The sequence below is a fragment of the Modicisalibacter xianhensis genome (genome assembly GCF_900113605.1).
In the GTDB taxonomy this organism is placed as follows: Bacteria; Pseudomonadota; Gammaproteobacteria; order Pseudomonadales; family Halomonadaceae; genus Modicisalibacter; species Modicisalibacter xianhensis.
Genome location: NZ_FOPY01000005.1, coordinates 57271 through 114941, shown reverse-complemented (window position 1 = coordinate 114941; position 57671 = coordinate 57271). Strand labels below are relative to the sequence as shown.

Genomic DNA, 57671 nt, shown 5'->3' with positions numbered 1-57671 from the left:
GGTGGCACGTGACGTGAAGGGGGAATTGCCGCCTCTGGCCATCGAGCGTGCCACAGTCTCCGACCTGCCGTTCGAGGTGACCCTCGATGACAGCGATGCCATGGCACCCATGGCATCGCTGTCCAAGGTCGACGAGGTCAACCTGACCGTGCGTATCTCGTCCTCGGGTCAGGCCATGCCGCAGCCCGGCGACTTGGTCGGCCGGGCCGGACCGGTGACGCTGGGCGACGTCCAGGGCCCGGTGAACGTCGTCATCGACGGTATCGTGGACTGAGCGCATGCGTCTCAAGTCGATCCGCCTGGCCGGTTTCAAGTCCTTCGTCGATCCCGTGACGGTGCCGTTCGACGGCAACATGACGGCGATCGTCGGCCCCAACGGCTGCGGCAAGTCCAACGTCATCGATGCGGTGCGCTGGGTGATGGGCGAGTCATCCGCCAAGACTCTGCGTGGCGAGTCGATGACCGATGTCATCTTCAATGGCTCCACCGGACGCAAGCCGGTGGGGCAGGCCAGCATCGAGCTATTGTTCGACAACCGCGACGGCAGCATGGGCGGGCCGTATGCCCAGTACGCCGAGATTGCCGTCAAGCGCACCGTGACTCGCGACGCCCAGTCGAGCTACTTCTTCAACGGCCAGAAATGTCGACGGCGCGATATCGCCGACCTGTTCATGGGCACCGGCCTGGGCCCGCGCTCTTACGCCATCATCGGTCAGGGCATGATTTCGCGATTGATCGAGGCGCGCCCCGAGGAGCTGCGCTCGACGCTCGAAGAGGCGGCGGGTATTTCCAAGTACAAGGAGCGCCGCCGCGAGACCGAAAATCGCATGCGCCGCACCCAGGAGAACCTCGAGCGTCTCGACGACATCCGCGAGGAGCTCGACAAGCAGCTCGAGCGTCTCAAGCGCCAGGCCGAGGCCGCGCGCCGCTACCAGACGCTCAAGCAGGAAGAGCACCGCCTCAAGGGCGAACTGGCGCTGCTGCGCGGACGTGCCCTGCGTGCCCAGCAGACCGAGCAGGAGTCCCGGGTGCGTGAACTCGAGACCCAGGTCGAGCGCGAGATCCTCGGCAGCCGCCAGTGCGAGAGCCGCCTCGAGGAGTCGCGCCTGGAGCATGACCGCATCGCCGAGCAGCTCGAGGGACACCAGGCCCGCTTCTACGAGACCGGGGCGGCCATTGCCCGCCTGGAACAGCGTCTCGAGCACGCCCGCAGCCAGGAACAGCAACTGGCACGCGATCTGGAATCGGCCCGTCGCGAGTTGGCCGAGCTCGATCGTCTTGGCGAGACGGACGACCAGCGTCTGGCCGATCTCGACGAACGCCTCGAGACCGTGCAGCCCGAACAGGAAGAGATCGCCGAATCGCTGGCCGAGCTAGAGGCTGCCCTGGAGGAGGCCGAGCAGGCGTATCAGGACGCCCAGCAACACTGGGAACAGTTCAGCGAAGCGGACCGCCAGGCCAGCCATGAAGCCGAGCGCAGCCAGGATCGAGTGCGGCATCTCGAGCGCAGCCTCGAATCGCTGGCCGCCGATATCCAGCGGCGTCGCCAGCAGCGTGGCGAGTTGCCCGATCAGCAGGAACTCCGCGAGCGACGCGAGGAAGTCGGCGAGCAATTGGCCGAGATCGACCTGCAGCTCGAGTCGCTGGAAACACGTCGGGAGACGCAGCAGTCCGGGCGCGAGCAGGCCCGCGAGGCGATCCGTCGGCTCGAGGCCGACCGCGAGCAGGAGCGTCAGCACCGCAGCCGGCTGCAAGGAGAGCTGTCCTCGTTGGAGGCTCTCATCCAGGCCAGTCTCGGCGACAGCGAAAGCGATGTCGAGGCGCTGCTCGAGCGACATGGCCTGGCCCCGGCACCGCGCCTGGCCGAGCGAATCCGCGTGGCCCAGGGCTGGGAGGATGCCGCGGCCTGGGTGCTGGCACCCTGGCTCAATGCCCGCCTGCTGTCGGTAACGGCGCGTGAGGCGTTGACCGAGCGCCTGGAGCGCGGCGAACTGGCGACGCTTGCAGCGGATGCCGTAAGCCATGCTCCGGCCGATACCCTGGCCGCCAAGGTCAGTGGGGCAGGTAGCGCCTCGGCGTGGCTTGCCGCCATTCATTGTGCCGACAGTCATGAGGCCGCCTGGCAGTTGAGCGAGCGGCTCGGGCCGGGTGAGAGCGTACTGACTGTCGATGGCCTGTGGCTGGGGCAGGGGTGGGCGCGTCGTCGTGGGCAGGGCGACAATGCCGACAGCGTGCTGCTCCAGCAGCGTCGTCGTGACGAGGTCGTTGCCGAGCTGGAAGGCGTGGATCGGCAACTGACAGAGCAGGAAAATCAGCTGGCCGAGGCCCAGGCACGGGATGCCGAAAGCGAGCGGTCACTCGAGCAGTGTCGGGTCGAGGAGCGCGAGTTATCCCAGCGTCGTCAGCAGATCGCGCTGCAGGAAGCCAACCTGGTATCGCGCCTGGAGCACGCCGATTCTCGTGCCCGCGATCTCGATGAGGAAATCGTGGGTCTCGAGGAGAATCGCGAGGAACGGGCATTGGAACTCGAGGAGGCGCGCGAACGCTGGCAGGCGGCTATGGCGTCCCTTGAACACAGCAGCCAGCAGCGCGAGGATGTTGGCAGGCGTCGCCGCGAGACGCAGGATGCGCTATCCGGCTTTCGGGCTCGCCAGCGCCCGTTGCAGGAACGTGCCCAGCAGCTCGCGCTCGAATCCCAGCGCCTGACTACCGAGCGGGCTGGCCTGGTGCAGCAGCGCGAGCGCAGTGCCGAAACCCGCGCCCGCCTGGAGGACAAGTGCGCCGAACTCGAGCAGCAGCGCGAGGAACTGCGCGAGCCCGGTGAAGAAAGTCGCGAACAGCTCGACGAGCTGCTCGACCGCCGTGCCCGTGAAGAGACCTCGCTCAATGCCTGTCGTGACGAGGCCCAGCAACTGGCGGAAGTGCTGCGTGATACCGAGATTACCCGGCAGCAGCATGAGCGCAACCTGGAGGGCATTCGCAGTCGGCTCGAGGAGGGGCGCATGCAGGTCCAGGCGCTCAAGCTCAAGGCCGATGCCCAGGACGAGACCCTGGCTGAACTCGGGCTGGTCGCCTCGGAGCTCGAAGCCTCGCTGGATGCCAATGCCACCGAATCGGCCTGGCAGACACGCCTGGAAGAGATTGGCGAAAAGGTTCGCCGGCTCGGGGCCATCAACCTGGCGGCAATCGAAGAATATGACCAGCAGGCGGAACGCCGGGACTATCTTGAGGGTCAACATGCAGAATTGACCGAGGCGCTCGAGACCCTGGAGCGGGCCATTCGCAAGATCGATCAGGAAACGCGGACACGCTTCAAGCAGACTTTCGATCAGGTCAACGAAGGCATTTCGCAGCTTTTCCCCAAGGTCTTCGGAGGCGGCACGGCCTGGTTGACCCTGACCGGGGACGATCTGCTGGAAACGGGAGTGGCCATCATGGCGCGCCCCCCGGGCAAGAAGAACAGCACGATTCATTTGCTGTCGGGGGGAGAAAAGGCATTGACGGCGTTGTCTCTGGTCTTTGCGATTTTCCAACTCAACCCGGCGCCGTTCTGTATGCTCGACGAAGTCGATGCGCCACTGGACGATGCCAACGTGGGACGTTACGCAAAGCTGGTCAAGGACATGTCGGAGTCGGTACAGTTCATCTATATCACGCACAACAAGATCGCCATGGAAGCGGCAGATCGTCTGATGGGAGTGACCATGCAGGAACCCGGTGTGTCCCGCCTGGTCGCAGTGGGCGTCGAAGAAGCGGCGGAACTCGCCGAGGCATGATTGTCATCAGTCTTTTAGAAAAACGTTAACGACAGCTTTTACTGAAAAAGAAACAGGGAATGCAGGGTAATTGTACTGGGGCTGAGGTAAAAACTTGACATTCAAAAAAAGTAGCCCTTTTTTTGATAATCGCGCTATGCTAGTCATGAATAAATATGGCATGGCGCCTTAGCAAACAGGCAAGACGACCCATGGAACTACGAGAATGGTTGATAATTCTGGGGCTGGTCCTGGTCACGATCATCGTCGTTGACGGTGTACGTCGCCTCCAGCGTCAGCGCAAAGTCCCCCGCCTGGATCAGGTCGAGCGTGGCGAGGGCGATGACGCGGCGGTTGACCCTGAAGAGGCCGCCCGTCAGGAAGAAATCAACTGGGAATTGCCCAATGGAGGGGCGCGGGTCGTCAGACCGGCAACACAGCCAACTGTCGCACCGAAGCCCAAGCTTCAGCGGCAGGAGCATCCCGGGCCATCGAAGGTATTTTCGCGCATGGCCAAGGAGCAGGATGCCACTGCATCCCGGCAAACCTCCACGGCGACGAAACCAGCCGCTGCGAAGCCGGTGGGCACAGCGCCGCACCAGCGTGACGATCGGCATGACAAGGGCGAGAGCATCGCAGCATCCCGACATGATGCCGAGCGACCAGTGTCCGCCGAGTCTCGCGAGACGCGTCAGTACACCCCGGCAGACGAGACATCGACAGGGCGTTTCAACCGTGCCGGTATGGCGGCTGCGTTGCGTTCCGGCAGCCAACGTGCCATGAGCAGGATGTCGTCCGCTTTCCAGCGTCACGATGACGAGGAACATCCGCCTCATCGCGAGCCGTCGCTGGGCCAGGTCGGCGAGCCGGAACCGGCCGGGGCCGAGGAAGCCGTAGACGAACCCAGGGTTCGCGCCGCGCGAGACGATGCGCCGGCTTTCGAGCCCCCGTTCGAGCCGGTGGGGCACGATCAGGACATGGCCGCCGAGCATGCCGAGGTGAACTACGAGGCTGAACCCGAGATGCCGCACGACGATGTCGTGACACCGCATCCGGTCGTCGAGAAAGCGCGTCGTCACAACGTCAGTGCGCAGCGTGCCCGTGAAACGCTGTCCAATTCCGACGAGATCATCGTGATCAGCGTGATGGCGCGCAATGAGGAAGGCTTCTCGGGCACCGACCTGCTCAATCTGGTACTGGCCTGCGGGCTGCGTTACAGCGAGATGGGTATCTTCCTGCGTTACGAGACGGAAGACGCCGAAAGTGAACTGCAGTTCGCCATGGTCGATGTGATCAAACCCGGCACCTTCGACCTGGAGGCAATGGACGACTTCTCCACGCCCGGCGTGACCTTCCTGATGCCGCTCCCCGGCGCACAGGACTCTGCCGCCGCCTTCGAGGCGATGGTCGAGACGGCCATGGTGCTGGTTCGCAACCTGGGCGGCGAGCTCAAGGACGAGAACCGCAGCGTGATGACGGCACAGACCGTTGAGTTCGCCCGCCAGCGGGTGCAGGAATTCGAACGCCGCAATCGCCTGCATCGCTACCAGGCCAACTAAGCCTTACCTGTTTGCTAAGCTGCAGCGGGGCCCTTCGGGGCCCCGTTTTTCGTCACCACTTTGGCGCCAGCCAGCCACCCCTTACAATAGCGTTTTACGATGCTTCGAGACTCTTCATGAGCCAGATCGATCCCCACCTTGTCGATGAAGTGGCGCGACTGCGCAGGGAACTCGACGATGCCAATTACCGCTATTACATCCTCGACGATCCGCAGCTGACCGACATCGACTACGATAAGCGCCTGCGCCGCTTGCAGGCGCTGGAAGCCGATCACCCAGAGTTGATCACATCGGACTCGCCTACCCAGCGCATCGGCGCCTCGCCTGCCGAAGGCTTTCCCGAGGTGCGTCATGCCGTGCCCATGCTGTCCTTGGACAATGCCTTCGATGAGAGTGAGATCGCCGCCTTCGTCAAGCGACTCAACGAGCGACTCGAGCGTAGTGTCGATGACCTGGCGTTCTGCTGCGAGCCCAAGCTGGATGGTCTGGCGGTGTCGCTGGTCTACGAGCAGGGGCGATTGGTCAGCGGAGCGACTCGGGGCGACGGACGTACCGGTGAAGGCATTACCGCCAACCTGAAGACGTTGAATACCATTCCGCTCAGGCTGCGTGGTGACTCGGTTCCAGCACTGATCGAGGTGCGCGGTGAGGTCTACATGAGTCACTCGGGCTTCGAGGCACTCAACGAGGCGGCCCGCCAGGACGGGCGCAAGGTGTTCGCCAATCCGCGTAATGCCGCCGCCGGTAGCCTGCGTCAGCTCGATCCGCGCATCACCGCCCAGCGTCCACTGGAATTCTGTGCCTATCAGGTCGCGCGCATCGATGACACGCTGGTCGCCGACAGTCACTCGGCGCAGATGGCCGGGCTGCGCGAGCTGGGCTTTCGTACCAATCCCGAACTGGCCGTCGTGCAGGGCACTGCGGCGCTGCTCGACTACTGCCGGCATCTCGGCGAAAAGCGTGAATACCTCGATTACGACATTGATGGGGCCGTGATCAAGGTCGACGATCTGCGCCTGCAGCGAGAACTTGGTTTCGTGGCCCGGGCGCCGCGCTGGGCCGTGGCCTTCAAGTTTCCGGCCCAGGAGCAGACCACGCGGCTCAACGATGTCGAGTTCCAGGTCGGACGTACCGGCGCGATCACGCCGGTGGCCCGCCTCGATCCGGTCAACGTGGCCGGAGCCATGGTGTCCAACGCCACACTGCACAACCAGGACGAGATTGCCCGTCTCGGCGTGATGATCGGCGATTGCGTGGTGATTCGCCGTGCCGGGGATGTCATCCCTCAGGTGGTGCGTGTGCTCGAGGCGCAGCGACCGGCGGATGCCCGGCCCATTGAATTCCCCACCCATTGCCCGGTGTGCGGTTCCGAGGTCGAGCGCACCGAGGGCGAAGCCGTGGTGCGCTGCCCGGCGGGGCTGTTCTGCGCTGCCCAGCGCAAGGAAGCGATCAAGCATTTCGCCAGTCGTCGCGCGCTGGATATCGACGGCCTTGGTATCAAGCTGATCGATCAGCTGGTTGATCGCGAATGGGTCAAGACGCCGGCCGACCTGTTCCACCTCCAGGCCGAATCGCTGATCGAACTGCCGCGCTTCGGCAGGAAATCGGCAGATAACCTGATCGCCGCGCTGGAAAAGGCCAGGCACACCACGTTGCCGCGCTTCATCTATGCGCTGGGCATCCGTGAGGTCGGCGAGGCGACCGCTGCCAACCTGGCGCGCCACTTCGGCACGCTGCAGGCGCTGATGGATGCCGACCAGGCGGTGCTCGAGTCGGTCGAGGACGTCGGTCCGGTCGTCGCGGCGCACATCCATGCCTTCTTCGAGGAAGGTCACAACCGGGACACGGTCGCTCAACTGATCGAGGCCGGCGTCGTCTGGGATGAAGCGGAAGTGATCGCTCGCCCCCAGCCGCTGGTGGGCCAGACCTGGGTGCTCACCGGCACGCTGGAGAACATGACCCGCGATGAAGGCAAGGCGCGCCTGCAGGCGTTGGGAGCCAAGGTGTCGGGAAGCGTGTCGAAGAAGACCGCAGCGGTAGTGGCCGGGCCGGGCGCCGGCAGCAAGTTGGCCAAGGCCCAGGAACTGGGCGTCGACGTGCTCGATGAGGATACCTTCCTGGCCCGTCTGGCCGAATGGGAAAGTGAGTGATCACCTGCCGCTCGCCAGTCGACGAGCGGTGAATGAATCGATCGGGAGGACAATGCGATGAGTGGACGCTTCGTCGAGGTGCCCTACCGGATGCTGCCCGGTGAGACGTTGGATGCACTGCTCGAAACCTTCGTCACCCGTCAGGGCTATGACACTACCGATACCGGCGAGGGCATGCGTGGTTGGGTGGCAGGGCTCAAGCGTCAACTGGAGCGGGGCGAGCTGATCATCGCTCACGACCTGCAGACCGAGACCACCGAGGTCATGACCTTGGCGCAGTGGCACTCATTCGGACGCCAGGTTGCGGACGACGAGGAAGGCTGAGACGTGCCGGCAACGACAACGGCGCCCCGGGTGGGGCGCCGTTATCCTGGCTTCGCTTGTCAGTCAGCATTCAGACGAAGAACAGCGGCACGACCACGCTCGAGATCAGCAGGATCAGTGCCCCGCCCAGCCGCGAGGAAATCTGCGCGAAGGGCATCAGTGACATGCGACGGGCCGCGGAAAGTACTGCCACGTCTCCGGTGCCGCCCATGTTGGCCATGCACAGCCCGGCGGTGATGGCCGACTCGATGGGGTAGAAGCCGACCAGCTTGCCGACCAGCCCGGCACCAAAGGCTGCCCCGGCGACCACCGCGAACACGATCAGCACGTAGGTCACGGAAATGGCGTCGATGACCTGGCCAAGGTCGGTGTAGGCAATGCCGATGCCGAACAGCAGGGCAAACGTCCAGTTGCGTGCCACGAACTGGAACCACTGCGCGGCGGACTCGTTGATGGATTCCGGCACCACGTTGGCGACCTTGAGTGCCGCGACCAGGATGATCATCAGGGCGTAGGGATGCAGCGGGATGAAGGCGCCCAGGATCTGGCCGGCGGTGAAGAAGGCCAGCGCCGCGATCACGCCAACGCCCAGCTTGCCGATGTCTGGGGTGCGCTGTTGCTCCTCGACTTCCACGCCCGGCATCATCTGGCCGTTACCGGACAGCCCGGGAAAGCGGTTGGCCAGGCCATTGAGCAGGCCGGCGATGATGATCGCGAATACGTTGCCCAGCGCCAGGGCCGGTACCAGAATCGAGATGTAGTAGCTGGCCGGCTGTCCCAGCAGTTCCTGGTAGATCTGGCTCATGGGGACGGCACCGGCGCCCATGCCGCCACCCAGGATCGGCATGGCGATGACCACGACGGCATCCTGGACAGAGAAGCTCAGCGCGGCGCCGACGATGACCGCGAACAGCGCAGAGAAAAGCACGGCGCAGAGCAGCGGCAGCGCGTAGCGCGAGCCGACCTTGACCAGCACACCAGAATCCATGCCCAGGATACTGCCGGTAATCAGGGCAGCGATATAGAAATTGAGAAAGCCGCCACCCTTCATGAAACTGGTGACGTTATCCACCACCGGCGTTGGCAGCCACTCCAGATAGACCATGGCGGCAGCGCCGAAGATGGCCAGGATCGCCCCGCCACCCAGGTAGGACTTGACGATCGGCAGGCGGTCGCCGATGAAACCGAGCAACTCGCCAAGCAGCATCATGACCAGCAGGGCACCGATCATGCCGGAGGGCAGGGTGTCTGTGGCTATCGCTGCGACCATCACCGCCAGGGCAATGGCGAACATGGGCAGGCTCATGCCGAAGATGCGCTGCGAGAAAAGCGAGCTGCCGAGTGTGGCTCGCGAACTGGCTGTATCCGTCATGCTGTAGCTCATCGACGGTCTCCCTCGAACGTGTCAGTCGCGTGCCGCCAGGCACGCAATGACGGTGATCGAAACTGTCCGGCCTGGCTGGCGTGAATGACCGGGCAGACGTGATGCCGCCGAGGATAAGCCCTGCGCGTGCGCGGCCAAGGTTGGCAAAGTTATTAAAGCGTTTCGTAACTATTGAAAGTGGCAGGAGGCTTGACGGCATAGCGTCGCGATGTTGGGAATGCAACCAAGGTCGAATGTGTGGCCTGTCTGCCGCTTGCCTGTCATTGTCGTGGAGAGTGAATCCATGAACTTCCTTCGGTTGCGCCTGAGTCGCCTGATTTTCCTGTTAGTGGCGGTCATGGCGATACTGTCGTTGGGCCTGGCGCTGTGGCTGTTCAATGCCCAGCTGCGCGATACCCTGGAGCAGGCCCAGGCCTCGCGTGTCACCGACCTGGCGCAGACGGTGGCCGGCAAGGCCAGCGTGCGCCAAGCCCTGAGCGGCACGCGGCCCACGGCATCGGCGCCGCGTGTCGCCAGTCCGCTCCAGGCCGAGATCGATGCGCTGCGCAAGCGGCTCGGCATCGACTTCATCGTGGTCATGGACCGCAAGGCAATTCGCCTGACGCATCCCGACCCCGAGCGGATCGGGCGCCACTTTCGCGGCGAGGACGAGGGCGCGGCCCTGGCCGGGGAGTCGTACGCGTCGCGATCTGTGGGTACGCTGGGCACCAGTATCCGAGGCTTCGCCCCGGTGCGTGACGCGGACGGTGAAGTGATCGGTGCCGTCGCCGTGGGTGTGACCCTGGCCTCGCTGGGGCCGCTGCTGGCCGAGAACCGCCGTGACGTCATGCTCGGCGTGGCGCTGCTGATGATCGTCGGTGCCCTGGGAGCAAGCTGGCTGGCACGCTACATCAAGCGTGTGCTGCTGGGGCTGGAGCCCTACCAGATCACGCGGCTGGTCGAGGAGCGTCAGGCCATGCTCGCCTCGATTCACGAGGGCATCCTGGCGGTGGATCGCGAGGCGCGCATTACACTGGTCAATCCAGCGGCACGACAGATGCTGGTCGATGCCGGGCTGAAGCCGCCTGCCATAGGCATGCGTGTGGCCGATTACCTGCCGGGCAGCGGCCTGCCCGAGGTGCTCGCCAGCGGCCATGAACGCCTCGATCACGAATTGAGCCTCAACGGCCACAGCGTGCTCGCCAACCGTCTGCCGATCCGCCATCAGGACACGGTGATCGGGGCCATCGCCACTTTCCGTGACAAGAGCGAGGTCAATGCGCTGGCCGAGCAACTCACCGGGGTGAGCCGCTATGCCGAGGCGCTGCGCGCCGCGACCCACGAGTTCAAGAACAAGCTGCACGTCATGCTCGGCCTGGCCCAGATGGGTGATCTGAACGCGCTGCGCAGCTACCTGCGCGACCTGGCCGATCATCACGTGGCGCCATCTACCATGCTGGTACAAGGGATCGACGACCCGGTGCTGGCGGGCTTCCTGCTCGGCAAGCAGAGCGAGGCCCGCGAACGCGACGTGAGCCTGCAGGTCGAGGTCGAAAGCCCGATTCCCGCCCCTCGCGAGCCGGCGCTGGTGCATACCCTGGTCACGGTGCTCGGCAACCTGCTGGAAAACGCCTTCGATGCCGTGGAGAATCGGCACGAGTGCCGCGTGACGCTGACGCTGGGCTACGACGAGTCCCTGCTATCGGTGCATGTTCAGGATACCGGGCCCGGCATCGACGATGCGGTGCGTGGACGGCTGTTCGAGCCCGGTGTGTCGACCAAGGGAAAACGGCGTGGCCTGGGGCTGGCGGCTGTCAGGACCCAGGTCGATAATCTGGGCGGTAGCCTGGCAGTCTATTCCGAGGCGGGACGCGGTACGCTCTTCGAGGTCGAGCTGCCCTATCCGCTAGCCGAGTGACCGCCAGCCGAGTGAATCCATCCAACGAGGGTTGTCATGCGTGTGCTGATCGTCGAGGACGACCCCATGGTCATGCGCCTCAACGTCGACTACCTCAATCGCCTGGACGACATGCAACTGGTCGCCCAGTGCGACAGCGTGCCGAGTGCCATCGAGGTGCTCGACCAGGAGGGCGTCGATCTGGTGCTGCTCGATGTCTACCTGCGCAATCGCAGTGGGCTGGAAGTGATCCGCCATCTCCAGCGCACCGGGCGCGATGCCGACGTGGTGCTGATTACCGCGGCGACGGAGACCGCGACGGTACGTACCGCCCGTCGCCTTGGTGTCAGCGACTATCTGGTCAAGCCATTCACCTTCGAGCGCTTTCGTGATGCGGTGGAAGCGTGCCGTCAGGCGCGCACTACCCTCGAGGGGCTGGCCGAGCAGGTCGCACAACAGGATATCGACCGCCTGTTCCAGCCGGTATCCACGCCCGAGCCGCGCCGCCCCGGCGATCTGCCCAAGGGGCTGACCGCGACCTCGCTGGCCCAGGTCGCCCAGGCTATTCTGGCGCTGCCGGACGGCAATTTCAGTACCGAGACGTTGATCCCGGTTACCGGCATGTCGCGGGTCTCGGTGCGCAAGTATCTCAAGTATCTGGCGGAAACCGGCGTGCTGGCCGAGTCCTTCCATTACGGCCAGGTGGGCCGTCCCTCGTTTACCTACCGTTGTCGCGACCGCACTGCACTGGAGCGGCTATTGGCGCCCACGCACTGAGACTCGGACCTAGCCATGCTTGCCGCGAACCAGGTCGGCGATCAGCCGCCGCCCCGGGTGCAGGTGGTCGATCAGTTCGCGCTCCAGCGGTAGCGGCTCATTGCAGAGGCGCGAAGCGATCAGTTCGGCGCATAGCGGCGCACTGGCCAGCCCCCGAGAGCCGTGACCGGCACTGATCCACAGCCCCGGATGATGCCGACCCGGTGTGGCGGGGATGTGTCGGGCGTCCTTGGCAAGGTGGGCATAGTCGCACAGCCAGCGTTCGGCGTCGGGGGCCGGGCCGGCATAGGGCGTCTTGTCGGGCGTGGCAGCACGCAGGGCAGCGCGCCCGTTCATGCGGGACGGGTTCCAATCGACCCCAGCCGATGCCAGGGCGCTGACATGAGCCGGCAGGGTGCGTTCGAGTTCCGCCAGATTGGCGGTGTGATCCGCCTCGCGCAGCTCGGTGCCGGTCTCGTTGGGTGCAAAGGTCGCACCGAAGCACTGCACGCCATCGACGGCCGGCGGGGCATAGCCACCGGCACATACCACCCGGGACAGCGTCGGCGCCTCCGCCGGCACACGCACCTCACTGACCTGGCCACGAATCGGCTGCAGTGGCAGCCAGGCCAGCGGAGCCAGTTGCGGCGCCTGCCAGGCGGTGGCCACCACGACCTGATCGGCCATGAGCATGTCGCCGTCGGCCAACGTCAGTTGCCAGCCTGTCCCGCGTTTTGCCAGGGCCGTCACCTCGCCCTGGCGAAAGTGAACGCCCGCAGTCGCCGCCAGGCGCTGGCACAAGGCGGCCGGGCGCACCCAGCCGGCATGCGGATAGTCCAGCCCGCCACGCGAGAGCGGGGTACCGGCACGCGTGCCGGCCGTGTCTGCATCGATACCCTCGACCACGCCCGGCGGCAGGCGATGAGCGTCCGTGAACGCGGCCTGGCGGCGCGCCTCCTTGTCGGTCTGGGCCAGTTGCAGCACGCCGCAGTCCTGCCACAACTCACGGGCCGGATCGAGACGTGCCAGCCAGCGCCGGGTATGCAGCAGCCCGGCAAGATAGACGCGACTCTGTAGATTGGTCTCGGCGGCAAGCTTGACGTAGAGCGCGCCCTGGCGATTGCCCGAGGCGCCTGCTCCCGGTGCCTGTCGGTCAAGCAGGGTGACGCTCACGCCGCGCCGGGCGAGCGCCTCGGCCATGCTGGTCCCGGCCAGCCCGGCACCAATCACCGCGACATGACGCGCCGGGCAGGACGCAGGTGGTATGAACCATGGCGTGGTGTGTCGGGAAATATCGGCAGGCAGTGTCACGATGTGGCCGCGCAGCATCTCGCGCTTGCGCCCGAAGCCGGGCACCTTTTCCCAGGCGAAGCCGGCGGCCTTGAGCCCGCGCTTGACGAAACCGGCGCAGGTGAAGGTCGCGAAGGTGGCACCGGGGTGGCTGTGCGCAGCCATGGCCTCGAACAGCGCCGGTTGCCACATGTCGGGGTTCCTGGCCGGGGCAAAGCCGTCCAGAAACCAGGCATCGACCCGCCCCTCGAGGCGCGACAGGCGCTCGGTACTGTCGCCTAAGTGCAGATCCAGGGTGACCCGCTCGTCGAGGATGAGACGATGCACGCCGCTGACCGGCTCGGGCCACTGGGCCACGAGCACGGCGGCCTTGTGGCGGAAGTCCGGCCATGCCGCCAGGGCGCGCTCGAGATCGTCACGTGTCAGTGGATGCTTTTCGGTGGAGACCAGATGCAGGCGGGCCGAGGCTGGAGCATGACGCTCGAAACAGGACCAGGCGCAGAGCATGTTGAGTCCGGTGCCGAAGCCGGTCTCGCCGATCGTGAACGGGCGTGCTTCCTGCCAGGCGGCCAGGCGCTCGGGCAAATGGTTATGCTGGATGAAGACGTGTTCGGTCTCTGCGCGACCGTCGTGGCGCGAGAAATACACATCCTCGTAGCGAGTGGAGTGTGGCGCCTCGCCGGTGGCGTCCTCGCGCCAGTCCAGCGTCGCGCACTCCAGGGCGGTCAATGGCGGCAGGGGCAACTGACCGGGCGGGGGAAGCGGGCTCGACAAGGATGACTCCGAATGGTCACAGGTTGGTCATTTTTTGACCGATTCTGACGAGGCGGCTTGGTCTGGCGCTTTGGGCAGGCCATCCGCCGCCTCTTCACAGGGTTTTCCACAGGAGGTGTGAGCAACTGGGTTGTGCATAACTTCCTGTGGAAAAGGAACGAGCGTGGCGGCTCAGGGCAGGACCTTCTTGAAGGGCTTGACGGTGACCTTGGCATATACCCCGGCACTCATGTACGGGTCGGCGTCTGCCCAGGCGCGGGCGGCCTCGAGGTCGGCGAACTCGGCGACCACCAGGCTGCCGGTGAAGCCGGCATCGCCGGGGTTGTCGGCGTCGATCGCCGGGTGCGGGCCGGCCAGTACCAGGCGGCCCTCGTCACGCAGCGTCTCCAGGCGCGCCAGGTGGTCGGGACGGGCTGCCTTGCGCTTTTCCAGGCTGTCCTTCACGTCTTCACTGATGATGGCGTAGAGCATTGTCGTCTCCTTGGTCATGAATTCTTGTCCACCGTACCGGGTGCTGGCTGGGTATTCATATGTCGGCTCATGTAGACGCCCTGGGCCAGCACGAAGGCGAGGGTCAGCCCGAGCATGCCGAACAGCTTGAAGTTGACCCAGGTGGCCTCGTCGAACGTCTTGAACACATAGACATTGAGCGCCGCCATGGCCAGGAAGAACACCACCCAGGCACTGTTCAGACGGCGCCAGATCGCTCCCGGCAGTGTCACGGCACGCTCCATCATGCGCTGGACCAGGGTCTTGCCGCCGAACAATGGCGAGACCAGGAAGGCCACGGCGAACAGCGCGTTGACCACGGTGGGCTTCCACTGGATGAAGGTCGCATCATGGAAGAGCACCGTGGCGCCACCCATGACCACCAGCAGCGCCAGGGTAATCAAGTGCATCTTTTCCACACGCCGGTAGCGCCACCACAGGAAGCCGACCTGGGCCAGCGTGGCGGGAATCAGGACCAGCGTGGCGAGCACGATATCGCCACTCAGGTGGTAGACCGCGAAGAAAATCGCGATGGGCAGAAAATCGAGAAGAAGCTTCATGGGGCAGGGATCCTGTCGCAGCGGTGCATTGACCCGGTCGGGCGGGGCGCGCACCATGTTGCGCCTATTCTGACAAAGACGCCCGATGGCGTCATGCGATGATGCCACTTCCTGAAACGTTCGACGACACTGTCCGCTTAGACCTGCACATGCATTCCACCGCGTCGGACGGCGCCCTGTCGCCCACCGAGCTGATGCAGCTCTGCCATGCGCGTGGCCTGACCCATGTGGCCCTGACTGATCACGACACCATAGCCGGGGTTGCCGAGGCCGCGACCGAAGCCGAGCGCCTGGGGCTGAGACTGCTCTGCGCCAGCGAACTGTCGGCCCAATGGCGTGGCGTGACGATCCACGTGGTGGCATTGCTGCCCGACGGGGCGCAGGGCGCGCTGATCGAGGGCCTGGACGCCCAGGCCCGGGCGCGCGAGGCGCGCAGCGAGGAGATCGCCCGGCGTCTCGAGGCGATCGGGCTCGACGAGGCGCTGGCCCGGGCCCGCGAGCAGGCAGGTAGCGACCGCCCGCTGGGGCGTCCCGACTTCGCTCGGGCACTGGTCGCCGCCGGCGTGGTGCCGGACATGGCCAGCGCGTTCAAGAAGCATTTGGGCGCCGGCAAGCGCGGCGACGTCAAGGCGCACTGGCCGTGGCTGAGCGAAATCGTCGGCTGGATTCGCGATGCCGGTGGGGTGGCCGTGCTGGCGCATCCGTTGCGCTACGGCATGACTCGCCGCAAGCGCGGCCTGCTGCTCGACGATTTCGTCGAGGCAGGGGGCGAGGCCGCCGAGCTGGTCAGTGGTTTCCAGAACCCCGACACCACCCGCGACCTGTCGCGCCAGTTGCAGGAGCGCGGCATGTTCGGCTCGTTGGGCAGCGACTTCCACGCGCCCGGCGGGGCGCTGGCCCCGGGGAGCATGAGCGACATCCCACGCACTGCGCTGTTGCCGGTATGGCGTCATCCGCGCCTGGCCCGCTTCGCGCAGTAAGGCCTCGGTCGTCTAGGCTATAGCGTAGCCATCAGGCCCGGTACCGTTCGGCGATCCCGGGCCTGGCGATGTGACATCGATCAACACCCGTGCCTCAGGAGCAGCGATGACCCAGTTCTTCCAGATTCATCCCGAGAATCCCCAGAAGCGTCTGATCGATCAGGCCGTCACCATCATTCGTAATGGCGGGGTTGTCGCCTATCCCACCGACTCGGGCTACGCCCTGGGCTGTCACCTCGGCGACAAGAAGGCCATCGAGAAGATCAAGTGGCTGCGTTCGCTGGACGACCGGCACAACTTCACCCTGGTGTGCTCCGACCTGTCGGAGATCAGCACGTATGCCAAGTTCGACAACGTCGTCTTTCGCATGCTCAAGAACCACACGCCAGGACCCTACACGTTCATCCTCAACGCTACCAGCGAGGTGCCACGCCTGCTGCTGCACCCCAAGCGGCGCTCCATCGGCGTGCGTGTGCCCGACCACCGCATTACCCACGCGCTACTCGAGGCGCTAGGCAGCCCGCTGATGAGCGTCACGCTGATTCCCGTCGAAGAAGAGTTGCCCCTCACCGATCCCGAGGATATCCGCGAGCGCTTCGGGGCGCATCTCGACCTGATCATCGATGGCGGTGCCTGCTCACTGGAGCCCACCACCGTGGTCGACCTGCGCGAACAGCCTCCGACCATCGTGCGCGAAGGCCGCGGTGACACGACGCCTTTCACCGGCTAGGTATCGGTATCGGACCTGTCTGACGGCGGCTTGCTGAGTGCCCTGCGGACCTTGCGTGGATCAGGTGTTTCTTCGTTGAGCCAGGTGCCGCAACGCAGGCAGTAACGGGCGTTGCGCTCGTGACGATCGTAGCCGCACCCGGGGCATGCCTCGTCGGAATAACGCTCGGCACGAATCGAGCGGATCACCTCGGCGGAAAACACGCCGGTGGGGATGGCAATGATCGAGTAGCCGGTAAGCATGACCATCACCGAAATGAATTGGCCCAGTGGCGTGACCGGCGAAATGTCGCCATAACCTACCGTGGTCAGGGTCACGATGCCCCAGTAGACGGCTTTGGGAATACTGGTGAAGCCGGCCTCGCGGGGCTCGATCAGGTAGACCACCGAGCTGAAGATGATCACGATCATCATTACGGTGCACAGGAACAGTAGGATCTGATGCCAGCTACGTTTCAGGGCATCCACCAGCAGGCGTCCCTCGCCGACGAACTGCATCAGGCGCAGGATGCGGAAGATCCTCAGTACCCTGAGCAGGCGCACGACCAGCAGCGACTGCGCCCCGGGAATAATCAAGGCCAGCCAGGTCGGCAGTATCGACAGCACATCGATAATGCCGAAGAACGTGGTCAGATAGCGCAGCGGACGCTCCAGGCAATACAGGCGCAGCCCCAGTTCCACGGTGAACAGCAACGTGAAACCCCACTCGGCGATGTAGAAGAAATCGCCGTAGTGCTTGAAGCGGTTGACGCTGTCCAGCATGACAATGGCCACGCTGGCCAGGATCGAGAGAATCAGCGCGATGTCGAATGCCTTGGCCAGGCGCGTGTCAGATTCGAAGATGATCTGGAACAGTCGGGTCCGCGGGCCAGCCTTGGCGGGGCGAATCTGGGACAAGAACGGGCTCCTTTGCCTACCGTCGATGTGTTGTTGGCGATTCAAGCGGGATGCAGCGCGGCCTGCAAGGCCAGGCTGTGTTGCCCGAAAGCCGGCGTCAGCCACTCCTCCCGGGTCAGGGCGTCTGCCAGAACACGCGCATGCTGGCTCACGTCGTCGGTCGGGGCATGTCGAGCCAACGCCTCCAGTGAGGTGCGGGCCTGGTCGAGAAACGCGGGCTGGCCGCTGTCGGTATAGGCATCCAGGCACAGGATGGCCCGGTCGAAACGAGCCGCTGCCGAGTCGTCACCCGCCGGAACGTGCCATCGGCCCTCACAAAGAGCGCCGCCACGTGCGGCCTTGCTGGCGTTGGCCGGGCGCAGAGCCACGGTCTCGGCCAAACGGCGGGCCAGATGCCACAACGCGTCAGGCTCGCCCACCTTGAGCTCGAGTTCCAGCTCGTCGATGGTGACGGAGCGCCCACCAGCACGGATCTCGCCTCTGTCGAGGGCCACTTCGATGCGTGCGCCTTCATGATCGATTAGCCAGGCCTGGCGCTCGAAATCGGTGGTGAATCGAGGCGCGAGGGCTCGAAGCACGTCGTGCCCCAATGCCTGCATGGGTGGCAGTGCCGTGAGGCCGTCGAGGTCCAGCGTATCGCCGTCGACTTCCCATTCCCATTCGCCCCGGGCGGACAGGCCGCCGCTACCGTGGCCGGCGGTCTTCAGCGTCTGCAGGGTGCGTCCGGGCGTGCGCCGCAGGCGCAGCGCGACCTTGGCGGCTTCCAGATCGCCGGCCGGCGTATCGTAATAGGTATTGGCCAGGCGGGCAGGAGGTGCAGACATTGCGCCGAAGGCCGGGTGGCCGGGCAGCTTGTCGGCTTCGCCCGGCCCCAGGGCCAGCTTGATCTCGATTTCTTCAGCCATGGCGGTATGTGTCCGTTGGATGACGATAGGATGATTTTTTCATGACGGCAGTCAGGGCAATCACTATACTGACGCCGCCATTCCTAACATACGAATGACGCTATGGTGACTTCCAATCCGTTTTCCTCGCTGTTCGGCCGTTCGCCGTTTCAGCCGCTGCTGGCGCACATCGTCAAGACCAGCGAATGCGCCGATAAACTGCTTCCCTTTCTCGATGCCGCTCTGGCCGGGGACTGGGAGGAAGCCGCCAAGCATCGCGAGGCGGTAACCCACCTCGAGCACGAGGCCGATCAGTTGAAGACTCAACTGCGCCTCAACCTCCCCAACACCATGTTCCTGCCAGTGTCACGTTCCGACCTGCTGGAACTGATCAGCGTGCAGGACAAGATTGCCAACCGGGCGCGCGACATCACCGGCATCATGTTGGGCCGCTGCATGAAAGTGCCGCCGGCACTGGCACAGCCGATGCGCGACTACCTGGCGACTGCCGTGGCCGCCGTCGCCCAGGCCCGCAAGGCGCTGGAGGAAATGGACGACCTGCTCGAGTCCGGCTTCGGGCGCAACGTCTCGGACCTGATGCAGAACCTGATTCGTGAGCTTCACGACCTGGAGCACCAGGCCGACGAGCAGGAGATCGCCATTCGCCGCCAGCTCTTCGACCTCGAGTCGCAACTGCCGCCGGTCGACGTGATGTTCCTCTACAAGATCATCGATTGGATCGGTGACCTGGCGGATCGTGCCGAGCGTGTCGGCAGCCGCCTGCAGATCCTCACCGCTCGCTGAACCCGAAGGGCTGGTACGCACTTCGGGTTTTTTCACGCCACTCATAAAGAACCTTGCCTATGTCCATCATTGCGCAATACGGCGACGTATTCATCATTCTCGCCTGTGTCTTCGGTTTCTTCATGGCCTGGGGCGTCGGGGCCAACGACGTGGCCAATGCCATGGGTACCTCCGTCGGCTCCAAGGCGATCACCATCAAGCAGGCGATCCTGATCGCGGTAGTCTTCGAGTTTCTCGGTGCCTGGCTGGCCGGGGGGCAGGTCACCGAGACCATTCGCAAGGGGATCATCGATCCCGCCTTGCTGACCAATGATCCGCATCTGCTGGTCTATGGCATGCTGGCGTCATTGCTGGCGGCTGGCTTGTGGCTGCTGATTGCCTCGGCCAAGGGCTGGCCGGTATCGACCACGCATTCCATTGTCGGCGCGATTGTCGGTTTCGCCATCGCCGGGCTGGGTGTCGACTCGGTCGGCTGGACCAAGGTCTCCCAGATCGCTGCCAGTTGGATTGTCTCACCGCTGCTTGCGGGCACGATCGGTTTTGTGCTGTTTCGCTCGGTGCAGGTACTGATCTTCGAAAACAGCGATCCGTTCGCGGCCGCCAAGCGTTATGTGCCGGGGTACATCTTTCTGGTCGGCTTCATCATCGCCATGGTCACCATGGTCAAGGGGCTGAAGCATGTGGGGCTGGACCTGGGTTTCCTGCAAAGCTTGATGCTCTCGGCCGTGATCGGTGTGATCATCATGGTGTTGGGCATCCTGCTCGAGAATCGCATCGGCCGCGGCAAGAAAGAGACCGGTGACAGCTTCAACTTTTCCGGTGTCGAGCGCGTCTTCGGCGTGCTGATGATGTTCACCGCCTGTGCCATGGCCTTCGCTCATGGCTCCAACGACGTCGCCAACGCCGTCGGCCCGCTGGCGGCCGTGGTCAGCGTGGTTCAGACGCATGGCGAGATCGGCGGCTCGGCGGCCCTGCCCTGGTGGATCCTGGTGCTCGGCGGCGGCGGTATCGTGGTCGGCCTGGTCACCTATGGCCATCGCGTCATTGCCACCGTCGGCACCGGCATCACCGAGCTCACGCCCAGCCGCGGCTTTGCCGCCACGCTGGCTGCAGCGACGACTGTGGTGCTGGCCTCGGGTACCGGCCTGCCGATCTCGACCACGCATACCTTGGTCGGGGCGGTACTTGGCGTGGGGCTGGCGCGCGGCATGGCGGCGCTCAACCTGCGCGTGCTGGGTACCATCGTCATGTCCTGGCTGATCACCCTGCCGGCGGGGGCCGGCCTGTCCATCCTGTTCTTCTTCACGTTCAAGGGCATGTTCGGCAGCTAAGCGCGCCATGCGCACGGGCCAGGGGCGGGGCACCTTCGGGTGTCCCGCCTTTTTGCTGGCTCTGCTATAGTCGCCGTTTCACCCGTTCGTTCACCGTACTGCCGGAGTGCAGGCCTTGGATACGCGCTTCCCCTTCGTCGACTGGTTTCGCAACTCATCGCCCTATATCAATGCCCATCGTGGCCGAACCTTCGTCGTGCTGATCGAAGGCGAAGCCATGGCCAACGGGCGCGGCGATCAGTTGACCCAGGACCTGGCGCTGCTGCAGACACTGGGCGTGCGCGTCGTGGTGGTCTACGGTATCCGCCCGCAGGTGAACCAGGCGCTGGAAGAGGCGGGTATCGTGCCGCAGCGCCACGCTGGCCGCTGGGTCGCCGACGCCGACATCATGCGTTGTGTCGAACGGGTCGCCGCCGAGCAGCGCCTGTGGCTTGAGGCACGCCTGTCGCTGGGGCTGCCCAACACGCCGATGCACGGCGTCGAGGTCACGGTGGTGTCGGGCAACCTGGTCATGGCCAAGCCGCTGGGGGTGCGCAACGGCATCGACTACGACCGCAGCGGCGAGGTGCGTCGGGTTCGCTCCCAAGCCATCGAGTCGCTGCTCGACCGGGGCGCCCTGGTAGCCCTGCCGCCGCTGGGCTTTTCCAGCACCGGTGAAGTCTTCGACCTGAATGCCTCGGACGTGGCCCAGCACGCGGCAATTGCCTTGAAGGCCGACAAGCTGATCCTGCTCGGCGAAGCTGACGGACTGCATGACGTGAGCGGCCAGCTTCAGCGTCAGTTGACCCCGGCCGAGGCCGAGCCACTATTGCGCGACGCCGAACCGGGCAGTGAGCTGGCCCGTCACCTCAGTGCGGCCTGCGAGGCGGCACGCCATGGTGTGGGGCGTACCCATCTGTTGAGCTGGCACGATCACGATGCCCTGCTCGGTGAGCTGTTCACCCGCGACGGGGTGGGCACGATGATTACCCAGCATCGCTACGAACAGTTGCGACCCGCCGAGCTCAGCGATGTCGCCGGCCTGCTCGAGCTGCTGCGCCCGCTGGAGGAGCGCGGCATGCTGATCGAGCGCTCGCGGGAGCGCCTGGAACACCAGATCGATGACTACATCGTCATCGACCGCGATGGCATGATCGTTGGCTGCGCGGCGTTGCATCCTTTCCCCGAGGCGCAGATGGGCGAGCTGGCCTGCGTGGCGGTGCATGTCGACTATCGTGGAGGCTCGCGCGGTGCATTGCTGCTTGCGGAAGTCGAGCGCCGGGCTCGCCGGCAGGGCCTGAATGCATTGTTCGCACTGACCACGCACACGGCTCACTGGTTCTTCGAACACGGCTTCGGCCTGGCCGCTATCGATGCGCTGCCTCCCTTGAAGCGCGACGCCTACAATCATGCCCGCAAATCCAAGATCCTGCGCAAGCCCCTCGCTTGAGGGGCTGACTCGCCATCGTGGCCGAGTGTCGCCGACAAATAACCCTGTTGCCACGATTGTCGCCAATCTGTCACACGGTAACTTACTGATTTATCGCGGATTGACTTAACCAGGCATATTGGCGTCGGCAATCGGCGACGAAACAAGTGCTCTGGGCGACCATTTTTTCGTCTCATCTCAACATACTGCCAACTTGGCATGCATGTCTTGTAAATAAGTTGTTGTTTTTAAAGGTGAATAACAAAAGCTGGCACGCCTCTCGCTACATGTAGGGCGTGAGCAAGCGGGAAGCGGTCAAACGGCTCGATTCACTTCCCGACTGTGCAGCGCAGAAGACCCACACGTTCCGTGTGCCGACTTCGATACTGCCAGTAGCGTCTGCTCCACGCGATGTGTGACTTAGGTTGCGATGAGACGGGTACGGCCTAGCGGCATGGAGAGTACCCATAGGGCAAGGATGCCCCGGCAAGGATGCCACCACCCCCTTCGGGGGGACTTGTTCCGATGCGACGCGTTAGCGGCGCATCCAACGAACGAAGCCGGCGGCGTGGTCGCCACAGGTGAAATCGCCAGTCCCTGGAAGATGTCGACGCGATTTCATGGCTTCGGGGCCTTCAGGGCCCGTTTCGAGCGCTCATGACCGTCTGTCCAGGCAGGCCCAGTGAGAGTTCACTTGACCCTTCAGTTCCCTGCGTACCTTGGGCCGGCTCTGCCGGCCCTCTTTTTGTCACGCAGGATGCCATTCATTCGGCTTGGGCCGGCGATAACTCTGTTATGCTGTGCGGATAGGACATGACGCTTACCCTCTTCCTGCATAGAACCGTTATCATGACCTCCCAGGTCTCACGCCGCTGGCGCCCAAGATCCTTGCTGCAGCTGGTGCTGCTGGCATTCCTCGTGGTGATGTTGCCCATCGCCGTGCTGATGTTCCAGGCAGGCCAGGCCCTGTCCGAGCTGTCGATGCTGGCCGATATCAGTGCCCGCCAGGCAGTGGAGCAGACCCGCCGCGCGCGGGAGCTTTCCAACCTGGCGCTGGAAATGGAACGTAGCGCACGGCAATATGCAGTGGTCGAGCAGCCGGGGCTGATGGATATCTACTCCGCCAAGCTGGACGAGTTCGCCACGCTGCTCGATGCCCAGCAGCGCCTGCTTCCCGACAACCGGGACATCCTGGCGCTACAGGCGCAACTGCAGTCGCTGTCCGACCTGCCGACCCTGTCGACCGAAGAGATCGCCCAGCGCCTCGGCGAGTTCGCCAGCTTTGCCGAGCGGACCAGTGCCGTGCGCGATGCCACCAACCTGTACATCGACAACCGCATCGAGGGCATCAGTGCCCAGGCCAGCGAGGTGCGGCAGCGGCTGTGGTTGCAGACCGCCGCACTGGTCTCCGCCAGCCTGGCGCTGATGTTGCTGTTCACCTGGCTGATCATCCGCCCGATCCGCCAGATCGAGCGGCGCATTCTCAATCTCGGCACGGGCGTGGAGCCGGCTTCCGCACAGCTCATCCAGGGCCCGGCGGAGCTGGTCAACCTGGGCGAGCGCATCGACTGGCTATCGGCCCGCCTGGCCGAACTCGAGGCCCAGAAGCAGCAGTTCCTGCGCCACATGTCGCACGAACTCAAGACGCCACTGGCCAGCGTGCGCGAAGGCACCTCGCTGCTTTCCGACGGCGTGGCTGGCGAACTGACATCGCGCCAGCTCGAGATCGTCGAGTTGATCGACACCAGTGGGCTGGAACTGCAGCGCCTGATCGAGCAACTGCTCGACTACAACCTGCTTCAGCACAATCAGGTGATCGGCAACGATATTTTTGACGTCTCGGTGCTGCTTCAGGATGTCATCAACAAGCACCGCCTGGCACTGGACAAGAAGGGCATGCGGGTCTCGGTTTCGGCGTTGCCCATCGACTGGAGTGCGGATCGCGATCGCACGGCGCGTATCATCGACAACCTGGTGTCCAACGCCATTGCCTACGGCGAGGATGGCGGCCAGCTCGAGGTTCGCGCCTATCATCGTGGCCCGACCCTGGCGATCGAGGTCGCCAACAGCGGCGAGCCGATCGATGCGGCCGATCGCGATCGCCTGTTCGAGGCCTTCTACCAGGGGCGCGCGCGCCGCAAGGGGGCAATCAAGGGCTCGGGAATCGGCTTGTCGGTCGCCGCCGATTGCGCGCGTGCCCAGCACGGCCAATTGATGCTGGTCGACGACGATGCAATGGCAGTGTGCTTCCGTCTGACACTGCCATGGAACGGAGAGGGTGGCAGCGATAACGAGAAACGGCTGGGATACGCCACGCCGACATTGAGTACGGATCGTACCTACGCAAGGAACTGACCATGAAAGCATTGCCACTATTGGCCAGCATGCTGGCCGTTTCGCTATTGGCGGGGTGCCAGGCGCTCGACCCATCCGCCAGCGAGCCCTTTGAGTCGAGCTCCTCGGAATGCCTGTCCGATATTCCTACCCTGCAGGACAACGAATGCCTGCTCGAAGCGTGGGTCGATTTCGGGCTGGCCGCCCAGCGCGGTGACGCTGACTGGCGCCAGCGCACTCTCGAACGTGCCGAAGGCGAGCTGGCCAATGAACGCCTGGCACGTGCCGTGGTCTATGCGTGGGGCGATCGCGACCGCTGGAAGGAGGCCTCGGACCTGTTCAAGGCCGACCTGGCACTGGCCCCGAGCCGCCTGCAGCCGCTGTTGCGCCAGTGGTTGAATGGCCTTGAGGCGCGTCGTGAGCTGGTCGACCAGGCTAACCACAGTGAAGCCGCACGCCGCCAGGCCACCCGCGAGCGTGACGAGCTGGCCCAGAAGCTCGATGCCTTGACCGAAATCGAACAAAGCATCAATTTGCGCAACCAGTCACCCTGACGCAGTCCGTAGGGAGTCACACCAGTGCGCCAAGGAGTCGAAACGTGAAGCAAGCCGCCCATGTTCTGCTAGTGGATGACGACGTCAGCCTGCTCAAATTGCTGGGGATGCGCCTGGAGAGCCGTGGCTATCGCGTGACCACGGCCGAAAGTGGGCGCGAAGCGCTGGATAACCTGGACCAGACCCGGCCCGATCTGGTGCTTTCCGACTTGCGCATGGATGAGATGGACGGCATGGCGCTGTTCCAGCAGATCCAGAAGCGCATGCCGGGCCTGCCGGTGATCATTCTCACCGCGCACGGCTCGATTCCGGATGCCGTCAGCGCCACGCGCCAGGGGGTGTTCAGCTTCCTGACCAAGCCGGTCGACCGCGACGAGTTGTTCAGTGCCATCGACGATGCCCTGCGCCAGACGGCCAACGCCAGTGCCGACGGCGATGATGCCTGGCGTGCCGAGATCATCACGCGCAGCCCGCACATGGAGCGCGTGCTCGAGCAGGCGCGCATGGTCGCCGGTTCCGATGTCAGCGTGCTGGTCACCGGCCCCAGCGGGTCGGGCAAGGAGTTGCTCGCCAACGCCATTCACCGTGCCAGTTCCCGGGCCGAGAAGCCGTTCGTGGCCATCAACTGTGGCGCCTTGCCGGAGCAGTTGCTGGAAAGCGAGTTGTTCGGCCACGCCAAGGGGGCCTTTACCGGGGCGATCAGCCAGCACGAGGGCCTGTTCCAGGCTGCCGACGGCGGCACCCTGTTCCTCGACGAGATCGGCGACATGCCGCTGACCCTGCAGGTCAAGTTGTTGCGTGCCCTGCAGGAGCGCCAGATTCGTCCGCTGGGCTCGACGACGTCGATTCCCATCGATGTACGCATCATTTCCGCCACGCACCGCGATCTCGACAAGGCGATGCGCGAAGGCGACTTCCGCGAAGATCTGTTCTATCGCCTCAACGTGGTCAACCTGCGCCTGCCGCCGCTCAAGGAACGTGCCGAGGACGTGCCGTTGCTGGCCAAGCATTTAGTCACCCAGGCCGCTGAGCGCCACAAGCCGTTCGTCAAGGGCTTCTCTCCCGAGGCGCTCAACCTGCTGGCGTCCAGTGCCTGGCCGGGTAACGTGCGCCAGCTCGTCAACGTGGTCGAGCAGTGCGTGGCGCTGACCAGCACGCCGATCATTCCCGAGGCATTGGTCTCGCAGGCACTGATGGCCGAGGAAAATGCGCTACCTTCATTCAATGAGGCGCGTGCCGGCTTCGAGCGCAGCTATCTGATCAAGGTCCTTAAGATCACCGAGGGCAACGTCACCCAGGCAGCGCGTATCGCCGGGCGCAACCGCACCGACTTCTACAAGTTGCTCGGTCGCCACGACCTGGAGCCGAGCGCCTTCAAGCCCGGTGCCGAGCAGACCGGCTGAGACGATGTCTTTAGGCCCGCCACGGACTGTGCGGGCTCGAACTTCCCTGGACATCTCCTCTATAGTGGTCAGGGAACGCATGACAAGGAGACGTTACATGGCAGTACGTAATGGAATGCAGCGTATCGGGCTGGGAGCGGCCCTGTTCCTGATGGCGACCACGGCATCCGCCGGCACGGCCATGGCCATCGAGAGGACGCCCAGGGACGATCAACCGCTGGTCGAAAAATGCCGCCAGCTCGCCATGGAGCATTCAGGCCATGATCTGGAGGACAAGCAGATCAAGGATAGCAACCTGCCCGAGTATGAGTCCGGGAAGGAGTTCGAACTGCGAGTCAGCTTTCTCGGCCACGGCAATACCTTTCATAACGTGACCTGTGAAGTCGATCAGCAGGGCCAGGTCTCCTTCAAGGACGCCACCCAGGAAGGCTTGCCGAGTCTAGGTAGCTGATTGATCCCCGCCTGATAGAGCGTTTCTCTCATTCTCTCTTCTTGCGCGCTGGGGTGGCTCTTGCCGCTTCGGCGCCCTCAATGCGTCCTGCGCCGGCAGGACAGCGGACAATAGTCACCGCAATCGCCGAGTTCGGGTATCAGGTAGCGCAGGCAGCATAGCTTGCGTACGCGTTGCAGCGTGCCGTCCTCGCCCGTCACGTGTCGCACCGGTTGGAACAGCGGGTTGCGTTGGCCGTCGTCCAGTTCGCGGCGTTCGAGCAGTTGCCAGCAGGCATCGGTCATGCCTGGCCACATTGCCGGATGCGATTCCAGTTGGCTCAGGTAATAGTCGATACTGCTGCCCACATTGCTCCAGAATACCCGTGGGGCGGCGCCGGAGAGCTGGGCCAGCACGTCGATCACCGTCGATAGGTGGGCCATCATGCCCGCAAAGCGATGCTCGGTCTTGAAGCTGGCCAGCGGCAGGCCGTCGTGGCGCAGGCACAGCCGCTCGGGACGGCCATGCGCATCCAGCACGACATGCATCTCGTCGAGCCCCAGCGGCAACTCTCGTTCCAGCAAGACGTTCGCTGCCAGGCTGGGTTGTAGCACGAGGTGGAAATACCACTTGGTCCACATCGAGGCCACGGCACGGCGATCATCGACAGAAAAGCACGTCGCAAAACGCGCCAGTACTTGTTCGAGCCTCTCAGGTGAAAATAGCTGTGTGCCGGACAGGGCATGTTCAGGTGGCATGGTGCACAGCCAGGGTGGAGCGTTATCGGCCAACGGTCCCACGTACAGGCTCGCCAGGGGCGAGCCGGAACCGGCAAAAGCGTTTACCTGCTGCAGGGGGATTCGTGAGGTCATGGCCTGTCCCGGTAAGCGACGGCGATTGGCCCTGGCGTTGACGCCAAGCACTCAGTACAGGCGTGATGGTAGCGGAACCGACGAAAATATCAATGATAGCGATTATCAATTACGGCTGTAGCGGCGCTTGACCTCGACCGTCAGGCGGCCCTCGCCCAGGCGCGCATTGAGCTTCTCGCCCGGCTGGGTGTCGTGGGCACGCTTGATCACCTTGCCTTCGCCGTTCTCCAGAATCGCATAGCCGCGGCCAAGCACCGCCAGCGGACTGACCGCGTTGAGCTCGCGAGCCAGAGCGTTGAGTCGGCTGCGCTCGTGCTGCAGTCGCTGGGGCAGGGCGGCGTGCAGGCGCGCACTGACCTGCGCCAGTCGATTTCGTGCGTCGCCGACCTGCTGTGCAGGCACGAAGCGATACAGGCAGCGCTCCAGATGCTGGTGCTGCTGACGGGCGCTCGCCAGCCGTTGCTGCATGGCGCGCTTGAGGCGTGCCTCGAGTTGGTCGAGACGCTGGCGCTGCTGGTCCAGGCGCTCGCCGGGGTGGCGCAGCCGGGCGCGCAGGTGATCGAGGCGTTGCGACTCGCTGTCGAGTCGGGCCAGCTCGCAGCGGGCCAGGCGTTGCATCACGTCCTGCAGACGGCGGGTCAGCTCGCGGCGATCCGGCACCAGCTGTTCGGCAGCGGCGGATGGGGTGGGGGCGCGCACGTCGGCGGCGAAGTCGGCCAGCGTGACGTCGACCTCGTGACCCACCGCCGACATCACCGGCAACTGCGAATGGAAGATTGCCCGCGCCAGATGCTCGTCGTTGAACGCCCATAGGTCTTCCAGGCTGCCGCCGCCACGCGTGATCAGCAGCGCATCGAAGCGCCCCTGACTGCGGGCCAGGTGGTTGGCCAGGCCGATGGCGCGGATGATCGCCGGCACCGCCTCGCGGCCCTGTACCGGCACCGGCAACACGCTCACGTCGAGCATCGGCCAGCGGGCGGCCAGTACGGCCAATACGTCACGAACCGCCGCCCCGGTCCCCGAGGTGATTACCGCCAGGTGGCGCGGCGGGCAGGGTAGCGGCCGGGCATTGGCGAACACGCCTTCGGCGGCAAGCTGGTGCTTCAGGCGCTCGAAGGCCGCGAGCAGCGCACCCTGGCCGGCGGGCTGCACCGCCTCGACGATCAGTTGATAGTCGCCACGCGGCTCGAAGACCGAGACCTTGCCGCGCAGACGGATATGGTCGCCGTTGTTGAATGGTGCAGCGAAGCGTGCCCGGGTACGGAACAGCGCACAACGCACCTGAGCGCGATCGTCCTTGAGCGTGAAGTAGCAATGCCCCGACGCCGGCCTTGCCAGCCCCGACACCTCGCCCTCCACCCAGCAGTCGCCGAAGCCGCGTTCCAGCATCAGCCGGGCCTGACGGTTAAGTTCGCTCACGGAAAGGGCGGTAGGGGCGTTGTCCTGCATGGCCGGTCTCGGTCGCGGAGAAAAGCCCAGCCTACCTTGCAAGACAAGGAATGTCGCTCATGACGAGCCTTGCAGACTTTCATTAAACGATAAATATTATCATCATAATTATCATCTGCATTGGATCTGTCGTGTCGCGCTTACAAACTGCGCCTTTCGCTCAACGAGAAGGCACAAGGCGATCCGCAGGGGATTTCCGAATCATCGAGGATGACAGGCATGGCTGACAGCAAGAACAAACCGAAGGCGTCATGGACACGGTGGCAGTGCACAACGACTGCCCTGGTATGCTGCACGCCGCTGGTTGCCGTTCCCATGAGCGGGAAGGCACAAGAGTCAGGTGGCGGCAACGAGAACGAGCAGGGGACGTATCGCCTCGCGCCCATCATCGTCAATGCGCAGGCGCAAGCCGACGACAACGCGAACACGGTCGTTGCCCAGGAACTCTGGGTGGGCGGCAAGGTCGCGACCAGCATCCTCGATACCCCTGCCTCCGTATCGGTCATCACCGAAAAGGAAATCGAACAGCGCGACGCCAATACCACCGAGGAAGTCCTGCAATACACGCCCGGGGTCATCACCGAATATTACGCCACCGACGACCGTAACGACTATTTCAAGATCCGTGGGTTTCAGGCCACGACCTACCGTGACGGGCTGACGCTGGGCTCGATGCGCGGTGTTCGCGAGGAGCCCTTCGCCTACGAGCGTGTCGAGGTGCTGCGGGGCGCCAACTCCACCCTGTTCGGTCCGGCAGACCCGGGCGGGTCGGTCAACTTCGTGAGCAAGCGGCCAAGGTTCGAGTCGTTTGGCGAAGGCTATGTGGCGTATGGTTCATTCGATCGTAAAGAAGCCGGCCTCGATGTAGGCAATACGCTGAACGCCAGCGAGACACTGGCCTATCGCGTTACCGGCAAGATCAAGGATAGCGAGCGCGAATACGACCATTCCCAGGATGACGACGAGTTCATCATGGGCGGCCTGACCTGGGAGCCGACGAACTCCACCTCGGCGACGCTGATCGTCGACTACCTGAGCCGCGACAGCACCCCCAACAGCGGCGGCTATCCGTTCGACCGGGAATATGACCGCGACGAATTCTTCGGTGAGCCGGACTTCAACTATCACGATGTCGAGCGTACCAGTATCACTGGGCTACTCACCCACGACTTCGACAATGGGCTGACCCTGCGCGGCAACCTGCGCTACAGCGATCTGGCCGACGACTATGGCTACGTCTACCTGACGGATAGCGAAAGCCGGGCAGGTACCGTGGTGGACCGCGGTTATATCGGCACCGGCAGCGAAGCCCGGGAACTGATCGGCAACGCCATCCTGCAATACGATGCCCGCTTTGGCGAGGTCGACAGTAGTACGCTGGCGGGTGTCGAGTACCGCGATGCCTCGAGTGAAGGGACGTCCGTTTACGCCCCGGCGAGCCCGATCGATATCGTCGACCCCGTTTACAGTGGTCCCCCGAGTAGCCTGGTTGCCTACAGCGATACCGAACAGGACTACAAGACCCGGTCGCTCTTCCTGACGCAGAACCTGTCGTTCTTCGACCGATTCATCGTCACGGCGGGGATACGCAGCGACGACCTGGAACTCACCGAGAAAGACTTCCTCGCAAATACCGATTCTTCGGATGACTTCTCGGAAACCTCGGTCCGTGGCGCACTGACCTATCGAGTGACCGATGAAGTCTCCACCTATGTCAGCTATGTGGAGTCGGTGGCTCCCCCGGAAGTCGGTGTTACACCCGAGCGCGGCGAGCAGTACGAAATCGGCGTAAAGTACGCTCCCTTCGGTATGAACGCGCTCTTTTCTGCTGCGATCTATGACCTGACCAAGGACGATGTCACCACCTCGGTCGTGCAGGATGATGGCACCATCGAACAGGAAACCATCGGCGAATCCCGCGTGCGTGGCCTGGAACTGGAAGCCAAGGCCGAGTTGACCGATAACCTGAGCCTGGTCGGCGGTTATTCCTACATGGACTCTGAGGTAGAACGCGGCACGCTTCAGGACGGGACGTCAATCGAAGGCAATGACTTTACCGAAACACCAAAGCACACGGCGTCGCTGTGGACTTACTATACCTTGCCAGACAGGGACATGAGCTTCGGCCTAGGCGCCCGCTATACCGGTTCCTACTACTTCGATGCCGAGAACTCGGCCAAGAGCGAGGCGACAACGCTCTATGATGCGGCCTTCAGCTACCAGTTCATCGAAGACACCGAGCTGACCGTCAACGTGAGTAACCTGCTCGACGAGCAGCACGTGGTCGGCTCCGGCACGGCGGACTACTACAACCAGGGTCGCGAAGTCGTCGCCAAGGTGAGTTACCGCTGGTAAGGCAGCGCTGGCTAAAGACTCTCCCCGGCGGGCCGATAATTGATATGCCAGTGGCCAGTTGAGAGAGAAGATCATGAGTGAAGTCCATCGTTATTGGTACGAGGCCGCGACGCAAACTGCCGAAGCCCAGGCCGTGGTCCAGGCGTGGCTGGAAACGAAGTAACCCGCCACCGTTCTGCGCCAGGGAGTCGGTACGCTGTTCGTCATGCTCGCCTTTGTTGCCCTTGCAGGCCCTGCGAAACCCGCAGGGCCTTTTGCTTGCCGCATCATCTGCCCGGCAGGGCAGCCAGGGCGTTGGTCGGTTTGCCCAGCGCCCAACCTAAGTCGTATAATGGTTGATTAACTTCTCCACACCCCTTCTCCCCACAATCTGCTCATTGGGTGTTTCCGACATGCTACGTATGGCGCAAGAAGCTCTTACGTTCGATGACGTATTACTCGTACCCGGCTACTCGGATGTCCTGCCCAAGGACGTCAGCCTCAAGTCCCGCCTGACCCGCAATCTCAACCTCAACATCCCGCTCGTCTCTTCCGCCATGGATACCGTCACCGAAGCGCGCCTGGCCATCGCCATGGCCCAGGAAGGTGGCATCGGCATCATCCACAAGAACATGACCGTCGCCGCCCAGGCCGCTGAAGTGCGCAAGGTCAAGAAGCACGAGAGCGTGATCGTCAAGGACCCGGTGACCGTGGGGCCCAAGGCCAAGCTGCAGGACCTGCTCGACATGGCCGACGAGTACGGCTATTCCGGCTTCCCGGTCGTCGAAGGGGAAACCCTGGTAGGTATCGTCACCGGTCGTGACATGCGCTTCCAGCCGGACCACAGCGATAGCGTCGAAGCGATCATGACGCCCCGCGAAAAGCTGGTCACCGTGCCCGAAGGTACCCCGCTGGACGTGATCAAAGGCAAGCTGCAGGAAAACCGCATCGAGAAGATCCTGATCGTCGACGATGCCTTCCGCCTGCGCGGGCTGGTCACCGTGCGTGACATCGAGAAGGCACGCACCTACCCCAACGCCGCCAAGGATTCCGACGGCCGCCTGCTGGTGGGTGCCGCGGTGGGTACCGGTGCCGAGACGCCGGATCGCATCACCGCGCTGGCCGAAGCCGGCGTCGACGTGATCGTGGTCGACACTGCCCACGGCCACTCCAAGGGCGTCATCGACCGTGTGGCCTGGGTCAAGGAACACTTCCCCGACATCCAGGTCATTGGCGGCAACATCGCCACCGCCGAGGCTGCCAAGGCACTGGCTGAAGCCGGCGCGGACGCCGTCAAGGTGGGTATCGGCCCCGGCTCCATCTGCACCACGCGCATCGTCGCCGGTGTCGGCGTGCCGCAGATCACCGCCGTTTCCAACGTCGCCGAGGCGCTCAAGCCCTACGACATCCCGCTGATCGCCGATGGTGGCATCCGCTTCTCCGGTGACCTGGCCAAGGCCATCGCCGCCGGCGCAAGCTGCGTGATGATCGGCGGCCTGCTGGCCGGTACCGAGGAAGCCCCGGGCGAGGTCGAGCTCTACCAGGGCCGTACCTACAAGGCCTACCGCGGCATGGGCTCGATGGGTGCCATGTCACAGAGCCAGGGCTCCGCGGATCGCTACTTCCAGGAAAAGACCGACAACGCCGAGAAGCTGGTTCCGGAAGGCATCGAAGGCCGCGTGCCCTACAAGGGCCTGATGAGCGCCATCGTCCACCAGCTGATGGGTGGCCTGCGCGCCTCGATGGGCTACACCGGCTGCCGCAGCATCGACGAGATGCGCACCAAGCCGGAATTCGTCCAGATCACTGGTGCCGGCTTCGCGGAATCGCATGTCCACGATGTGCAGATTACCAAGGAAGCGCCGAACTACAGGGTAGGCTGATCGCCTCACCTGAAAGAACTTCGCGGCGGGGGCAACCCCGCCGCTGGCTTTTGGATCACTGTTGCGACCTCGCCCGTCGCCGCTCAACAGAGAGCCCACGATGCAAGACATTCACGCCCACAAGATCCTGATCCTCGACTTTGGTTCCCAGTACACCCAGCTCATCGCCCGCCGCGTGCGTGAGATCGGCGTGTATTCCGAAGTGCGCGCCTTCGATATCACCGAAGACGAGATCCGCGAGTTCAACCCCAACGGCATCATCCTCTCCGGCGGCCCGGAATCCACCGTCGCCGAAGGCTCGCCGCGCGCCCCGCAATGCGTGTTCGAGATGAAGCTGCCAGTACTGGGCATCTGCTACGGCATGCAGACCATGGCCGAACAGCTGGGCGGTCGTGTCGAGGGCTCCAACAAGCACGAGTTCGGCTACGCGCAGGTCAAGATCGAAGGCGACGATGACCTGTTCAAGGGCATCAAGGACCATATCGATGCCGAGGGCAACGCGCTGCTCGACGTGTGGATGAGCCACGGTGACAAGGTCGCCGAGGCGCCGGAAGAATTCACCGTCACCGCCTCCACGCCGAGCTGTCCGGTCGCCGCCATGACCTGGCCGGAAATGCGCTTCTATGGCGTGCAGTTCCACCCCGAGGTGACCCACACCCTGCAGGGCCAGCGTATCCTCGAGCACTTCGTGCTGGATATCTGCGGCGCCGAGCGCCTGTGGACCCCGGCGCGCATCATCGAAGACCTCGCCGCCCGCGTGCGTGACCAGGTCGGTGACCGCCACGTGCTGCTCGGCCTCTCCGGCGGCGTGGACTCCTCGGTGGTCGCGGCACTACTGCACAAGGCCATCGGCGACCAGCTGACCTGCGTGTTCGTCGACAACGGCCTGCTGCGCAAGAACGAAGGCGACCAAGTAATGGAAACCTTCGGCCACCACATGGGCGTGAAGGTCATCCGCGTGGATGCCGAGGACGAGTTCCTCAACAAGCTGAAGGGCGTCGACGACCCCGAGGCCAAGCGCAAGGCCATCGGCAACACCTTCATCGACGTGTTCGACCGAGAGGCCGCCAAGATCGAGGGCGTGGACTTCCTCGCCCAGGGCACCATCTACCCCGACGTGATCGAATCCGCCGCCAGCAAGACCGGCAAGGCCCACGTCATCAAGTCGCACCACAACGTCGGCGGCCTGCCCGAGACCATGAAGCTCAAGCTGGTCGAACCGCTGCGCGAGCTGTTCAAGGACGAAGTGCGCAAGCTCGGCCTTGAACTCGGCCTGCCCTACGACATGGTCTACCGTCACCCCTTCCCGGGGCCGGGCCTGGGCGTACGCATCCTCGGCGAAGTGAAGAAGGAGTACGCCGACATCCTGCGCGAAGCCGACGCCATCTTCATCGAGGAGCTGCACAACGCCGACTGGTACCACAAGACCAGCCAGGCCTTCGCTGTGTTCCTGCCGGTGAAATCCGTCGGTGTGGTCGGCGACGGCCGCCGCTACGAATGGGTCATCGCCCTGCGCGCCGTGGAAACCATCGACTTCATGACTGCGAGATGGGCCCACCTGCCTTACGAGCTGCTGGAGAAGGTTTCCAACCGCATCATCAACGAGATCCGCGGCGTATCGCGCGTGACGTACGACGTCAGCAGCAAGCCGCCCGCGACGATCGAATGGGAGTGAGTGTCGAGTAGGGCAGGCCTGCGCCGCCTAGCCCTGCTGCATCACACGACTCATACGAAAGCCTGCCTTTACCGGCAGGCTTTTTTGTTGCAAAAGGTTACCAAGCTAAGGCTAACTTTGGTTAAGGTGCTGGGGATACGGTCGATAAGAAGTCTAGGTAAGAACAATGCGTAAGGGGTCGCAGGGAAAAGATGTCATCCCCGGGCGGTAGCGTGTCTGGATAACTAGGTAGTATAAGACTCTATACCTAGCATAAGCTATTGGTTATAAATAGGTAATATAAATTCAGGATGGTTTAATGAATGCTATTGTAACTCCTTCTTTATTTTCAAAATATACTTTCCCAAGCATAGATGGCCACGTGTTAAGAGATGGACTTATTAATACTTTGGAGATGTATGCTAAGACCTTTGATGTGGTTTACGTTTATGGTGAGGAAGGATTTGGAAAAACATCTGTTCTGGCAGAGTTTGTTAAAAGAAATGAGGGGGATTGCATTGCATTGGTAATCGATCCGATTAGCAAATATTCTTATTATGAGGACTCAGTAGTAAGGGATATATTTGTACAGCTTAAGGCTTACATGGGGGAAGAGGATGAAGCTTTAAGTTTAAATATTGACAAAAAGGAATTGATAAGAACGTTCAATACAGTAGAGTATTTTTTAAAGAAGAATGGGAAAAGGATCTACTTTGTTATAGATGGTCTGGACCAAATTCCTGACGAAGATGATAGTTATGTAAAAGAGATACTTTCAGTTCTCCCCTTTAGTGGGAAGAACATAGGGTTTGTGTTTTCGGCAAAAAAAGGTATGCTCGAAAATTCAGTAACGGTGAGAAAAAGCAAAGCAATTAATATTGATTTGTTTTCACTAGAAGAAGCTAAGTATGTTCTTAAAGGAGTTGATGAGGAAAAAGTAAAGATACTTATAAATTCATTCAGCGCAACTCCAGAAACATTGCTAACCATTGAGAGAATAATAAAGCAAGGTGGGAGTGCGGACGAAATTCTGCAAATGGATATAGAGGGTACAGAAGGGCTTTTTGAAGAAGAATGGAGAAGGTCTCATGAAGTTATTCTTAAGCATGAGTATTTAATAGGTGTCATTGCTTATGCTAAAACGCCAATAAAAATACCTAAAATATTAGACGAGTTTTCTTTAAGCAAAGCTTGCTTTGAAGAAATAGAAAATATTAGCTTTCTTGAAACTAAGGATGGAACAGTTAAGTTTCGTTCAGCCGGGTATTTAAAATTTGCTAAGAAAAAGATGCAGAAAATAAAAGCTTCTTCTTTGAGGCACATAACTAATTTGATGTGTCAAGATCCAAGAAGCTTAGAGTCTCTCTCTTCGCTGGCTGATTACTATTCGGAAATGGGAGATACCCAAGCAGTAATTTCCCAACTCTCCAATGAGAATCTTGAACTTCTTCTAAATGAATCAAAAAGTATAAATGATCTTTCTAGACAGATTGCTTTGGGGGTAATGAACTCTGGTTCCAATGAAGTTGAAATGTTGAGATTTTGTTATCTTAAGTCTTTGATAAACGGCATAAAAACTTCGCCATTGTTGAAAAGTGAACTAAAAAGCCTGTTAGTAAAAGAGGATGTTAAGTCCGCTCTAGATTTGGCCAATAGCGCGAGTTCAAATGAAGAGCGCTTACAGATGCTTTGTCTGATTGCTACTGATTATAAAGAAAAAGAAAAGCCGTTTCCTGAATATTTGTGTTCTCAGGTTGATGATCTTTATAGAACACTGTCTCCGGAGCATTTGGGTGTAGAGAAAACTCTAGATATAGCCATTGACCTTCTTTCGTTTGACTCTGAAAAGGCTATGTCTTTAATTAATAAAATTGACTCCATGGGGGGTGGTGGAGAAAATAAGTCTGAATATGCTTTTTTTAGATTCACCATGCAGGCGCTTCAAAAGAAGCCGGATGCTTTTGATAGCGATTTTATAGATGTGAAAAATATTGGTGATAAAAAAAGAAAGGCAATAGAGACAATACGTCTTTTTAAAGAAGGTAAACCAGCTGAAAAGATCATAGAGGGTTTGAAGCATATAGATAAATCAGGGGAAAAGATTTTTATACTAAGAAATTGGATAAAATCTTCGCCTCAACGGGAAAATAACTATGTTTTAATTGATTATGTTATTGACCTGGCAATAAAAACCACGGACTATTCAGCTAATGCAACATTTTACTCAGATATTTGCAGGTGTCTTCCTTATCTAGAGGTTAATGTAAAAACCAAGACGGTTTATAACAAAATTTGCGCGCAGATAGAAACTTTAAAAAAAATCGGGCCTACTATTAACTTAGTGGAAACCCTTATGTATCTTAGTGAGTTTGAAGAAAAGGCTGGTATATTAAACTATACTCACGGCTATATATATAAATATATTGGTGAGAATGTAAAAGACAAGGCGGTTGCTCTTGCCGCACTATGCCTTTTAAGCAGTAAAGTTAATGATAGCTGCCTTAAGGAAACCTTGAAGAATAAAAAAGAAGAATGGTTTTTAGATCTGGTTGAATATACTGCTAATCAGTTTGATGTTTTAAAGGAAGCACTTCTTTTTGAATCTGAATTTGACCTTAAAAATTCTTTGTTGTGGTGTAAAAAGATCAATACTGAATACCGTCGTTCTGAGGCTATCGGATTTGTGCTTAGCAACTTTTGCAATGACCTAGGGGCAAGCGATAGAGGTATAACTATTGATGAACTATGCATGGAAATAAGGAAAATAAAAATTCCTCAATACAGAGATGAATGTATTGATCTGCTAATCAATTACTTGGAATCCTGTGCACAGGCCTCAAAGAACGACTTCAAGAAGGTTATTAAGCTAGCATTAAGGACTAAAAGCAATTCAAATATATGCAAGTTCTCCTCTAAAATTATTAATGCTATACATAAGGCAGGGTATAGTATGCCTGAACAAGAAAAAAAACTAGAAGAAACCTTGTTTCAAGCGTGGTCTAGCTTAGACGGGGACTGCTTAAAAATAGATCACGCATTTCGGATATCAAGCGTCCTATCGAAAAAGTCTGAAAGCTTGTCTGACAACTATATTGATTTTGCAATTAATTTAAGGCGTGAAGCTGTAATCGATAATGAGGAAGTATTGCATGCTTATTCTGCATCTATAGACTTGCAAATTAGAACCATGTATTTTTTGGTTAAAAACAGCATTCAAGATGAAGAAGATACAATTCATCTTTTGGATGAAATAAGTAAAATGCCAAGTGTTGTAGGAAGGGCAAAGCACCTTGCCCGGCTAGTTTCAGTGTTTCAAAAAAGCGGTTTAGATAGTGAGGCCAAATCAATAATACAAAGCCACATATACCCGCTATTAGACAACCTAGATAAGCAGTCTACTCAGTATGCAGTTTGTGTTTATTACACTTCTCCTGTTATATATAGTTTTAATCAGGTTTCTTTTAAAGGCTTGATAGATCCTGTTGTGCATAGCGACATATATTTCAGTGATAGGATATTAAGCCGCTGCTTAGTGTATCTCCTTTTCGATTGTATCCTTGGCGATCCTTTTGATGCCGTAAAAAATTATGAATATAGTGTTGCTTACTCAGATGTAGAAAGTATATTGGATATCATATCTCAGATGAGAGATGACTCTGTGGCTTACTATCATTTAAGAGAAGTCGCGAGAGTTGTAAAAAATTTAAAGAAAAAGAGGGTTTTAAGTGAGGCGCAAAACAATAGCTTGCTAAGTAAGTTTGGTGGCTATGTTGCCTCATTTCCTAAAGATCATGGGGTTAAGCATGAGGGTTACGCAATATGTGTAAAGGCGTTGGTTCTGTTCCTAGAGGGTAACAAAAATTCTTCTTCTTGGCAGGAGTTGCTGGAAGAGGCCATAAGTGTCCCGAATATATCTGACCGCGCTTTTGTCATAGCTGAAATTGCTGGGTTTATGCCAACTTCACTAGTTCAAAGCAAGAAGGACGCTTTTGAAGCGTCTTTCAGGTTGGTTGAAACAATACCATCATTCCTTGACAGGCTTAGTAGGTATGAATACTTGGCTGAGTTGTCAAAAAGGACAGATAAAAACTTTGCGAAAAAAAGTTTAAAAAATGCTTTTTTGATTTCTTCTTATGAAGATACTGAAGAGTTTACTCAAAAACGTTTATCACTGATTGATGCTGCTTATGGTATAGACGAAGATTTTCCTGATACCTTATCGGCTGTTTATAATGACGATCCCGCTAGAAAAAAAATACTTGAAAAGAATATTAGGGAAAAGAAAAAGACTGCAGAGGAAAAGAAAAAATTCGATCCTGAAGTTTCTGAAATTGGAAGTAATTGCTACTCTGAAAAATATGCAGACCTCGCTTGGCAACTTTTAGGGAAGCTGAATGCCTCAAACCATCCTCCCGTGAAAACCAATAAGTTTAGTAACTTCTTAAAGGGTGTATCAGAGTATGGCTATGAGGAGATGTACCCATTGCTGAGCTATTATGTGCATATGCTGGGTGAAAAGTATCAAGGAAGAGCAAATGCCCAGAAGTTTATTAGGCCAATATTTGAAGTGTTTAAGGTCTGCTCTTCTTCGTTTTCAAAAATATATAACTTTGAGGTTTCAATAAGGAACAATGCATTTGAAGATGAAGGAAGGGGTAGTGTTGTTGTTGGGTTTGATGAGACGGAAAAAGCAATCGAGTTTATGAGGTGTTGGGTTAATGGACTAAAAGGCTATGAAATTTTTGTTTTTGATCCTTATTTTTCATTAGAGGACTTGCGGTTTATTGGTGATGCAATAAGCAAGGATCCTGATTTTAACATAAGAATAATGACGAGCATAAAGCAAAAAAATAATATAGCTTCATCTTGTGGGGGGGATATCTCAGAGGGGATTATAGATTTTTGGGAGGAGAATGTAAGCACTGGCGAGATGCCAGACATTGAGTTGCTTTTTGCAGGTGCTGCAAGCTTAGACTGGGAGCTTCCAATACACGATCGCTGGTGGTTGTCAGAAGATAGTGGTATTACTATTGGAACGTCCATGAACGGTGTAGGAAAGCGACTTTCAGTTTTATCTAAACTTGACTCTAATGAAACAGCTGAGATTGAGCAAAAGCTAGAAAGTTATGTTAATAAAAAACAAAAATCTTTTGATGGAAAAAGGGTGCGCTATGAGTCACTGAGTATATAGTATGATTAGCTTTAAATTTAATACCTTGTTTCCTTGAGGAGGCCATAACATAGTTATGCAATTTACCGAAACATCCAGCCCACCACGAGGCGAACGACCCGAAGCATCATAACGTAGACGACAAGCGCCACGATAGTCGCGGCAATGAAGCCGTTTCGTATCCCCAGGTATCAAGCGCGGGGAAGAAGGAAAGGATAGGTTATCCAAGAAAGGGGATCAGCATTGTGAGTGGCTAGATGACAGCCGTGGTAACGAGCCACTGTTTCCAGCGCACCGGCTATTTGCTGGCTGCAGCCGGTGCGGTGAACCAGTAATCGATACCCGAGTGAGCTTCATGGTCTCGTTCTGTTGCAGGGCAGGCTGGATCTCTGCGATGGGCTGACGGCGCTCTTCAGAGTGATGCCAGCGCTCCCCCTGTGCTTCGCTGGTGAAGCGTAACGCGATCTTATAGCCCCCGCTGCCTTGCGAGGCCGCAAAGGTGTGCCCGCAATAGCGGTTGGCAGCGTCGATGGTGTGGCGCAGCCAGGTTTCGTAACGTTCAACGGCATCGGGCTGAACCCGGTGCTGAATGCGAACGGTAACGCTGCCGTCTTACGAGGACGTTGACGAGACATCAGCCATGAGTACGGCCCCCTATCGAGGAAGGCTGCTTACTCGGCCTGGAGTTTTCAGGGCAAGGGCGGTGGCATCAGGTGTTCACCATCATAGCCTTTGACCATTCCGAAGCTGTCGCCTCCCTTCTCCCAGTCTCGCTGGGCCTCGATGATCTCGGCCTTGCTGTGCCCAACGAAGTCCCACCAGATCCATATCTCCTCTCCAAGAGGTTCGCCGCCTGCCAGAATGGCTCGCCCCCATGCGTGTAGACGCACGTGTGCTGCACGATCATCTTCTCAAGGCTGGACTCTGCACCAGCAGCGCTTCGAAGCCAACGCACGGGAGTTGGCTGCGGCGATCGTGCTGGTGCGCAAGGCATGAATGGGTGGTTGCCAAATAGAAGGGCGGCGTGGAGACTCTTTCGTCAAGTGAAATCAGTAACAAAATTTGCACTAAGCGGCCGCCTCAAAGGCGCCCGCTTTCGTACTGACTCACCTTCAGAAGCGATCAACGCGGAACGGGGCCATATCCACCGCGGGGTTTCCGCCATCCATCATCTGGGCGAGCAGTTCGCCGGTGGCGGGGCCCAGGGTAAAGCCCTGGTGGCCGTGGCCGAAGGCGAGCCATAATCCTGCCTTGTCGGGGGCCGGGCCGATTACCGGTTTCATGTCGGGCAGGCAGGGGCGGGCGCCTTTCCAGGGCTGACTGTCGCGACGCTTGCCCAGCGGGAACAGCTTGCGTGCCACCTTCTCGGCGGCGGCAAGCTGCTTGTACTGGGGCGGCGAGTTCAGGTCGGCCAGTTCGGCGCCTGTGGTCAGGCGAATCCCGGCGCGCATGGGTTCGAGCAGGAATCCCTTCTCGGCGTCCATCACCCAGTGGTTGAGCTTGGCCTCGTTTTCGGCGGAGTAGTGCATGTGGTAGCCGCGTTTCACGAACAGCGGCACTTTCATGCCCAGCCTCGCCAGCAGTTCGCCGGTCCAGGGGCCCATGGCCACCACCACCTGCTCGGCTTCCAGATCCCCCTCGCTGGTCTTGACCTGCCAGCCACCCTCCACCTGGCGCACGTCCTCGACGCTGGCCTGCTTCACCTGGCCGCCCTGTTCGGCAAAGCTACGGGCATAGGCCTGCACCAGGCCGCCGGGGTCCGAGACCATCCAGGGCTGCGTCCAGTGGATCGCTCCGATCAGCCCCTTGCCCAGGTGCGGCTCCTTGGCGTAGAGCGCCTCGGCGTCCAACACGTCATACTCGACCCCAAAGCGCTCGTGATTCTCCTGGGCCACTTGCTGGCGTTCCTCGAACTCCTTGCGGGTGCGGTAAAGCTCCAGCCAGCCGCCCTTGCGCACCAGCGCCTCGGCACCGGCGGCTTCGATCATCGGCGCGTGGGCCTCCTGGCAGCGCATGATCAGCGATGCCCACTCGTTCACGATGCGCGCGTAGCGCTCACCACTCGAGTTCAGCCAGTAATCCAGTAGCGGGCCCGCCGCACTCATCATACCGGTGGGGCGGTAGCGGATGTCCACCTGGCGGTTGGGCAGCACCCGCAGCAGGGTGCCGATATCCTTGGGGAAGGCGTAGGGGCGCACGGCCTCGCGCTGGATGATGCCGGCATTGCCGAAGGAGGTCTCGAGCCCCGGCTCGCGGCGGTCCACCAGCGTGACGTCATGGCCGCGACGCACCAGGTGCCAGGCCACGGATACGCCGACCACGCCGGCACCCAGAACGATGATATTGCGGGCCATGAAGTTCTCCTTGCCAGTGGATACGGGATGCTCCGCTGGGGGCAGAGCCGTCATGCAAAGGAGTTTATCAATACTTCCCAGAAAATCGGCCAGGTGCTGATAATTAAGATTTTAATCCTGTATTTTAGGAATAATGCCGAGTGTTTTTTCAGAAACATGGCGATGAAAAGAGTTTGTTTCCGTGGCTGGCTGCCGGGTCTGAACGCGCCCCTGCCAAAGCGTCGAGGCACTGCATAGATAGTTACCATAGTCGGTAGTGTCGGCGACGGGGGCATGATCTCTTCGAAGGCGATATCACCGGCGGTCATCAGCACCCAGCGGCTATGAACCAGGACGAGTACTTCTTGTTGGCGATAGAGAGCCGAGAGGCCATGAGATGCTCCATGAGCACCACATCAACGAGAGGTCAAGGCTTTCAGGCGTTCATCGGCACGCTTGAGGGTCTTCATCCGTTCGGGGCGCTTCATGCTTTTCCAGGTGCGTATCTCGTCCAGTGAGCGACCGCAGCCGATGCACAGGTCGCCCTTGAGCTTGCAGATCGAGACACACGGGCTTTCAATCTTCTTGGCCATTCAATGCCTCACGGCTGTTGCTCGTAGTCGGCGTTGCCAGTCGCCGCCATGCTCCCGCCGACACGCTTCTTCGCTGTCGAAATCCACATGATGCGAGACGTCATTGCCATCAAGGCCGACGTCCGCCAGTGCGTCGGCGGTCAAGGCGAGGACTTGGCGTCGGGCATCGCCCTTGAGCGCGTTGGCCAGGTTGGCGTGGGTATCGAATACCCAGGTCACCACTAGGCTATCGGGAAAGCGCGTGTAATCGACCTGGTGGGTCAACCAGCAGAAGCCGGGCAGCAGGGGCTTGGCCTGCTCGCAGGCCTGGGTCAGTGAGGCGACGAGTTGCCGCTCCATCTTGCCGCGTTCTCGCTTGGCGATCATCCTGCCTCCCAAAACGGGCAGTGTGCCATGGAACCCGAGGACGTGGCATCGACTGTGTGCATAGGGGCGGCGATAGGGAATCGAAGCGTGATAAGGTCGAGGCAGACCCGACCCCAGCGGAATGCACGCCACATGAGCCAGGAACAGGCGCAGGTTCTAATCTACGAAGATGCCGACAAAGCTGTCGATGTTCGCTTGGATGAAGGCCAAGAGACAGTCTGGCTGACGCAGCGGCAGATGGCCGAACTGTTTGAGGTCAAACCTCAGAACATCACCATGCATTTGAAAAATATCTACGCGGAAGGGGAACTGGTGGAAGAGGGAACTTGTAAGAATTTCTTACAGGTTCAACTCGAAGGCGGGAGAGAAGTTAAACGTTTGCGAAGGCACTACAACCTCGACGCCATCATTTCCGTGGGTTACCGCGTCAATTCTCGGCGCGCGGTTCGCTTTCGCCAGTGGGCCACACGCGTCCTGCGCGATCACCTGACCCAAGGCTGGACCCTGCACCAGCAACGCTTCGAAGCCAATGCGCGGGAGCTGGAAGCGGCGATGGCGTTGGTGCGCAAGGCCGCCCACAGCCCAGCGCTGGACCTGCCCGGTGGCCGGGGCCTGGTGGATATTGCAGCGAGGTACGCGCAGACGTTTCTGTTGCTGCAACGTTATGACGAGGGCCTGCTGAGCGAGCCGCAGGCGCAGCCGGGTGGTCGGTTGCCGTCGTTGGAAGAGGCCCGGGCTGCGTTGGAAAGCTTGAAGGCAGAGCTAATAGGGCGGGGCGAGGCGACCGAGTTGTTTGCCGGTGACCGCAACGATGGCTTGGCAGCGTTGCTGGGGAATCTGGATCAGTCGGTGTTTGGGGAGCCGGCCTATCCCAGCGTCGAGTCCAAGGCGGCGCATCTGCTCTATTTCGTCGTCAAGAATCATCCCTTCGCTGACGGTAACAAGCGCAGTGCGGCGTTTCTGTTCGTCGACTTTCTGCATCGCAACGGGCGCTTGCTGGACACAGAGGGCGAGCCGGTAATCAACGATATCGGCCTGGCAGCGCTCACCCTGCTGGTGGCGGAATCCGATCCGTCCAACAAGGACACGATGATTCGGCTGATCATGAATATGCTGTCTGGAGACAGGCCGGCCGTGTGAATCCCGAGTCGTCTTTGGTGGAGTTGAACGAACCCGCAGCTAATAAATGTACTGCGGCTAATCACTAGGCCCGGCCAGGTTGGATGCGCTCGCCTAAATCCGAAATGAGTCGGCCCCCATCCCTGTTTACCGAAACAGCCAGCCTGCCACGAGACGAACGACCCGAGGCATCACGACATAGACGACAAGCGCCACAATGGTCGCGGCAATGAAGCCGTTGCGTATCCCCCATGTATCAAGCCAGGGGATCAGGGAAAATATCGGTTGCCAGAGAAAGGGGACCAGCATGGTGAGTGGCCAGATGACGGCCGTGGTAACGAGCCACTGTTTCCAGCGCACCGGCTGTTTGCTGACGGCAACCGGTGCGGTGAACCAGTAATCGATGCCCGAGTGGATTTCAATGGTCTCGTTCTGTAGCAGGGCAGGTTGGATCTCTTCGATGAGCTGACGGCGCTCTTCAGAGTGGCGCCAGCGCTCCGCCTGTTGTTCGCTGGCAAAGCGTAACGCGATTTCGTAGTCGCCACTGCCTTTCGGGGGCCGCAGGATGTGCACGCCCTGATGCCCGCAATAGCGGCTGGCAGCGTCGATGGTGCGGCGCAGCCAGGTCTCGTAGCGCTCGACGGCATCGGGCTGCACCCGATGCTGGATGCGAATGGTGACGCTGCCGCCTTGCGGAGGCGGTGACGAGGCAATGGTCATGGGCTCGGCCCCTATCAGAATGGCTGCTTACTCGGCCTGGGTTTTCCAGGGCAAGGGCGGCGGCATCAGGCGTTCACCGTCATAGCCCTTGACCGTTCCGAAGCGGTCGCTTCCCTTTTCCCAATCGCGCTGGGCCTCGACGATCTCGGCCTTGCTGTGCCCAACGAAGTTCCACCAGATCCATATCTCCTCTCCAAGCGGTTTGCCGCCTACCAGAATGGCGCGTCCCCCTGCGGGTAGGTTCACGGTAACGTCAGTGCGACCGCGGCCGAGGTAGGCCATTTCGTTGGGAGCGAACCGGTCGCCGTCGATGTCGAGTTCCCCTTCGAGGGGGAGCACGCCATATTCGAAATCCTCGCGTAGCGTCAGGGTGACGCTCGAGGCCTCACGGCTGGCAATATCGAGACCGACCAGGGGCGAGTAGGCCAGCGTCGGTGCCCCATGGCCGGCAAACTCGCCGATGAGCAGCGTAAACACGGCGTTTTGGTCTTCCCAGGTCGGCAGGCTGGGGTAATGATCGAATCGCGGTGAGGTCTGGCGGTCAGACTCGGGCAGGGCGATCCACAACTGGGCCGCATGCAGGTGAGTCTCGCCGGGGACCGATTCCTCGGTGTGGCTGATGCCGCGTCCCGCTGTCATCAGGTTGACCTGGCCAGGCCGAATGACCTGCTCATGACCCAGGCTGTCACGGTGCAGGACTTCCCCCTCGATCATCCAGGTGAAAGTCTGCAGGCCGATATGCGGATGCGGGCCGACCTGAAGGCCTTTGGCATTGCCCTTGAAGATGGCGGGCCCAGCGTGGTCGAGGAAACACCAGGCGCCCACCAGGCGGCGATGCCGGGAAGGCAGCACCCGGTTTACGGGGATGCCGCCAACATCGGCGGTGCGCGGTGGGATGTGTTGAATCTGGCGTTTACCGTCGATCACCGGACAATCCATTGACGATGCCAGCTCTTGGTCAGCGACTAGCGTGCTCATGGAACATTCCTCGTATGGGTAGACAAGGCCCGGCCTAAAGGGCCGGGCCTTGCATGTCAGACAGCTGCCTGTTGGGAATAGCTCTGCATCAGGTTGGCGTAGGCGGGCAAGTGGCCTGCCAGCAAGCCGCCAAAGCCTTCGATGTCGTTGCGCCAGTCGCGATGCAGCTCACAACCGACTCCAAACCAGGTCATGAGCTGGGCACCGGCTTGTGACATGCGCTTCCACGAGGCATCACGCGTCGTCTGGTTGAAGGTGCCGGAGGCATCGGTGACCACGAAGACCTCGTAGCCTTCCTCCAGCGCGGAAAGTACCGGAAACGCCACGCAGACCTCGGTCACCACCCCGGCGATCAACAATTGCTTTTTGCCGGTGGCCTTGATGGCATCGACGAAGTCCTGGTTATCCCAGGCATTGATCTGCCCCGGTCGGGGAATGTAGGGCGCACTGGCAAAGGCTTCCTTGAGTTCCGGCACCATCGGGCCATTGGGGCCGTTCTCGAAGCTCGTGGTGAGAATCGTCGGGATGTTGAAGAACTTGGCGATGTCGGCAAGTGCCAATACGTTGTTCTTGAACTCGTCGGGGCTGAAGTCTCTTACCAGGGATAGCAGGCCTGCTTGATGATCCACCATCAGCAGCGCCACATCGTCCTTGTTGAGACGGTTATAGGTAAAGGCCATGGTCACACTCCTGTTCTATCGGTTGGAAAACCGGCAACCGGACCTGGTTGCCGGGGCCTACGCCAGCGACAGTGTCGCTAGTCGCTCAGGACGCCGAAGGTGCCGTCCTGAAACTCCGTAAATGCACGCTGGATCTCTTCCACGCTATTCATGACGAAGGGGCCGTGGCCTACCACGGGCTCGTCGATAGGTTCGCCACTCAGCAAGAGCAACTTGGCGTGGTTATTGGCTTCCAGATGCAGTTCACTACCGTGTCGTTCGAACGACACCACGCTTTCACCGCGTACCACGGTGTCGCCATTGATCAGCACGGTTCCTTCCAGAACCACCAACAGACAGGTGTGACCGTCAGGCACGGGGACGACCGCCTTGCCACCCGCCAGGAGCCGCAAGTCCCACACGTTGATCGGTGTGTATGTTCGGGCAGGGCCTCGATGTCCAAGATAGTCGCCCGCCACCACCCGAACCACACCCGCGTCGTCATCCAGCGGTACACTGGGGATGTCGTTCTTCAGCAGTGCCTGGTAAGCCGGTGGTACACTCTTGAATCGAGCCGGAAGATTGACCCATAGCTGGACCATTTCCAGTCGACCGCCACGCGCGGTGAAGTCTCGGGAGTGGAGCTCCTCATGAAGAATGCCTGCCCCGGCCGTCATCCATTGCACGTCGCCTTCGGCAATACGACCTCCGCCACCGGCGGAGTCGCGATGCTCGACCTCGCCTGCGTAGACGAGCGTGACGGTCTCGAAACCGCGGTGCGGATGCTGCCCCACGCCACGCGGCTTTACCGCGGGCCGAAAGGTATGGGGGCCGGCATGGTCCAGCAGCAGGAAGGGGCTGAGGTGTTGCGCTCCCAGGCGTTCATAGGTAAAGAGCGAGCGTACGGGGAAGCCGTTGCCGACCCAATGGCCTCGCGGTGCGCCGTAGATTCCCTGAATCGTCTTCATCTCAGGCTCCTGTCTGTGTGAGAAGGCACTCGGCCTTGATGACAGGAAGGCTATTTCATGGACGAGGAAGCCGGTAGACGGTAGTTTTTATACTCACCGTCCCATGGATAGGACAACGGGAATGCAGGACCTCAACGATCTCTATTACTTCGTTCAAGTCGTGGATCACGGTGGCTTTGCCCCCGCTGGCCGAGCACTGGGCATTCCCAAGTCGAAGCTCAGCCGTCGTATCATCCAACTGGAGGAACGTCTGGCGACTCGGCTGATCAACCGCTCGACACGCCATTTCTCGGTGACGGAGCTTGGCCAGGCCTACTACCAGCATTGTGTGGCGATGCTGGTCGAGGCGGAGGCTGCCGAGGAGTTGATCGAACGCAATCGTGCCGAGCCACGTGGCACGGTGCGGCTCAGTTGTCCGCCCAGCGTGCTGCATCACCTGATTGCACCGCTGCTGGTGCGCTTCATGGTCCAATGCCCTCAGGTCGCGGTGCAGGTCGAGGCCACGAGCCGGCGGGCAGACGTCATCAAGGAAGGGTTCGATCTGGCCATCCGCATCCGTTTCCCTCCCCTGGAAGATAGCGACCTGAACATGAAGGTGCTGGCCAAAAGCCCCCAGCGTCTGATGGCAGCGCCTCGTCTTTTCGAACGCTTCCCCGCGCCGCAGACCCCCGCTGACCTTGGGCGATTGCCCAGCCTGGACTTCGAGCAATATGACAAGCACCACACCTGGGACCTGGTGGGGCCAGAGGGGGCTACCGCTCAGATTGCGCATCAGCCACGACTGGTGACGGACAGCGCCGAAACGTTGCACCAGGCCGCCCTGGCGGGGCTCGGTGTGGTCAAACTGGCGCTACTGGTCGGAGGTCAGGACCTGGCAAGAAACACATTGGTCGATGTCCTGCCTGGCTGGGAACCCCGCGGTGGCGTGCTGCATGCGGTATTCCCTTCGCGTCGTGGCCTGCTTCCTGCGGTGCGTGCTTTTCTGGATTTTTTGGGCGAAAACATCGCAGCAGAGGATTATTTAACGTTTCAGAACGCTTCGGGATGAATGACGAGGTCGAACGGAAGAGTACTCACTCGATCTTGTCATGGCCTGTCTTTAATCACTGTGCGTTTTTGGAGGTTCAGATGTTCTTCACGCTACTGCTGGCGACCCTGGGCATCGCGATCGCCGTCTCGACGGGGGCAGTGATGCTGTTCAACAAGCCTGTCGGCAAGATTCTCAAGCGAATCGTGAAGGATGAAATCAGTGACGCCTGGCACCGGTATATCACCTTCGCCGGCTTCGTGGTCGGGGTGTCAGGTGGGGTGCGGATTTATGACCTGGAGCGGTACATCAGTGCACCTCACCGGGAAGCGGAAGTGCTGGTGCTGACCGCCGAGCGCTGGACCCTGGAGATATATCGCACAGTCATCGAGACACTCCAGAGTATCGCCTGGATGTACCTGGTCGTGTTCATTGTGGCGCTGCTTGCCTATGTCATCGTCAGGGGGCTGGAGTTGCGACGCGGTCGGGAGGATTAGGCCTCTCATTGGTCACGAACACCCCGCTCGCCTCCATCCTGAAGCTTATCGGGGTGTTCGCTTTACGTAGGCGATTTCACGGTCATGGGATCATTGCTGATCAGAAGTTGATACCCATGCCGAAGGTATAGGCCCAGGCGCCATCGTCGTAGTTTTCTTCGGCACTGTTTCCGCTATCGAACAGGAACTGGTATTCGGCTCTGGCCTGGATGAAGGTGGTAGGCAGCATATAGTATTTGAGGCCAGTTTCCAGGCCGGCGATGCCGGTGTCGTTTACGCCGTCACCATAAATGCCACCGAGTGAGGCGCCCACAAACGGTCTAGCCGCATGTTGGCCGAAGTGGTAATCGGCAAAGCCCCGGGTACTGCCATTCCAGAAGTCGTCGTTATCGCCTTCCACGTCAGCATAATTGACGCTCTGGCGAATACCCACCAGAGTTTGAGTGGACAGGTACCAGCCGTAGTCGACGGAAAGACCGAAGCTGCTGTTGTCGAAGTCCTTGTCGCTGCTACCGGTACCGGAGAGAGAAAATTCCCTGTCTCCCGTCCTTGGGCCTATCGTGGTCATCTCTTGGGCCATGGCGGAGGAAGCAAGCAGAAGGGACGTCCCGACCGCTACAGTTAAAGAAGCATTTGCGGAAATAGTCATAAACAACCCCTTTTATTGATAGCCAGTTTATAACGACTTTTTCCCTGCGGGCTTGGGTATCCAGGCTCTTTGGCGTCTGCACTAGGCAATCGACAACAGCCACAGTTTGTTGTTATCGATTATTGTTTGTTGTATCTGTTGGATAGGTTTGCGACCACTAACCAGTGTAGAAGGCACCGGCTTTTTTCGAAGAAGAATTTTGGTTCTTTCGGGAAGAGGACGGTTAAATAAACAACGGTAATTCGGATAGTTTGATTTACGTCAAAATGTCAGCCCACGGATATCGCCGTTACCACAGTGCCTTCACTTCAAGAAAATCCACGCCGACGAAGAACTGGAAGAGAACGCAACTATCCGGAAATTCCGGATAGTTCGCCAAGAGGGCTCGCGTAAGGGGGCGCGAGCTTCCGTAACGCCTTGGTCAACCCGGCAACGTCACGACGATAGCTCCGCGATCCGTGGCCACGACCGTATGTTCATACTGGACGACAGGCGCACGGGGCTCGCTGTAGAGCGTCCAGCCGTCGTCTCCCTCGGTGGCCCAGTGTCCGCCCCTGGACAGGAAAGGCTCGACGGTCAGCACGAGCCCCTTGTTGATACGTCGCTTGTCGCCGCGAGTGGGCCAGGTGGCGATTTGCTCGGGATATTCGTGCAGTGACCGGCCTACGCCGTGGCTGGCGAGATTGCGGATCAGCGTATACCCCCGATCCGAAGCAAAGCGCCCGATGGCCTTGCCGATGCCCGCCAGCGGCTTTCGACTGCCCACCTGGGAAATGCCGATCCGCATGGCGCGCTTTCCGTCATGGCAGAGACGATCCAACGAAGGGTCAATAGGTGCAAGATGGAAGGTGGCCCCGGTATCCGCGAAGTAGCCGTTCTTCGATGCCGAGACATCGATGTTGACCAGGTCCCCTGACATGATCACTCGGTCGCCGGGGATTCCATGGGCGATTTCCTCATTGACACTGATGCAGGTGATGCCGGGAAAATCGTAACTGGACTGCGGCGCAGACACTGCGCCTTCACGTTCCAGCAGCGCTTTACCGATGTCATCCAGCTCTCGTGTCGTCATGCCAGGTTCCATCGATTTCGCCATGGCGTGCAGGGTATTGGCGACAATGCGACCGATCTCTTTGAGTCCGTCGAGTTCGTCCTGTTTGGTAACCGTCATTCTCTGTCCCGTCCAGATAGGTGATAACCCCAGACCGATGCGTCGCGTTCAGGGCCTTTGTTCCGCTTGGCATTCATCCAGTCTTTTGAACGTTCAGTTTGTCACAGGACGACGCTCCGACCCCGAACCCGTCGTATCAGATGAGGTTGGTGCCGTCCACGACGAACGTATAAAGTGAAGAATCATCATCTTAATTCAGCGGGGCCGCAAGCTGCGGCCCGGGCGATTCGGAGTTGTCATGGCGACCCCCTCACAGCACGACCTGCGTCTTCAGTTTCGCGAACTGCTCGAACGCGACGAGTGCTTTTTCACCGCATCGACCTTCGACCCCATGTCGGCACGCATTGCCGCTGATCTGGGCTTCGAGGTGGGCATCCTGGGCGGCTCGGTGGCCTCGTTGCAGGTGCTGGCCGCCCCCGATTTTGCCCTGATCACATTGAGCGAGTTCGTCGAGCAGGCCACCCGCATCGGTCGCGTGGCGCGGTTACCGATCATCGCCGACGCCGACCATGGTTATGGCAATGCGCTCAACGTGATGCGCACCATCGTCGAGCTGGAGCGCGCCGGTGTGGCGGCACTGACCATCGAGGACACCTTGCTGCCCGCCAAGTACGGGCGCAAGTCCACCGACCTGGTGCCGCTGGAAGAAGGCGTCGGCAAGATCGAGGCGGCGCTGGAGGCGCGCATCGACCCCGACATGGCGATCTTTGCCCGTACCAATGCCGGCGTGTTGAGCACGGCGGATGCCATCGCGCGTGCCAAGGCCTATGAACGGGCCGGCGCCGATGGTATCTGCATGGTTGGCATTGATGATTTCGAGCATCTGGAAAGCATTGCCGAGCACTTGAGCGTGCCGCTGATGCTGGTCACCTACGACAATCCCGAACTGCGTGACCGCGAGCGGCTGGCGCGGGCCGGGGTGCGCGTGGTGGTCAACGGCCATGCGGCCTACTTTGCCGCCATCAAGGCGACCTACGATTGCCTGCGCGAACAGCGCGGTATCGCCGAAGGCAATCTCAACGCCTCGGAGCTTTCCACCCGCTACTCGACGCTGGATGAAAATCGCGAGTGGGCGCGGCGCTACATGGACGTCAAGGAGTAAAGGGCATACGGTACCCGACCTGTATTTTCCACGAGCCAAGGGGCGGGTGGGCTCTCAGTTCGAAGGAATCTTGTGCGTTGCGGTGTTATCCAAACAGAGGGTTAATGCAGGCATGAGCTGATGATCTCCAAGGTTCGCTCGTCAATGCCAAGCACCTCCAGCGGATTTTCCACCCCTTTCTCTTTCAACCACTGCGCCTGAAGCGTAACTGCTTCACCTTCCAGCCTGCCCCGGCATTTCACATGGAGGTGGGCATCGTTGGCGACCTGGACATGATGAACGATCTCATGGAGCAGGTAACTGGCTGAGACCTGGTCATCGAGACGACAATCATCATCCAGGTAAATTGTTGCAGTTACGGGGTCGTAAATACCCCATAACTGCGGTACATGGGTCAGATCCAGGCCAGGATAGCAGCGTTGCCTGAGCGCCATTTGGTCAATGAATTCAACGGAGGGGGGATCAGGCGCGGCGTACTCAGTATGCGATACCACCCACAATATCATGTTTGAGGAAAGAGCCATTACCCGCTCTGACCGGTCATCATCAGCCTGAGTTAAGCCGACTGCCATGAAGATGATAAAAAACAATGAAATTCGCAGCTTATATCGCATGACGTCGGCTCCTTGAGGCGTATTTAAAGGCCATTGTTGTGAAAAGATTGCTCGCAAGATGGATGCCTCAACGAGTTAAGGGTAGGTCGTTTGGTGCAGGTTGGTTGTTATTCTGGGGGTGTCGAGAACTCCTGAAGTCGCCATGAAACATGGTGTTTTTCTAATTTTTAATTTGCGCTATCAATACGGATTGGTTGAGGCTGCCTGGCAACTTGCCTGGGTCAAATCCAACTGCTATTGACACTAAAGGCAGGCAAAAAAATCAGGGTACGCCCTTGCAGACTGCTCAATGGCCATCCTAAAGGCACGCTATCATGAACCAGGCAGAACTGAACGCAGACGCCGTACGGCGCGGTTATCAGGCATTCAATGCCGATGACCTGGACACGCTCACCGAGCTTTTCGACAAGAACGTGTCCTGGCATACACCGGGGCGAGGGCCCTTTGCCGGCGATCGACTGGGCCGCGAGGCAGTCTTTCAACTGTTCGGCAGCTACAAGAGCGAGACGGGCGGTACCTTCAAGGTCACGTTGAAGCGCGTGCTGACGGATGCGGAAGGCCAGGTCATCAGTGTCCATCACGCCACTGCGGAGCGGAAAGGCAAGCATTTGGAAGTCGATGGCTGCATTGCCTTCGAGTTCCAGGATGGCAAGATCGTCAGGGGTAAGGAGTTTATCTTCGATCTGTATCCGCTGGACGAGTTCTGGGAGTAACGCTTGGTACCTCCGCGTTCGGGAATGGGCCGGTGCCACGTAGGCATCGGCCCTTTTAATTTATACAAGATGAGGTGGCTCATGCATGCGGCGGTCGAATACTGGACGGGACCGTGCTTAGTAAGGTGTACTGCGACCAACCACTAACCCGGGTAACCTGTCTGGTACAGGTCCGGTCCGGATCGGGAGGATCCGGCAGGTGGCGAACATGGATGGCCCTAGGAAGACGCGTATGAAGACAACTGCCTCATGGCTGCTGTGGCTGGTAACCGCAGTCACACTCACCGTTTCCAGCGTCTGTGTGGCGCAATCGCAGGGCGGCACGCAGGCGCAGGCGCAGGGAAGCGATAGCGAAACGCAACAATGGTTCTCCGTCGATTCGATCAACGTCGGGCTCGGCGAGGTGCCCAAGGGACTGGAGCGGGGAACGCCACGCGAGGCGATCCGCAGTTTTCTGAAGCTGACCGAAGATGGAGAGTATGCGGCGGCGGCGCATGTGATCAATCTTTCCGAACTTCCTCCAGCGGAGCAGAAAGAGAGGGGGCCTGAACTGGCCCGCAAGCTTGCCGAAGTGCTCCAGCGAGGCGAGTGGCTGAACGTGTCCAGCCTCTCGGGACGCCAGGATGCCGCCATCATGACCCCGTCGAGCCAGAACCCCCTGATGGGCAAGCCGCGCCGCAATATCCAGCTCGCCTCGCTCACTGCCAAGGGCGAGACCTACGATGTGCGCCTGGGCCGGTACAAGGTGGATGATGAAGAGCCGGTCTGGCTGGTCATGCCGGACATCGTGCCATCGATTCCGGTGCTGTACGAAGAGTATGGTCCTTCCATGCTGGAGGATTATATTCCCGATCGCTTCAAGGCCTCATTCGGACCGCTCAGGATATGGGAGTGGATCGCCATTCCGGTCGTGCTGCTGGCGGTGGGCCTGCTGGGCTGGGGGATCTACAGCCTGGTCGGAGTGATATCAAATTGGTTGCCCTACGGGGCACAGAGCATCTTCGTCGGCCGTATTCAGGGGCCCATGGCACTCATCGTCATGTCGCTGGTGACACAGGCGCTGCTGGATTACGTGGTGTCTTTCTCGGCCGTGATAACCACGACGTTTCGCGTCTTTCTGATCGCCATTCTGGCCTGGGGAGCCGGGGCGGTTGCACTGCGTCTCGTCGATACCATCATGCTGCGCATGACGCGGCGTCTCGTGGGGGAGATCGACGACACCAAGCCCCGCGACGAGCGCAAGTTGCTGACGACCCTTTACGCGTTGCGTCGGGTCATCATTCTGATCATGGTCACCGCTGTCTCGATCTACATATTGGGGCAGATCCAGATCTTCGAGTCGCTGGGGCTTTCGCTGCTGGCCTCGGCCAGTGTGTTGACGGTGCTGATCGGTATCGCGGGCCAGGCCGTGCTCGGGAACATCATCTCGTCGTTTCAGGTGTCGCTGGCCAAGCCCATCCGGATCGGCGACCTGGTGATGTTCGAAGGCCAATGGTGCTACGTGGAAGGCATCTTCTACACGTTCATTCGCTTGCGCGTATGGAACGAGCGGCGCCTGATCGTGCCGGTGACCTATTTCGTCTCCAAGCCCTTCGAGAACTTCTCGGTCAAGAGTGCCAAGGAATACCGGACGCTGGAGATGACCGTTCACTTGAGTGCCGATGTCCAGGTCATCCGTGAGAAGTTCATGGAGTACGCCAAGGAAGAAGACAGTGTCATCGAGCACCATAAGCTGTTGTGTCAGGTGACGGGGCAGACCGGCACGGCCCTGAGTATCAACTGCTACATGATGACCACCGACCCCATGTCCGGCTGGTCGGCGGAAATGAACGTGCGGGAGAGGCTCATGGCATTTATCCGCGACAACTACCCCGAGTGGTGGCCGCGTGAGGTCGTGGTCATCAGTCATCAGGACGTTGCTCGTGGCGAGAGTGCGGCGACTCGCATGTCTTCCTCGGAGAACGACAGCGAGGCGCAGGACACTACCAGGCAGGAAGGCAGCTCCGAGGGGGATGCCTCGGGAGAGGGCAGGTCCTAGGACGATAACCCGTCGAAAAAGGGACGCTCATCGCGATGAGCGTCCCTTTTCGTTGCATGGCTGCCCGATAACGCGGCGTTGGCAGCGACATCCCTCCGCCGCTAGGCAGATATCAGTTCTGCTGGTTGCTTTCCGGCGCCACCCGCCAGACCACGTTGGAAAGATCATCGGCGATGATGACGGCGCCGTCCGGGGCAACGGTCACGCCGACCGGCCGGCCGCGGGTCTTCTCGTCGCTGGTGAGAAACCCCGTGACGAAATCGATGGGGTCGCCGGCGGGGCGGCCGTTCTCGAAGGGTACGAAGACCACCTTGTAGCCGACGGGATTCGCGCGGTTCCAGCTACCGTGCTCGCCGATGAACACCCCCTCGGCGTAGTCACTGCCGACTTGGGGCGTCGAGAAGTCGAGGCCGAGTGGCGCCCGGTGCGAGCCAAGGCTGTAGTCCGGTGCGATCGCTTCTTCCACCTTCTGGGGCTTCTGCGGCCGCACGCGCGGGTCGACGTGCTGGCCCCAGTAGCTGTACGGCCAGCCGTAAAAGCCCCCCTCCTGAACGGAGGTGAGGTAATCGGGAACCAGATTCGGGCCTAGCTCGTCGCGCTCGTTAACCACTGCCCAGAGCTGGTCCGTATCGGGCTGGAAGTCCAGCGCAGTGGGATTGCGCAGGCCGGTGGCATAAGGCCGGTGGGCGCCGGTCTGCGCATCGATCTGCCAGATCTCGGCACGATTGACTTCCGCCGCCATGCCGCGCTCGGTGATGTTGCTGTTGGAGCCAATACCTACGTAGAGAAAGCGCCCATCCGGCCCCGCCGTCAGCGCCTTGGTCCAGTGGTGGTTGATTCTCGATGGTAACTCCGTCACCACCTCGGGCTCGCCGTTGGCCTGGGTCTGGCCTTCCTGATAGTCGAACCGCACCAGCGAATCCTGATTGGCGACGTAGAGGTCATCGTCGATCAGGGCCAGGCCGTACGGGGCATTAAGGCCCTTGGCAAAGACCGTCTGCTCCTCGTAGGTACCGTCGCCGTCGCTATCGCGCAGCAGCGTCAAGCGGTCGCCGCTTTTGACGGAGGTGGTCCCCTGGGCCTTGATGTAACCGGCAATCACATCCTTCGGCTTGGATTTCGGGGCGTTGCCGCCGCTACCTTCGGCCACCAGGATATCGCCGTTGGGCAGCACCAGGGTCTGGCGCGGCACCTTGAGGTCGGTGGCGATGGCCGTGATCGTGTAGCCGTCGGGCACGGTCGGTTTCTGGTCGCCCCAGGGCGCCGGTTCGGGAATCGTCATGTCGGGCAACAGTCCGCGCTGCGGTTCCGGCAGGTCCGGGTTGGGGCCGTATTCGGCTTCTGATTCCGCCGCATTGGCGCCGGCGGCAAATAGAAGTACTGAGAGCGGAGCAACATGGCGGATGCGCGAAAACCTCATGAATGACCTCCGGCGCCGAAACGAGAGAAACCGAGCAGGGCCGCTGCCAGTGCCAGCACGGCGACGATGATCGAGAGCACGAAGCCTGTGGGCATCATGCCCCAGGCATCCCTGGCGTGGACCAGCGCATTGAAGAAGCCCAGTATCCAGGTGACCAGCAGCAGGCCGAAGTAAGTGAAGGCGAGTCCGCGATGGCCACTGGCCTTGAACAGGCCAATAAGGGAACACAGCAGCGCGAGCCCGTTGAACACGAGGCCGCCGGCGATCAGCCAGGACGCAAAGGCGCTCCACTGGATGAAGTAAGTCGTTGAGTAGGCATAATCGCTCAAGGCGGCACCCAGAAAGAGTGAAAAGGTACCGCCAAGCAATAGGGCATGAAGCGGGTTCAATCCGCTTCGGTACGTTCGTTCGGCAGTGGCTGTCACGGCAAGCTCCTTGTGCTGATCGAGCGGGTAGAGGTCAGGGCCTTCTCCGGCGCTGAAACCATGTATGTTCGGCAGAGTGTAGTTGACTCATGGCTGGCGTCACTGCATGCAAGGCTGCGCATTCGGTCAATGACCGTTACGTTCACCTGCGCAAAATGGTCGGAACGAGCGGGTACCCAACAAGCATCAGGCGGTGGCAATCACCGCCTGATGCGCTTTCACGGCCTTCTGGGGCTTCGGGCCGTC

The 57671-nt window shown here is 60.2% G+C and carries 48 protein-coding genes (2 of these 48 only partly in view); 26 read left to right on the top strand and 22 right to left on the bottom strand.

Features of this window, described 5'->3' with window-relative positions:
• The 5 genes from ccmI to BM194_RS07060 all read left to right on the top strand — a co-directional run.
• Positions 1 to 274, top strand: partial view of a c-type cytochrome biogenesis protein CcmI gene (gene ccmI, locus BM194_RS07080; protein WP_092845180.1) — the final stretch only. The gene continues 965 nt to the left of window position 1, outside the view; only the last 274 of its 1239 coding nucleotides appear in the window; the start codon falls outside the window, past its left edge; its stop codon occupies positions 272 to 274.
• Positions 275 to 278: 4 nt separating this feature from the next.
• Positions 279 to 3776 carry a chromosome segregation protein SMC gene (gene smc, locus BM194_RS07075; RefSeq protein WP_092845178.1) on the top strand — a complete coding sequence of 1166 codons (3498 nt, stop codon included), beginning with the start codon at positions 279 to 281 and terminating at the stop codon, positions 3774 to 3776.
• Positions 3777 to 3967: 191 nt separating this feature from the next.
• Positions 3968 to 5314, top strand: a complete 1347-nt coding sequence (zipA, locus tag BM194_RS07070; protein WP_092845176.1) for a cell division protein ZipA — start codon at positions 3968 to 3970, stop codon at positions 5312 to 5314.
• Between the two features lie 116 nt (positions 5315 to 5430).
• A complete protein-coding gene (ligA, locus tag BM194_RS07065; RefSeq protein ID WP_092845174.1) occupies positions 5431 to 7464 on the top strand; it encodes an NAD-dependent DNA ligase LigA in 2034 nt (677 codons plus the stop codon).
• Between the two features lie 57 nt (positions 7465 to 7521).
• Positions 7522 to 7788 carry a YheU family protein gene (locus BM194_RS07060; protein WP_092845172.1) on the top strand — a complete coding sequence of 89 codons (267 nt, stop codon included), beginning with the start codon at positions 7522 to 7524 and terminating at the stop codon, positions 7786 to 7788.
• A gap of 70 nt (positions 7789 to 7858) precedes the next feature.
• On the opposite strand, the gene BM194_RS07055 is transcribed toward BM194_RS07060, so the two are convergent.
• The gene (locus BM194_RS07055) at positions 7859 to 9172 is read right to left on the bottom strand and encodes a 2-hydroxycarboxylate transporter family protein (protein ID WP_092845170.1); all 1314 of its coding nucleotides are present in this window, start codon (positions 9170 to 9172) and stop codon (positions 7859 to 7861) included.
• A gap of 283 nt (positions 9173 to 9455) precedes the next feature.
• Here BM194_RS07055 and dcuS point away from each other — a divergent pair, with 283 nt between their 5' ends.
• Both dcuS and BM194_RS07045 read left to right on the top strand, forming a co-directional pair.
• A complete protein-coding gene (dcuS, locus tag BM194_RS07050; RefSeq protein WP_092845168.1) occupies positions 9456 to 11069 on the top strand; it encodes a DcuS/MalK family sensor histidine kinase in 1614 nt (537 codons plus the stop codon).
• A gap of 36 nt (positions 11070 to 11105) precedes the next feature.
• On the top strand, positions 11106 to 11825 hold the full coding sequence (locus BM194_RS07045) for a response regulator (protein ID WP_092845166.1): 720 nt from the start codon (positions 11106 to 11108) through the stop codon (positions 11823 to 11825).
• 9 nt (positions 11826 to 11834) lie between these two features.
• On the opposite strand, the gene mnmC is transcribed toward BM194_RS07045, so the two are convergent.
• From mnmC to BM194_RS07030, 3 genes are all read right to left on the bottom strand, one after another.
• Positions 11835 to 13868: a bifunctional tRNA (5-methylaminomethyl-2-thiouridine)(34)-methyltransferase MnmC2/FAD-dependent 5-carboxymethylaminomethyl-2-thiouridine(34) oxidoreductase MnmC1 gene (gene mnmC / locus BM194_RS07040; RefSeq protein WP_244890899.1), complete on the bottom strand. Its 2034-nt coding sequence runs from the start codon at positions 13866 to 13868 to the stop codon at positions 11835 to 11837.
• A 171-nt stretch (positions 13869 to 14039) separates the two neighbouring features.
• Complete coding sequence (locus tag BM194_RS07035) at positions 14040 to 14339, bottom strand: YciI family protein (RefSeq protein WP_092845164.1); 300 nt, start codon at positions 14337 to 14339, stop codon at positions 14040 to 14042.
• Positions 14340 to 14353: 14 nt separating this feature from the next.
• The gene (locus tag BM194_RS07030; RefSeq protein WP_092845162.1) at positions 14354 to 14917 is read right to left on the bottom strand and encodes a septation protein A; all 564 of its coding nucleotides are present in this window, start codon (positions 14915 to 14917) and stop codon (positions 14354 to 14356) included.
• Positions 14918 to 15015: 98 nt separating this feature from the next.
• Between BM194_RS07030 and BM194_RS07025 the strand changes: the two genes are divergently transcribed.
• Positions 15016 to 15897: a PHP domain-containing protein gene (locus BM194_RS07025; RefSeq protein ID WP_092845160.1), complete on the top strand. Its 882-nt coding sequence runs from the start codon at positions 15016 to 15018 to the stop codon at positions 15895 to 15897.
• A 106-nt stretch (positions 15898 to 16003) separates the two neighbouring features.
• Positions 16004 to 16627 (top strand): L-threonylcarbamoyladenylate synthase, encoded by a 624-nt coding sequence (locus tag BM194_RS07020; RefSeq protein ID WP_092845158.1) that lies wholly within the window; start codon positions 16004 to 16006, stop codon positions 16625 to 16627.
• On the opposite strand, the gene BM194_RS07015 is transcribed toward BM194_RS07020, so the two are convergent.
• Positions 16624 to 17523: an ion transporter gene (locus tag BM194_RS07015; RefSeq protein WP_092845156.1), complete on the bottom strand. Its 900-nt coding sequence runs from the start codon at positions 17521 to 17523 to the stop codon at positions 16624 to 16626. The two genes, BM194_RS07020 and BM194_RS07015, sit on opposite strands and share 4 nt — an antisense overlap.
• 41 nt (positions 17524 to 17564) lie before the next feature.
• Positions 17565 to 18428: a CYTH domain-containing protein gene (locus tag BM194_RS07010; protein WP_092845154.1), complete on the bottom strand. Its 864-nt coding sequence runs from the start codon at positions 18426 to 18428 to the stop codon at positions 17565 to 17567.
• Between the two features lie 102 nt (positions 18429 to 18530).
• On the opposite strand from BM194_RS07010, the gene BM194_RS07005 reads away from it, so the two are divergent.
• The 7 genes from BM194_RS07005 (at position 18531) to BM194_RS06975 (ending at position 26692) form a co-directional block, all read left to right on the top strand.
• Positions 18531 to 19211, top strand: a complete 681-nt coding sequence (locus BM194_RS07005) for a TIGR00153 family protein (RefSeq protein ID WP_092845152.1) — start codon at positions 18531 to 18533, stop codon at positions 19209 to 19211.
• 59 nt (positions 19212 to 19270) lie between these two features.
• Positions 19271 to 20542: an inorganic phosphate transporter gene (locus tag BM194_RS07000; RefSeq protein WP_092845150.1), complete on the top strand. Its 1272-nt coding sequence runs from the start codon at positions 19271 to 19273 to the stop codon at positions 20540 to 20542.
• Positions 20543 to 20657: 115 nt separating this feature from the next.
• Positions 20658 to 21971 carry an amino-acid N-acetyltransferase gene (gene argA, locus BM194_RS06995; protein WP_092845148.1) on the top strand — a complete coding sequence of 438 codons (1314 nt, stop codon included), beginning with the start codon at positions 20658 to 20660 and terminating at the stop codon, positions 21969 to 21971.
• A gap of 792 nt (positions 21972 to 22763) precedes the next feature.
• On the top strand, positions 22764 to 24305 hold the full coding sequence (locus BM194_RS06990; RefSeq protein WP_244890898.1) for a sensor histidine kinase: 1542 nt from the start codon (positions 22764 to 22766) through the stop codon (positions 24303 to 24305).
• 2 nt (positions 24306 to 24307) lie between these two features.
• Positions 24308 to 24838: a hypothetical protein gene (locus BM194_RS06985; protein WP_092845144.1), complete on the top strand. Its 531-nt coding sequence runs from the start codon at positions 24308 to 24310 to the stop codon at positions 24836 to 24838.
• A 44-nt stretch (positions 24839 to 24882) separates the two neighbouring features.
• Positions 24883 to 26241, top strand: coding sequence for a two-component system response regulator GlrR (glrR, locus tag BM194_RS06980; protein ID WP_092845142.1), 1359 nt, complete (start codon positions 24883 to 24885; stop codon positions 26239 to 26241).
• Positions 26242 to 26338: 97 nt separating this feature from the next.
• Positions 26339 to 26692 carry a hypothetical protein gene (locus BM194_RS06975; RefSeq protein ID WP_092845140.1) on the top strand — a complete coding sequence of 118 codons (354 nt, stop codon included), beginning with the start codon at positions 26339 to 26341 and terminating at the stop codon, positions 26690 to 26692.
• A gap of 77 nt (positions 26693 to 26769) precedes the next feature.
• Here the strand turns inward: BM194_RS06975 and fhuF are convergent, their stop codons facing one another.
• Positions 26770 to 27543 (bottom strand): siderophore-iron reductase FhuF, encoded by a 774-nt coding sequence (fhuF, locus tag BM194_RS06970; protein WP_092845138.1) that lies wholly within the window; start codon positions 27541 to 27543, stop codon positions 26770 to 26772.
• A 105-nt stretch (positions 27544 to 27648) separates the two neighbouring features.
• Positions 27649 to 28992 (bottom strand): exodeoxyribonuclease VII large subunit, encoded by a 1344-nt coding sequence (gene xseA, locus BM194_RS06965; protein WP_092845136.1) that lies wholly within the window; start codon positions 28990 to 28992, stop codon positions 27649 to 27651.
• A 219-nt stretch (positions 28993 to 29211) separates the two neighbouring features.
• Between xseA and BM194_RS06960 the strand changes: the two genes are divergently transcribed.
• From BM194_RS06960 to BM194_RS06945, 4 genes are all read left to right on the top strand, one after another.
• A complete protein-coding gene (locus BM194_RS06960; protein ID WP_092845134.1) occupies positions 29212 to 31347 on the top strand; it encodes a TonB-dependent siderophore receptor in 2136 nt (711 codons plus the stop codon).
• A 392-nt stretch (positions 31348 to 31739) separates the two neighbouring features.
• Positions 31740 to 33209: an IMP dehydrogenase gene (gene guaB, locus BM194_RS06955; RefSeq protein WP_092845132.1), complete on the top strand. Its 1470-nt coding sequence runs from the start codon at positions 31740 to 31742 to the stop codon at positions 33207 to 33209.
• Between the two features lie 100 nt (positions 33210 to 33309).
• Positions 33310 to 34884, top strand: a complete 1575-nt coding sequence (guaA, locus tag BM194_RS06950) for a glutamine-hydrolyzing GMP synthase (RefSeq protein ID WP_092845130.1) — start codon at positions 33310 to 33312, stop codon at positions 34882 to 34884.
• A gap of 298 nt (positions 34885 to 35182) precedes the next feature.
• Positions 35183 to 40054 (top strand): ATP-binding protein, encoded by a 4872-nt coding sequence (locus BM194_RS06945; RefSeq protein WP_092845128.1) that lies wholly within the window; start codon positions 35183 to 35185, stop codon positions 40052 to 40054.
• Positions 40055 to 40722: 668 nt separating this feature from the next.
• On the opposite strand, the gene BM194_RS06935 is transcribed toward BM194_RS06945, so the two are convergent.
• The 4 genes from BM194_RS06935 to BM194_RS06915 all read right to left on the bottom strand — a co-directional run bounded on the left by BM194_RS06935 (position 40723) and on the right by BM194_RS06915 (position 43325).
• Positions 40723 to 40923, bottom strand: a complete 201-nt coding sequence (locus BM194_RS06935) for a pirin-like C-terminal cupin domain-containing protein (protein WP_092845126.1) — start codon at positions 40921 to 40923, stop codon at positions 40723 to 40725.
• A gap of 222 nt (positions 40924 to 41145) precedes the next feature.
• Positions 41146 to 42387 carry an NAD(P)/FAD-dependent oxidoreductase gene (locus tag BM194_RS06930; protein WP_092845124.1) on the bottom strand — a complete coding sequence of 414 codons (1242 nt, stop codon included), beginning with the start codon at positions 42385 to 42387 and terminating at the stop codon, positions 41146 to 41148.
• A 395-nt stretch (positions 42388 to 42782) separates the two neighbouring features.
• Entirely contained in the window at positions 42783 to 42959 is a 177-nt protein-coding gene (locus BM194_RS06920; RefSeq protein WP_092845120.1) for a DUF1289 domain-containing protein, read from the bottom strand.
• Complete coding sequence (locus BM194_RS06915; RefSeq protein ID WP_092845118.1) at positions 42960 to 43325, bottom strand: hypothetical protein; 366 nt, start codon at positions 43323 to 43325, stop codon at positions 42960 to 42962.
• A gap of 132 nt (positions 43326 to 43457) precedes the next feature.
• Here BM194_RS06915 and BM194_RS06910 point away from each other — a divergent pair, with 132 nt between their 5' ends.
• Positions 43458 to 44465 (top strand): virulence RhuM family protein/type II toxin-antitoxin system death-on-curing family toxin, encoded by a 1008-nt coding sequence (locus tag BM194_RS06910; protein WP_092845116.1) that lies wholly within the window; start codon positions 43458 to 43460, stop codon positions 44463 to 44465.
• Positions 44466 to 44591: 126 nt separating this feature from the next.
• Here BM194_RS06910 and BM194_RS06905 read toward each other — a convergent pair whose 3' ends face one another.
• The 4 genes from BM194_RS06905 to BM194_RS06890 all read right to left on the bottom strand — a co-directional run bounded on the left by BM194_RS06905 (position 44592) and on the right by BM194_RS06890 (position 47769).
• Positions 44592 to 45164: an antibiotic biosynthesis monooxygenase gene (locus tag BM194_RS06905; protein ID WP_092845114.1), complete on the bottom strand. Its 573-nt coding sequence runs from the start codon at positions 45162 to 45164 to the stop codon at positions 44592 to 44594.
• Between the two features lie 27 nt (positions 45165 to 45191).
• A complete protein-coding gene (locus BM194_RS06900) occupies positions 45192 to 46142 on the bottom strand; it encodes a pirin family protein (protein ID WP_092845112.1) in 951 nt (316 codons plus the stop codon).
• Between the two features lie 56 nt (positions 46143 to 46198).
• Positions 46199 to 46822, bottom strand: a complete 624-nt coding sequence (gene ycaC / locus BM194_RS06895; RefSeq protein ID WP_092845110.1) for an isochorismate family cysteine hydrolase YcaC — start codon at positions 46820 to 46822, stop codon at positions 46199 to 46201.
• A gap of 77 nt (positions 46823 to 46899) precedes the next feature.
• The gene (locus tag BM194_RS06890) at positions 46900 to 47769 is read right to left on the bottom strand and encodes a pirin family protein (protein WP_092845108.1); all 870 of its coding nucleotides are present in this window, start codon (positions 47767 to 47769) and stop codon (positions 46900 to 46902) included.
• A gap of 121 nt (positions 47770 to 47890) precedes the next feature.
• Between BM194_RS06890 and BM194_RS06885 the strand changes: the two genes are divergently transcribed.
• A complete protein-coding gene (locus BM194_RS06885; protein ID WP_092845106.1) occupies positions 47891 to 48817 on the top strand; it encodes a LysR substrate-binding domain-containing protein in 927 nt (308 codons plus the stop codon).
• 80 nt (positions 48818 to 48897) lie between these two features.
• Positions 48898 to 49293: a hypothetical protein gene (locus BM194_RS06880; RefSeq protein ID WP_092845104.1), complete on the top strand. Its 396-nt coding sequence runs from the start codon at positions 48898 to 48900 to the stop codon at positions 49291 to 49293.
• A 100-nt stretch (positions 49294 to 49393) separates the two neighbouring features.
• Here the strand turns inward: BM194_RS06880 and BM194_RS06875 are convergent, their stop codons facing one another.
• Positions 49394 to 49861 carry a hypothetical protein gene (locus BM194_RS06875; RefSeq protein ID WP_244890897.1) on the bottom strand — a complete coding sequence of 156 codons (468 nt, stop codon included), beginning with the start codon at positions 49859 to 49861 and terminating at the stop codon, positions 49394 to 49396.
• A gap of 502 nt (positions 49862 to 50363) precedes the next feature.
• Positions 50364 to 51113, bottom strand: a complete 750-nt coding sequence (gene map, locus BM194_RS06870) for a type I methionyl aminopeptidase (RefSeq protein WP_092845100.1) — start codon at positions 51111 to 51113, stop codon at positions 50364 to 50366.
• Between the two features lie 238 nt (positions 51114 to 51351).
• Between map and BM194_RS06865 the strand changes: the two genes are divergently transcribed.
• Positions 51352 to 52215: an isocitrate lyase/PEP mutase family protein gene (locus tag BM194_RS06865; protein WP_092845098.1), complete on the top strand. Its 864-nt coding sequence runs from the start codon at positions 51352 to 51354 to the stop codon at positions 52213 to 52215.
• 101 nt (positions 52216 to 52316) lie between these two features.
• Here the strand turns inward: BM194_RS06865 and BM194_RS06860 are convergent, their stop codons facing one another.
• Positions 52317 to 52829, bottom strand: a complete 513-nt coding sequence (locus tag BM194_RS06860) for a DUF6647 family protein (RefSeq protein WP_092845096.1) — start codon at positions 52827 to 52829, stop codon at positions 52317 to 52319.
• Positions 52830 to 53143: 314 nt separating this feature from the next.
• Here BM194_RS06860 and BM194_RS06855 point away from each other — a divergent pair, with 314 nt between their 5' ends.
• Positions 53144 to 53542 carry a nuclear transport factor 2 family protein gene (locus BM194_RS06855; protein WP_092845094.1) on the top strand — a complete coding sequence of 133 codons (399 nt, stop codon included), beginning with the start codon at positions 53144 to 53146 and terminating at the stop codon, positions 53540 to 53542.
• Between the two features lie 232 nt (positions 53543 to 53774).
• On the top strand, positions 53775 to 55580 hold the full coding sequence (locus tag BM194_RS06850) for a mechanosensitive ion channel family protein (RefSeq protein ID WP_092845092.1): 1806 nt from the start codon (positions 53775 to 53777) through the stop codon (positions 55578 to 55580).
• Between the two features lie 112 nt (positions 55581 to 55692).
• Here the strand turns inward: BM194_RS06850 and BM194_RS06845 are convergent, their stop codons facing one another.
• The 3 genes from BM194_RS06845 to BM194_RS06835 form a co-directional block, all read right to left on the bottom strand.
• The gene (locus BM194_RS06845; RefSeq protein ID WP_092845090.1) at positions 55693 to 57000 is read right to left on the bottom strand and encodes a PQQ-dependent sugar dehydrogenase; all 1308 of its coding nucleotides are present in this window, start codon (positions 56998 to 57000) and stop codon (positions 55693 to 55695) included.
• Positions 56997 to 57425: a DUF2231 domain-containing protein gene (locus BM194_RS06840; protein WP_092845088.1), complete on the bottom strand. Its 429-nt coding sequence runs from the start codon at positions 57423 to 57425 to the stop codon at positions 56997 to 56999. The genes BM194_RS06845 and BM194_RS06840 overlap by 4 nt, the downstream gene beginning before the upstream one ends.
• A gap of 244 nt (positions 57426 to 57669) precedes the next feature.
• Positions 57670 to 57671, bottom strand: partial view of a 2,3-butanediol dehydrogenase gene (locus tag BM194_RS06835; RefSeq protein ID WP_280522540.1) — a 2-nt sliver only. The gene runs 1072 nt beyond the window's last position; only 2 of the gene's 1074 nt are visible here; its start codon lies off the right edge, out of view — the gene reads right to left on this strand; its stop codon straddles the right edge of the window (only 2 of its three bases are visible, at positions 57670 to 57671).

Bases quoted from the DNA above. Each gene is read 5' to 3' on its own strand.
- smc (WP_092845178.1), top strand. From the start codon at position 279: ATGCGTCTCAAGTCGATCCGCCTGGCCGGTTTCAAGTCCTTCGTCGAT.
- zipA (WP_092845176.1), top strand. From the start codon at position 3,968: ATGGAACTACGAGAATGGTTGATAATTCTGGGGCTGGTCCTGGTCACG.
- ligA (WP_092845174.1), top strand. From the start codon at position 5,431: ATGAGCCAGATCGATCCCCACCTTGTCGATGAAGTGGCGCGACTGCGC.
- BM194_RS07060 (WP_092845172.1), top strand. From the start codon at position 7,522: ATGAGTGGACGCTTCGTCGAGGTGCCCTACCGGATGCTGCCCGGTGAG.
- BM194_RS07055 (WP_092845170.1), bottom strand. From the start codon at position 9,172: ATGAGCTACAGCATGACGGATACAGCCAGTTCGCGAGCCACACTCGGC.
- dcuS (WP_092845168.1), top strand. From the start codon at position 9,456: ATGAACTTCCTTCGGTTGCGCCTGAGTCGCCTGATTTTCCTGTTAGTG.
- BM194_RS07045 (WP_092845166.1), top strand. From the start codon at position 11,106: ATGCGTGTGCTGATCGTCGAGGACGACCCCATGGTCATGCGCCTCAAC.
- BM194_RS07035 (WP_092845164.1), bottom strand. From the start codon at position 14,339: ATGCTCTACGCCATCATCAGTGAAGACGTGAAGGACAGCCTGGAAAAG.
- BM194_RS07030 (WP_092845162.1), bottom strand. From the start codon at position 14,917: ATGAAGCTTCTTCTCGATTTTCTGCCCATCGCGATTTTCTTCGCGGTC.
- BM194_RS07025 (WP_092845160.1), top strand. From the start codon at position 15,016: ATGATGCCACTTCCTGAAACGTTCGACGACACTGTCCGCTTAGACCTG.
- BM194_RS07020 (WP_092845158.1), top strand. From the start codon at position 16,004: ATGACCCAGTTCTTCCAGATTCATCCCGAGAATCCCCAGAAGCGTCTG.
- BM194_RS07010 (WP_092845154.1), bottom strand. From the start codon at position 18,428: ATGGCTGAAGAAATCGAGATCAAGCTGGCCCTGGGGCCGGGCGAAGCC.
- BM194_RS07005 (WP_092845152.1), top strand. From the start codon at position 18,531: ATGGTGACTTCCAATCCGTTTTCCTCGCTGTTCGGCCGTTCGCCGTTT.
- BM194_RS07000 (WP_092845150.1), top strand. From the start codon at position 19,271: ATGTCCATCATTGCGCAATACGGCGACGTATTCATCATTCTCGCCTGT.
- BM194_RS06990 (WP_244890898.1), top strand. From the start codon at position 22,764: ATGACGCTTACCCTCTTCCTGCATAGAACCGTTATCATGACCTCCCAG.
- BM194_RS06985 (WP_092845144.1), top strand. From the start codon at position 24,308: ATGAAAGCATTGCCACTATTGGCCAGCATGCTGGCCGTTTCGCTATTG.
- BM194_RS06975 (WP_092845140.1), top strand. From the start codon at position 26,339: ATGGCAGTACGTAATGGAATGCAGCGTATCGGGCTGGGAGCGGCCCTG.
- fhuF (WP_092845138.1), bottom strand. From the start codon at position 27,543: ATGACCTCACGAATCCCCCTGCAGCAGGTAAACGCTTTTGCCGGTTCC.
- xseA (WP_092845136.1), bottom strand. From the start codon at position 28,992: ATGCAGGACAACGCCCCTACCGCCCTTTCCGTGAGCGAACTTAACCGT.
- BM194_RS06960 (WP_092845134.1), top strand. From the start codon at position 29,212: ATGGCTGACAGCAAGAACAAACCGAAGGCGTCATGGACACGGTGGCAG.
- guaB (WP_092845132.1), top strand. From the start codon at position 31,740: ATGCTACGTATGGCGCAAGAAGCTCTTACGTTCGATGACGTATTACTC.
- guaA (WP_092845130.1), top strand. From the start codon at position 33,310: ATGCAAGACATTCACGCCCACAAGATCCTGATCCTCGACTTTGGTTCC.
- BM194_RS06945 (WP_092845128.1), top strand. From the start codon at position 35,183: ATGAATGCTATTGTAACTCCTTCTTTATTTTCAAAATATACTTTCCCA.
- BM194_RS06930 (WP_092845124.1), bottom strand. From the start codon at position 42,387: ATGGCCCGCAATATCATCGTTCTGGGTGCCGGCGTGGTCGGCGTATCC.
- BM194_RS06920 (WP_092845120.1), bottom strand. From the start codon at position 42,959: ATGGCCAAGAAGATTGAAAGCCCGTGTGTCTCGATCTGCAAGCTCAAG.
- BM194_RS06915 (WP_092845118.1), bottom strand. From the start codon at position 43,325: ATGATCGCCAAGCGAGAACGCGGCAAGATGGAGCGGCAACTCGTCGCC.
- BM194_RS06910 (WP_092845116.1), top strand. From the start codon at position 43,458: ATGAGCCAGGAACAGGCGCAGGTTCTAATCTACGAAGATGCCGACAAA.
- BM194_RS06905 (WP_092845114.1), bottom strand. From the start codon at position 45,164: ATGACCATTGCCTCGTCACCGCCTCCGCAAGGCGGCAGCGTCACCATT.
- BM194_RS06900 (WP_092845112.1), bottom strand. From the start codon at position 46,142: ATGAGCACGCTAGTCGCTGACCAAGAGCTGGCATCGTCAATGGATTGT.
- ycaC (WP_092845110.1), bottom strand. From the start codon at position 46,822: ATGGCCTTTACCTATAACCGTCTCAACAAGGACGATGTGGCGCTGCTG.
- BM194_RS06890 (WP_092845108.1), bottom strand. From the start codon at position 47,769: ATGAAGACGATTCAGGGAATCTACGGCGCACCGCGAGGCCATTGGGTC.
- BM194_RS06885 (WP_092845106.1), top strand. From the start codon at position 47,891: ATGCAGGACCTCAACGATCTCTATTACTTCGTTCAAGTCGTGGATCAC.
- BM194_RS06880 (WP_092845104.1), top strand. From the start codon at position 48,898: ATGTTCTTCACGCTACTGCTGGCGACCCTGGGCATCGCGATCGCCGTC.
- BM194_RS06875 (WP_244890897.1), bottom strand. From the start codon at position 49,861: ATGACCACGATAGGCCCAAGGACGGGAGACAGGGAATTTTCTCTCTCC.
- map (WP_092845100.1), bottom strand. From the start codon at position 51,113: ATGACGGTTACCAAACAGGACGAACTCGACGGACTCAAAGAGATCGGT.
- BM194_RS06865 (WP_092845098.1), top strand. From the start codon at position 51,352: ATGGCGACCCCCTCACAGCACGACCTGCGTCTTCAGTTTCGCGAACTG.
- BM194_RS06860 (WP_092845096.1), bottom strand. From the start codon at position 52,829: ATGCGATATAAGCTGCGAATTTCATTGTTTTTTATCATCTTCATGGCA.
- BM194_RS06855 (WP_092845094.1), top strand. From the start codon at position 53,144: ATGAACCAGGCAGAACTGAACGCAGACGCCGTACGGCGCGGTTATCAG.
- BM194_RS06850 (WP_092845092.1), top strand. From the start codon at position 53,775: ATGAAGACAACTGCCTCATGGCTGCTGTGGCTGGTAACCGCAGTCACA.
- BM194_RS06845 (WP_092845090.1), bottom strand. From the start codon at position 57,000: ATGAGGTTTTCGCGCATCCGCCATGTTGCTCCGCTCTCAGTACTTCTA.